The following is a 54,141-nucleotide window of genomic DNA, read 5'->3' as shown; positions in this document are numbered from 1 at the left end:
ATCGGGCGCCTCGGCGACTACACCGGTCAGGCGTTCGTGGCCATCGGGGCGCTCGCGGCGATGCTCATGGCCGTGGCGGAGTGGGACAGGTTCTGGATCGCCAACGTGATCTACCTCTTCTTCGTCCTGTCGGCGGTCCTCAGCGATGCCACCAAGATCATCCTCTACCGCAGGAGCGTTCCGGAGTGGTGAAGCCCACCCGTGTGACGAACCGCATCCGCGCGCTGCGGTTCGCCCACGACGAGATGACCCAGGCCGAACTCGCCGAACGCATCGGCGTGACCAGACAGACCGTCATCGCCATCGAGCAGGGCCGATACTCGCCGTCCCTGGAGATGGCCTTCCGGATCGCCCGGGTGTTCGGCGCCCCGCTCGACGACGTGTTCCAGTATCCCGACCTCCCCGAGGAGACGACGTGAAAGCCATCGTCCAGGACACGTACGGCCCGGCCGACGTGCTCGAATTACGCGACATCGACCGTCCCTCGATCGGCGACGAGGAGGTGCTCGTCGAGGTCCGCGCGGCCGCCGTGGATCCCGGCGTCTGGGTCCTGATGACCGGCCGGCCGTACCTCGCGCGTGTCGGGGGATTCGGGCTGCGCCGGCCCAAGGTCCCCGTGCGGGGCCGCGACGTCGCGGGGGTGGTGGCGGCCGTCGGCGCCGGCGTCACCCGCTTCCGGCCCGGTCAGGAGGTGTACGGCACCTGCCCGAGCGGCTCGCTCGCCGAGTACGCGAGGGCGCCGCAGGACCGCCTCGCGCCGAAGCCGGCCGGTCTCACGTTCGAGCAGGCCGCCGCGGTGCCGGTCTCCGGCATGACGGCGCTGCAGGCCGTCCGCGACGTCGGCGGCGTACGGCCGGGACAGCGGGTGATGGTCATCGGCGCGGCGGGGGGCGTGGGGTCGTTCGCCGTGCAGATCGCCAAGGCGCTCGGTGCGAGCGTCACCGGCGTGTGCGCGGCGGCGAAGGCGGACTTCGTGCGGTCGCTCGGGGCCGACGACGTCATCGACTACGCCCACGAGGAGATCGACCGCGACGGCGCGCGTTACGACGTCGTCGTCGACACGGCGGGCAACCGGCCGCTGTCGCTGCTGCGGCGCGCCCTGACGCCGCGCGGGACGCTGGTGATCGTCGGCGGCGGGCACGCCGCATACCGCTTCACCGGGGGCATGGGACGCACGTTCCGGGCGCCGCTGCTGTCGATGGTCACGGGGTTCCGGGGGCAGCGGCTGCGCCCGATGCTCTCCCGCGAGCGCGCCGAGCACCTGGAGGAGCTGACCCGGCTCATCGAGTCCGGAGCCGTCGTCCCGGCGATCGACCGCGTCTTCCCCCTCGGCGACGCCCCCGGCGCGCTGCGCCACCTGATGGGCGGACATCCGGCCGGCAAGGTCGTCGTCACCGTGGCGGAAACGGCCTGACTCACCTGCGGTCCGGCAGCTCGGTCTTCTGGGGGCCTGGAACTCTTCCTCGGTCAGCACAACACCCGCGTCGCGGAGCACGCGCGACGTGCGGACCAGGCGGGCCAGGCCCGCGACACCCCGGGCCGGAACCATCCGAGGTCGATGTTCTGCCGCCCGACGTGCCCGGCTACCCGTCCTACCGCGAGGTCTTCCCGTCGGCGGCGCCGGCGGCGGCGTGGAGTCCGTGAGCCGCCCCCGCCACGAGCAGAACACCCGGATGTCCTGACGGCCGGGCCGGCGGCCCGTACGATCTCGGCTCTGGCGAAAAGTGATATCACTTTGCTAGTGTCGTGCTAGACACCGAGGAGAAGACATGACAGATGTGAGCATCGCGGTCGACATGCCCACCCCCCAGACCCACGAGCGCACGGCCCGCGCCTCCGCGGGATGGCCGATGCTGATCCTGGCTCTGCTGTGCCTGCTGAGCCCGGCCGCGCTGATCCCGATCGGAGCCGTCCTCGCGGCCGACGGCGACGGCGGCGCGGGAGCCGTCCTGATCGCCGCCGGGGCGCTGCTCTTCCTGGCGGCCCTCGTCGTCCTGACCGGCCTCACCGCGGTCGCCCCCGGTGAGGCGCGGGTGATCCAGCTGCTCGGCCGTTACGTGGGCACGGTCCGCACCCCCGGCCTCAGGTTCGTGCTTCCCTTCACGCAGAAGCGCAAGGTGTCGACCCGGATCCGCAACCACGAGACCGACATCACGAAGGTCAACGACGCCGACGGCAACCCGATCGAGATGGCCGCCGTGGTCGTCTGGCAGGTCGAGGACACGGCGAAGGCGGTCTTCGAAGTCGACGACTTCGTGGAGTTCGTCGCCTTCCAGACCGAGACCGCGGTCCGGCACATCGCCGGCAGCTACCCGTACGACGGGCACGACGACATGCTGTCCCTGCGCCAGAACGCGGACGAGATCACCGGCCGCCTGTCCGCCGAGATCCAGGCACGGGTGGCCTCGGCCGGGGTCAAGGTCATCGAGTCGCGCGTCACCCGCCTGGCGTACGCTCCCGAGATCGCACAGGCGATGCTGCGCCGCCAGCAGGCCGGAGCGGTCGTCGCGGCCCGTCAGCGAATCGTGGACGGCGCCGTCGGCATGGTCGAGGCCGCCCTGGCCCGCCTGGACGAGCACAACGTGATCGAGCTCGACGAGGAGCGCAAGGCCACCATGGTCAGCAACCTGCTCGTCGTCCTGTGCGGCGATCGCGACGTGCAGCCCGTGGTGAACACCGGTTCCCTGTACCACTAGACCGTGGCGACCGAAAGGAAGAGCATCCTGCTGCGGCTGGATCCCGCGGTGCACGACGCGCTGGCCCGCTGGGCCGGCGACGAACTACGCAGCACCAACGCGCAGATCGAGTTCCTGCTGCGCCGGGCGTTGTCGGAGGCGGGCCGGCTTCCGGGCGACGCCGGCCGCATCCCCCGGCGCGGCCGGCCGGCCAAGAAGAAGACCCCACCCGAAGAAACGCCGCCCGGACGGACCCCGCCTCCGGAGGCTCCCACCGCCGGCCCACCCGACGACGACTGAGAGGAAGGCAGTCCCGTGGACGTCCCCGCCTCCTTGACGGCTCAGCTCTATCTGCTCGCCTACGACCCCCGCAAGGAGCGGGTGGTGACGAACCACCGTTTTCCCTACCTGCTGCGTGCAGCCGCGCTCACGGACCTGCTGCTCATCGGCCGGATCGCCGACGACGGCGGCAAGGTGCGCGTGGTGTCGGAGGACCGGGTCGCCGACCCGGTCCTCGACGGCCTGCTGCACCAGCTCGCCCAGTCGGGGCCCCGGCCGTGGCGGCACTGGATCGGCAAGGACGGCCGCGCGACGGTCCGTGCGGTGCGGGACGAGCTGGAGAAGGGACGCTGGATCAGGGTGGAGCCGCACCGGCCGTTGCTGATCTTCACCGTGAATCACGTCCGCGTACGCGACACGCGTGTGGTGAAACGACTGGCGACGCGGGTCTCCGGCGCGCTCACCGGTCCGGTGTCCCGGGTCGGGGACCGGGAGGCGGCCCTCGTCGGCCTGGCCGCCGCGGGAGAGCTCGGAACGGTCCTCCCGCGAGCGAGACGACGGGCGCACAAGCAGCGCATCGCCCAGCTGGCCGAGCGCGGCGGCCCGGTGGCGCCGGCCCTCCGCAAGATCATCCAGCAGGCCCGCGCGGCGAGCGGAGGCTGAGGCCGTCCACCGTCAGCAGGTGCGGAGCATGTTGAGCAGGGCGACCTTCTCCGACCGGGTCACGAAGAGACGGTAGTGATGCTTCACCGTGATCCACGAGGTCGCGTAGCGGCACCAGTAGCCGCGGCGCGGCGGACGCCAGCTCTGCGGGCCCCTGCCTCCCTTGGCCATGTTGACCGAGTGGCTCACCACGACCAGCTCCGGACGCGTGAGGTCGTTGGCGAACGCGCGCCGCTTGGCCTGGCTCCACCTCTTGGCCCCGGAGCGCCAGGCGTAGGCCAGGGGAACGATGTGGTCGACATCGGTCTGCTTCACGCTCTTCAGCACCTTGCCGTCGTACGGGCTGCGCCAGACGCCCTTCACGGCCTGGCACGCCGCGTTCCTGCGTACGCGCCGCCCGTCGCGGGCGAGAACCACCTCCCGCGCGTCGCACTCCCCCTTGTGGTGCGCCCATCGGGGCTGGAAACGCCGATGGCTGTACCCGCGGATCGACAGCGGCTTGGCGACCTTCAGATGAGCCAGCATGCGGCGGGCCGTCGCCCCGGCGCCGGCCTGCTGGCGGGCGTCGGCCGCGGCCTGCGGGGCGAGCGCGACAGCGGTGATCGGGAGGACCAGAAAGGACAGTACGGCGACTCGGAGCGTGCGACTCATGAAGATCATGGTTCCAGCCATACCAGTCTCTCCCCACTGCCCGTGACGATATGCGACGGAACAGATGCGGAATCGTCTCACCCGCCGGACATCCGGGGCTGCCGGGACGCCAGGGGAATGTCCGGCGATCACGTGTGGTTCCAAGACAACGAAAGTTGAAGTTTCAATCAGAAAGGGCGGCCATGCCCGCTGTCACCGCAGACACCCTGACGCTGCCACGAGTCGCCGTACCGGATCCGGCCGTCGCAGCACCGCGCCCCGTTCTCTCGGTGACGACCGCGCCCAGCGGCTTCGAGGGCGAGGGCTTCCCCGTACGGCGCGCGTTCGCCGGGGTGCCGCAGGCCATGCTGGACCCGTTCATCCACATGGACCAGATGGGCGAGATCGAGTACGCCCCGGGCGAGCCGAAGGGCACGCCGTGGCATCCGCACCGCGGCTTCGAGACGGTCACCTACATCATCGACGGGGTCTTCGAACACCAGGACTCCAACGGAGGCGGCGGCACCATCACCAACGGCGACACCCAGTGGATGACCGCCGGGTCCGGCCTGCTGCACATCGAGAAGCCGCCGGAGCACCTGGTGGTCTCGGGCGGGCTCTTCCACGGCATCCAGCTGTGGGTGAACCTTCCTCGCGCGCACAAGTTCCACCTGCCCCGCTACCAGGACATCCGGGGGCGTGAGGCGGCGCTGCTCGCCTCGGCCGACGGCGGCGCGCTGCTGCGGGTGATCGCCGGCGAGCTGGACGGGAACGCCGGCCCCGGCGTCACGTTCACCCCGATCACGATGGTGCACGCGACCGTCAGCCCCGGCGCCCGGCTGGACCTGCCGTGGAACCCGGAGTTCAACGCCCTCGCCTACGTGCTGGCCGGTCAGGGTTCCGTGGGCGCCGAGCGGCGGCCGATCCGCAAGGGGCAGCTCGCCGTCCTGGGCTCCGGCGGGTCGCTGAGCCTCGCCGGGGACACCGCTCAGCCCCAGGCCGAGCCCAATCTGGAGGTGCTGCTGCTCGGCGGGCGGCCGATCCGCGAGCCGGTCGTGCACTACGGGCCGTTCGTGATGAACACCCGCGCCGAGATCATCCAGGCGATGGAGGACTACCAGGCGGGCCGCCTGGGCGTCGTCCCCGCCGAGCGGGTCCCGCACGCCGACGGCCCCCTGACCGCAGCGGACTGACTTGCCCGCCGGAAGGCCGGCCGACAGGCGCGCACATCCGCCGCCCGGCCGGCCTTCGACAGTGGAGCCGCGGTTCCCTACGCGGGCCCGACGTGGACCGCGACTCCGGTACGACCCTCCGGGCCCCGCCGGTCACTGCGGCCCAAGACGCGCGCCGACCGTACGCAGCGCTTCGAGAAGATCGCGCGCGGACGGGGCGTGATCGGGATCGACGAGCCACTGGGTCGCCATCCCCCCGAGCAGCGCCTGGTAGAACGAGCCGACGGCCATCGCCTTCCGCTCGTCCGCGCCCGGATCCAGGTTCTCGAAGATGGCCGCGAGTCCCAGCCTCGCCTGCCGGTTGGCGGCCGCGAACGCCTCGCGCAACTCGGGCAGACGGTCCATCTGCGCGATGAGCTCGAACTGAATGGCCCAGAGCGGCCGCAGCCTGGCGAAGGACTCGATGATTCGCGTCCAGGTCGCCTCGAATCGCTGTGCGGGGGCGTCGCTGAGCGACGCGTCGGCGGCGAGAGTCTGCTCGACCTCCTTTCCCCATTCCTCCATCGCCTCGATGAGAGCCGCGTTGAGCAGCGCCTTGGTCGATCTGAAGTGATAGCCGATGGCGGCGAGGCTCGTGCCGGCGGCCGCCGCGATGTCCCGCGCGGTGGTGCCGGAATATCCCTTCTCCATCAGGCAGCGCTTGGCTCCCGCGAGCAGATCTTCCCGGTTTCCCATGGTCGGAGCTTAGCCGACGTCCGGACAAACGTCTTGCACATCTGTCCTAGACATTTGATTGAGACGTTTGTACAGTCTCAGTCATGAAGCACATCCTGATCTCCGGCGGGAGCGTCGCCGGCCTGACGCTGGCTTTCTGGCTCCGCGAGCACGGCTTCGCGGTGACCGTCGTGGAACGCGCGCCCTCGCCGCGGGACGGCGGCTACAAGATCGACATTCGGGGAGCGGCACTCGACGTCGTCGCCCGCATGGGGCTGCTGGAGGAGGTGCGGCGGCACAGCACGGACATGCGGGTCGCACGCTTCGTCGACGCGCGGGGCAGGCAGACCGGCACGATGAGCGCCGATCTGTTCGGCGGCCGCGAGGGAGACGACGTCGAGATCATGCGCGGTGACCTCACCCGGCTCCTGCACGCGGCGATCGGAGACACCGTCGAGTACGTCTTCGACGACTCCGTCACGGCCCTGCGGGAGACCGCGGACGGCGTGCGCGTCACCTTCGCGAACAGCTCCCCGCGTACGTTCGACCTGGTGGTGGGCGCCGACGGCCTGCACTCGAACGTCCGCGCGCTGGCCTTCGGTGAGGAGTCCCGGTACGTCCACGACCTCGGGCACCACATCTCGATCTTCACGGTGCCGAACCATCTCCACCTGGACCGCACGGAGATGATGCACCCGGCCCCCGGCAGAAGCACCGGCATGTACAGCACCGGGCGCGGCGACGACGCCAAGGCGATGTTCCTCTTCTCCTCGCCGCCGCTGGAGTACGACCGGCGGGACGCCGACCGGCAGAAGAAGCTGCTCGCCGAAATCTTCGCCGGTCAGGGCTGGGAGGTCCCGCGTCTCCTCGACGCGATGTGGGACGCGCCGGACTTCTACTTCGACTCCATCAGCCAGGTGCGCATGGACCGCTGGTCGTCGGGCCGGGTGGCCCTGGTGGGTGACGCCGCCTACGCCGCGTCACCCGCGTCCGGTCAGGGCACCAGCCTGGCCCTGGTCGGCGCCTACGTTCTCGCCGGCTGCCTCGCCGAGGCGGCAGCAGACCACGCCACGGGAGACCACGCCGCAGGAGACCACGCCGGGGGGTTCGCCGCGTACGAGCGGGAAATGCGGCACTTCGTGGAGGAGAACCAGAAGCTCGCCGCGAACAACCTCAAGGGCATGGTGCTGAAGTCCAAGGCACAGATCCGGTTCCAGATGCTGATGTTGCGGCTGATGCCGCACCTGCCGGGCAAAGACCGCATGATCGAGCGGGTCACCGAGCCCATCCGCAGGGCCGCGACCGCGATCACGATCAGGGATTACCGAACGCCGGCCGCGTAGCCGCGGACACCGTCATCCGCGCGATCAGCGAACGCCGATCGCGGGGGATCAGGCCCGAATCCGGAACATTCCGAGGTTCCCCGGCATCTCACCCGGCATGAGATTGCGCATGGCTCTCGCGGCACTTCTCCTGGCCACCGTTCCGCTGAGCGGACAGCCCGCGGTGGCCGCCACTCCGGCCACGATCGCGTACGCGCGGCTGACCCAGGCGTGGGAACTGGTCCTGACCGACGGAAACGTGGTGAAGGTGCCGGAAGCGCTCGCCGCGGCACCCGACGACGCGGTCAACGCCGGCTGGCGGGCGCCGTTCCTGATCAGCGGGGACGGACGGCACTTCTTCTACTTCCGCAAGTCGGACGGCCTGTTCGTCGAACGGACCCCCAGCGGCAAGGAAAGGGTGGTGTCACGGGAGATCAAGGCGTACGACATCGGCGAGGAGTGGCCGTGGGTGTCGTATGACGGGAGTTTCGTGATCGTCGGGAACTCCGCACCGGCGCTGGGGGCCTTCGTGGACCTGCGGAAAGGCACGACGATGTCGGATCCCGGGGGGAGGGACGACTGGAGCTTCGACGGATTCAGCCCGGACGGCGAGCGGCTGCTGCTGAGAAGGGTGGGCGGGAGCCGGGTGACGGTGTTCGATCGGCGACTGCGTGCCCGGTTGCGGCTGAAGGCGAAACTGTCGCCGGACGCGCTGGCGAACGACCACCACACGGCGGTGGAGCTCGTCGGCACGTCACCCACGTTGCGCAGGCTGCGCCCGCTCGACCTGCGCACCGGCCGCGCGGGCCGCACCGTGACCGTGCGGTTGCCTCGCGGGCAGTACATCGACGACCTCGAATTCGACCAGAAGGGACGCCTGATCGTCCGGTCGAAGACCAAGACGGGCGTGGCGATCTACCGGGTCTCGAAGACGACCGGCAAGGCGTCGCTGCTGCGCAGCCTCGCCAGGCCCGACGCGAAGGCCTGGGTGCTCCCGGGCGACAGCGCCTACGAGCCGTGGACGGAGAAGAAATGAGCCCGGCCGTCACCCGTGTGAACGGATGCCCTCTCCCAGACGTCGTACTGGCGAGCGGAAGGGAAGCACCATGCGTACCGTACTCGTCTCGGCCGTGACGGCGCTCGGGCTGGCGTGCATGCCGGCCGTGGCGGCCTCCGGCGTGACCCACCAGGGCCCGCAGGCCGGGCAGACCGCGTCGGCGTGGCGGCTGACCAGGGTGAACACACTGCCGGGGGACGACGTACTCAACGACGTGACGGTCCTGGGCAACGGATCGGTGTGGGCGGCCGGTCACCGGGTCGTGAACGGCAGGCAGCGGGGGCTGGTCCAGCGGTTCGACGGCGGCTCGTGGACGGTGATCCCCGGCAGCCCGCCGTACGAGCTGAAGGCCGTGACGGCGACCTCGAACAGGGATGTATGGGTCTTCGGCCCGGGGAAGGCCGCCCGGTGGAACGGCCGCGCGTGGACCACCCTCTCGCTCGGCGGCTTCTCGGCGACGGACGCCGACGCGGCGGGCGCGAAGGACGTCTGGGCGGTCGCCGAGTCCTCGGCCTCGGCCAGGCACTGGAACGGGTCCTCCTGGAAGAGCGTCCGGCTGCCGGCCCGCGCCGCCGCCGTCGACGCCTTCACCGCCGGTGACGTCTGGGCGGCGGGAACCACGGGCGACCGTCCCGCGATCATGCGGTGGAACGGAAGGTCCTGGGCACTGGCGCCCACGCCCGCGATCAAGCTGCCCGCTCCCGACGCGGCTGCGGTCCTCAACGACATCGCCGTCGTGAGCCCGGCGAACGTATGGGCCGTCGGCGGCGTCACCTGGGAGGGCGCCGACGACGAGGGCGACGACGTGACCTACGGCCGCACCCTGGTCATGCACTGGAACGGCAGGTCATGGGACACCTCGATCGGCGCCGCCAACGCGCAGCCGTACACGGAGGTGGAGCCCGACGGTCAGGGCGGCGTGTGGGTCGTGCAGGGCAGCTGGAACCCCAGCTTGTGGCACGTCACGGGTTCCGGGTGGCGCGGCGCCCCGCTCCCCCATAAGGCCGGCACCGACGCCGTCCTGTTCTCGATCGCGCGCAGGCCCGGGACGGCGACGGTGTGGGGCGCGGGATTCACCGTGCCGCAGGGCGACCCCGACGACCCCTCGGCCAACGGCGCGTTCTGGCGCACGCGCTGACCGGCTCGTCCGCGGGCATGGCCGGCTCTCAGCACGGGCACGGCCGGCTCTCGGCCCGGCGCATGCCCGAACGCCGTGGAGGTCACCCTCTCACGGTGTGATGAGCGTCACAAAAAACACCCTCACCTGTGCACTGACCTGCGATTTTTCCTTTTGATCCTTTAACGCCTTTTTGCCCCCTTTGCAGCGATATGGGGCTACTTGGTAGTTTCCTTGCCCTACGGCGGCGCCCCCGTGGCGCCGCCGCGGCGAACCCGGCCCGGCCGTGTTCGGAAGAGACCATCCACAGTCACCGCCGCCATGTCCTCTCCGCCCCCCTGGGCGCCGGTGATGCCGAATCCGAGCAGCAAGGAGGCCCGGAGCCGGGGAACCAGTCGACCTTCGCCGAAGGTCTGGGGTGAATCGGCGCGCATGCGCCGTAGGGCGACTTCCCTGCCCGAATCCGTCAGCTAACCCGGTAGGCGCAAGCGGAAGACCGTAGGGAGAGATCCCCTGTCCACCAACCCCACCACTCTGCTCCGCATTGCCATCGTCACAGTCGGTAGCGCCGCGCTCACCGCCTCCGTAGCGGGCTTCGGCGCACCGCCCGCGGCCGCCGCTTCGGAGACGATGGCGGCTCCGCCCCCGGCCCCCGGGGTCATCGCACCCGAGCCCGCCGTCACGGGGGTCACCCCGAACACCAGCGCGGCTCCCGCGGCGGAGGACGCCGCGGACAAGAAGCTCACCAAGGCCGCCCTCCAGCAGAAGAAGGCCGAGCGGGCCATCAAGGTGGTGAGAAAGCACCTCGGTGACCCCTATGTGTGGGGCGCCACAGGCCCGCACGCGTTCGACTGCTCCGGGCTCGTCCAGTTCGCCTGGCGCAAGGCCGGCGTCAAACTCCCGCGTACGACGTGGTCGATGCTCAACGCCGCCAAGAGGAAGGTCTCCCTGGCGCATATCAAGCCCGGCGACCTCATCTTCACCAGCGGCGGCGGCCACGTGGGCATGTACGTGGGACACAAGAAGGTGATCAGCGCGCCGCACAGCGGCGCGGTGGTCAGCGTCGACAGGCTCAACGGCTACTGGAGGAACGGCTTCCTGACCGCCGTACGCCCCGGCGTCTGACCCGGGACGTCGTAGTGGCGTCCGGCGGAGCTGCCCTGCCGGGGCACCGTCAGGGCAGCTCCGCCTCTGCTCACCCCTGCCGCAGGTGGGCCAGCAGTCCGTCCAACGGCCGTGGCACGCGGTCGGGCTCCAGTGCCGCGACGAGTCGGCCCGAGTAGCGGATCTTGCGTCCGCCGCCTGATCCCATGAACCGGCGCAGCTGGTCGTGAGTGCTCCGCCCGCGCCATCCGGGTTGCTTCTGGAGTGTGCGGAATGAGCGGAGCTCGCCCTCGGCATCGAGGACGCGTTCCACCGTGGCGGTGCCGAGGGCGCGGATCAGCTCGTCTTCCAGGTCGGCCACGCACACGAAGAACCCGAGCGTCTCCAGATCGCTCCTGTCGAGGTCTGATCCCAGGCCGGCGCGCTCGAGGCCCCTCCGGAAGGCGCCCTCTTCACCGGCGTCGTACAGACCGGCCAGCCGGAGGTCGCGACCGGCGGGGCCGAACCTGCCGGCATATGTCCCGATGTTCGTGGCACCGCCCATCGCCACGACGGAGATGCCTTCGGCCGCGAGGTCCCGGCCGCGGCGCTCGGCCAACGTCTCGACGGCCGACTTGTCACTGATTCCCTCGACCAGGACCACAGCGCGCGTACGGTTCACGCGCTCAGCCTCGCACTCCATCTGGTGAAGTCCGTACCGGTTTTTCCTCCTCATCGGAACCCACGTTCAGCGGGAGCGGCAGCGTGGCCGGCTACGTCGAGCCCGCGTTCGCCTCAGTGCCCGCGATGATTCCGGGCTCCGCCGTGGCGGTGCCGGTGGTGCCGTCGATGGTGACGACGGTGCCGTCGCGAAGCCTGCTCGTCGCGTTCGGGATGCCGAGGACGGCGGGGATGGCGCGTTCCCGAGCGACGATCGCGGCGTGGGAGAGCACGCCTCCGGTTTCGGTGACGACGCCGGCGGCGATGCGCAGGAGCGGCGTCCACGCGGGGTCGGTGAGGGGGCAGACGAGGATGTCGCCCGGGCGCACGCGCGCGAAGTCACCGCGCCCACGGACGATTCTCACGGTGCCGGTCACGGTGCCGCGGCTGCCCGGCGTCCCGGTGAGTGTGACGGCCGGCATGTCCGAGGCGCCGGCGGGCGATGCCGGTGGTGGCGGTGCGGCGGTGACCGGCCGTGCCTGCAGAACCCAGATGCGGCCGTCGGCGATCGCCCACTCGATGTCCTGCGGTCCACCGAGCACGGCGGCGATCCGTCCGCCCAGCTCGGCCAGCCGCGTGGCGGTCACGTCGCCGAGCACCGGCCGGTTCCGGGAGCCGGTGGGCACGTCACGGAGGACGAGCCGCGTGCCGCGCCGGTCAAGGCGCCGCTGTTTGTCCGCCACGGTGCGGGTGACCGACCCGTCTGCCGTGACCCGGTAGGAGTCGGGGGTGACCCTGCCCTCGACGACGCTGGGGCCGAGGCCCCAGGACGCCTCGATCCGGGTCGCGTCGCCGGAGTCCGCGGGGGTGAACATGACCCCGGACACCTCGGCGTCCAGGTGGCGTTGGACGATGACGGCCATCACAGGGTCGCCGGACGGTCGGCCGCCGCGGCCGGAGGCGGCCCGGTATTCGACGGCACGCGGGGAGAACAGCGAGGCCCAGCAGGCACGTACGGCCTTGGCGACCTCACCGGCTCCGTGCACGGCGAGGAAGCTCTCGTGCTGACCGGCCGCCGACGCCTGAGCGGTGTCCTCCCGCGCTGCCGATGATCTCACCGCCACGGGCGGATCACCGAGCTCGCCGAGCGCGCGTTCCAGCGCGTCGATCACGGCGGCGTGGACCGGCCGGGCCTCGATCGTCCGTGCCGCCGCGTGGACGTCGTCCGGCTCGCCGGCGAACCGTCCGAGGTCCAGGTCGCGGACAGCGGCGAGATAGGCGGCGAACGGGACGACAAAGCCGTCGGGCACGGGCAGACCCGCGCGGAGCGATGCGCCGAGGGCACCGGCCTTGCCCCCGCAGGTGCCGGCGACAGCCTCCATGAGGGGTACGATCATCCGCCCCGCTCCTCAACAAATTGTTGACAATAGTTTATTGATTGTCCATGCTGGGACGCATGCGACGCAAGCACGACAGCGCGTACGGCGTGGGTTCCGATCACGTGCAGGCCCAGCGTGAGCAGGACGCGCGTGCACGTCTTCTGGACCTGGGCGCTGACGAGCTCGACGCCCGCCCATGGCGCCCCTCACCCGCCCCGCCGTCGGCGGTCGACCTCGTGCAGTTCGCCGTCTGGCGCAACGCCGGCCTGGACCCGGAGGACATCCTGAGCGCGCTCGCACTCCTGCCCGCCGCACGAGCCGAGGTCGAAGGGCTCGAATCCGCCCTGCTGTTCATCGCCAGGAGCGCGGGTCTCACCTGGGCGCAGATGGCGCACGCGATGGGGTTCAACTCCCCTCAGGCGTGCCAGCAGCACTACATGCGCCTGACAGCGCGACAGGACGCCGACTCATGACGCGAGAGTCTCCGCTCAGCCTCCTGGTCCTGCACGCCGTGCGTATCACCGGCTTCGCGGACACTCCGGTGATCGCCCGCCGGTACGGGCTCGACGAGGCCACGACGAAAGAGGCGCTGCGCGACGCCGAGGCGCGTGGCTGGGTCGAGCACACCGCCTTCGCCGGCACCGGAGGCTGGTCGTTGACCGACCCCGGCCGGGCCGAGAACGAGCGCCTGCTCGCGGCCGAACTCACCCGCGCCGGCGGTGCCGACGAGGTCCGCGACGTCTACCGCGGGTTCCTCCCGCTGAACGCCCTTCTGCTACACGCCTGCACCGACTGGCAGATCCGCCCCACCGCCGGCGATCGGCTCGCCGTCAACGACCACTCCGATCCGGTCTGGGACGCCGAGGTGCTCCATGAGCTCGCCTGCATCGACCGGGCACTCACGCCACTCGCGGACCGGCTCTGCCGCGTTCTCACGCGGTTCCGCGGATATGACACACGGTTCTCCACAGCCCTGGCCCGCGCCCGAGCCGGGGACGGCGCGTGGGTCGACCGCACCGACGTGGACTCCTGCCATCGGGTCTGGTTCGAGCTCCACGAAGACCTCATCGCCACGCTCGGCATCGACCGGCACGCGGAATCCTGACCTCGATCTCCGGACGGCTCCGCGCCACGGCCACGGAGGGACAGACGCCGAAGCGGTCAGGCCCCGGTCGACGTCGTCCTCCCGCCGTGGCCCCGTCATGGGCTTGCCGGACCAGAAGACGAACGAGACCTCCGGGCAGGCCTGACCGCCGCCCGGAGGTCTCAGTGATTCCGATTACTCCTCCGTCGAGGTCGTCACCCCGGCGAGGCACCGGGCAGAAGGGTCTCCGGCGTCGACGCCGGTCGACGAGCCCGTATCCATGCGACCCACCGGTCCTCCGGAAGGTCGGGACGGCTCAGCGTTCGTAGAGGTACCACCCGCTGGGCGTCCCCTCGCAGTAGTACCAGTCACCGGAGTGCCCTTCGGCCTCGGCTTTCTTCTGCTCGAAGTAGCCTTCCACGGCATTGCAGATGTACTTTCCGGCCTCGCTGGGCGCGAAGCTGCTGATCAGCGTGGCCGCCTGTGCCGGGCCGGCGAGCAGACCGGCGCTGGAGGCGGCGGCGGCCGCGACGACGGCGATGCGCGTTCCGAGTTTCACGCTTCGACTCCCATCGATCGGGTGCTGGGGGCGGATCCGGAGCCCACGGCGAGTTGATCTCGTACCGCCGACGGTAGGGTCCGCGACGGACGGCTCCCTGGATCTTCTGAACCGGGGTTTGGCATGCCTACCGAGATCCGGCGGTTCTGCGCTATGGCGGCAGCCTGAAGGCTTCGCGGCCATTGGGAAACCCGCAGGTGGTCCATGCCGGCGAGGCTCCTGCCCGCGTCCCCGCGCCGCCGACCGGCAGTGCGCTCGACGGCTTGCCGTACGGCGCGGGCCGGGTGATGTTTCAGCGGTATTGCAGAAGATCGTTGTGGCGGATGCGGCGGCTCCGTACTTCATGGGCGCGTCGTGGCCGCACTCGGCACAAGGTCGTCGGAGTCCGGCGGACGCCGACCGGCCGAGCACGTCCGCCAGGAGGAGGACACCCGGCGGTGCGCGTTCGGTGAATCTTGGGCCGGGTGGAGCCGCCGGTGAATCTTGGGCCGGGTGGAGCCGCCATCGCCGCGCGGTGGTAATGCAAACTTCAATCATGGGCAACGAGCGGGCAGCGGCCCGGGAGCTCGGGATATTCCTGCGCTCTCGGCGCGAGAGGACGACTCCGCAGGACCTCGGGCTGGAGCCCGGCCCGAGGCGAAAGGTCGAGGGACTCCGGCGCGAAGAGGTCGCCGCTCTGGCCGGGCTGAGCACCGACTACTACCAACGCCTGGAGCAGGGCAGAAACGTGCGCCCCTCCGACGCGCTACTGGACTCGATCGCCGACGCGCTCGGCATGGACGAGGTGGAACGGCGTCACCTGATGAGGCTGGCGCAGTTGGCGCGCAGACCGCGGCTTCCGGCCCTCCGTGCGGCGGACCGGGTGCCGAGGAACACCCGACTGCTGCTGGCGGCGATAGACCTGCCGGCGTTCGTGGCCACCAGGCACCTCGACATGCTCGCATGGAACAACCTGGCCGCGGCGCTGCTGGGCGATCCCCGCGACCTTCCACCGGACCGGCGCAACGTGCTACTCATGCTGTTTCACGAGGCCTTCCGGCTGCGGTGCCCGGGCTGGGAAGCCATGGCGTTGGACTACATCGGCATCCTGCGTGCCGCCGTCGCCACCGATCCGGATCATCCACGGGCGGTCGCGGTCGTGAATGAACTGAGCATCGGCAGCCCGGAGTTCCGTCGGCTGTGGGCACGGCACGACGTCAGGGAAATCGTCCACGGCACCAAGACCATCCGGCACCCGCGCGTCGGCGACATCGCCGTCGAGTGGGACGCCTATCCGCTGCAGCCCCCACCCGGACCGCTGATGATCGTGTTCACTCCCAAGGCCGGGCATGAGGAGCGGCTACGCCTCCTGAAAGTCATCGCGGACGCCGGCGAGGACCGTGAGCCTCACGCCGCACCCTCACCTGCCACGCACCTCGCCGACGACGGCAGGCGACCGGCGCCGCCGCGTCCGCGGTAGCCGTCGCGCAAACGGCTCGAACACCATCAAACGCGCACCTCATAGTCGCAGCCGAAATCCGTCGACGATGAAAATTTCATCGCGACGTCGGAGGCGGCCGCGGTTCCTGTCCTGGTCAAACCCGAAGGAATGGACGGCCGAAGGCGAGGATCCTTTCCAAGGAGAAGGCGATTCCTTGACAGATCTCATGACTTCATATTTGCTCCCCACCACCACCACCTCCAGTCGCCCGGCAGAGAGGAGCACTTGACCGCCCCCGTCACTGTTAGCGTTAACATCTTTTGGTTTCGACCAGACGCAACCGATTGCATTGGGCAGAGCCCGGCACAGGCCGCCTTCATCCGGTATTCACCGGGTGAGAAGCCACATTCCGCAGCTCCGCCACATTTTCATCGGAATCGCCGAGGAGAAACCCGGCAAGCACCATGCTAACGCCAACGGATATCTGAACTCGCCTTGCTCTTTCTGCGGCGGGAAAGGGGCGAGCACGCGCAGGCCGACGACGGTCGGTCGCCGCGCCGCTCCGGGTCGACTGACGGTGGGCTCACTTAGCGTTCGAGTCCGTCCGGGGAGGCCGCTCGACCGGCATGCGTGCACATGCCGGCTGCGGACGCTCCACCGGATGAGAGAAACCAACGGCTTCCCTATCGACGCATGTCGATTTTCGAACGGCAAAGGGAGTTGCGTGAAGTTGAGACAGAGATCCATCTTCGCCACTGTCGCGGCCGCCGCGCTTCTCGTCCTGGGTACGGGACGCATGGCACTGAGCGACAGCCTCGGCGCGACCACGTCGTCCTCGACCAGCGCCGTCGCAGCGGCGACCGCCGGATGCGGCAAGACCCCGACACTGAGAAGCGGCTCACAGACGATCACGACCAGCGGCAAGAATCGCAGCTGGATCCTGAGAATTCCCGACAACTACGACAACAACCGCCCCTACCGGTTGATCTTCGCGTACCACTGGTTGAACGGCACCGCCCAAATCGTCGACACGGGCGGATCGGACGGAGCCGTCTGGTCCTACTACGGACTCAAACAACTGTCGAACAACAGCACGATCTTCATCGCGCCCCAGGGCATCAACAACGGCTGGGGCAATACCAACGGTGAAGACCTGACCTTCACCGACGACGTGCTGAGGCTCGTCGAGAGCAACCTGTGTGTCGACACCACGCAGCGCTTCGCCATGGGGTGGAGCTACGGCGGCGCCATGAGCTTCGCGGTCGCGTGTGCCCGGCCGACGATCTTCCGTGCGGTCGCGGTCTACTCCGGCGCGCAGCTCAGCGGGTGCAGCGGCGGCACGCAGCCGGTCGCGTACATGGGGATTCACGGCACCCATGACTCGGTGCTCAACATCTCCAACGGACGGTCGCTGCGCGACAGGTTCGTCACGAACAACGGCTGCACCCCCATGAACCCGCGGGAGCCCGCGCAGGGCAGCCTGACGCACATCATCACCGCCTACTCGGGGTGCCGGGACGGGTACCCGGTCGTGTGGGCCGCGTTCGACGGAGACCACACCCCCTCTCCGAACGACGGATCCACCTCCACCAGCGGTGCCAGGACCTGGACCTCGGCTGAGGTGTGGAAGTTCTTCACACAGTTCCAGTCCGGTCCGTCGACGTCTCCTTCTCCCTCCCCGTCCCCGTCCTCGCCGACGTCACCCTCGCCCTCGCCCTCCCCGTCGACGTCCCCCAGCAGTGGTGGATCGGGCGCCTGCCGCGTCAGCGCCACCGTCAACGCCTGGGGCAACGGGCTGACCGAGGACATCACCATCACCAACACCGGCTCCTCCGCCCTCAACGGCTGGTCGCTGGCCTTCACCCTGCCCGGCGGACAGACCATCACCAACGGCTGGAACGCCACCTACTCGCCGAACAGCGGACAGGTCACGGCGAAGAACGTCAGTTACAACGGCTCGCTGCCCTCCGGGGCCTCCGTCCAGATCGGCTTCCAGGCCACCCACACCGGCAACGCCGCCAAACCCACCGCGTTCACCCTCAACGGAAGCCCCTGCACCATCGCCTGATCGGCAAGGAACACCCGGGGGTGGCGCCCGACCGGACTCCACCCCCGGACCCTTCCGCGCGTACGAAGCTCGTTCCCTTCAGATGCCGCAGATCGAGCCGATCGTCATGACCGTCGGATCAGCGCGGCTGCGCCGCCCCGGGCAGCCCGGGCTCCGGGCTCGGCTGGTTCCTGCACCACCAAGCGTCACCCGCGGTCAGGCCGACGGGGCAGGAGGCGCCGCAACCGTTCGGCGGCACCGTGAAGAGGTATTGCTGGTGGCAGCACTTCGTTCCACGCATCAATACGTGTCGGCGGCACGGTCCGTCTGGCCGACCGGGATACGCACCGCGATCTGCTCGCGGGCGTGCGGGCAGTCCGCGAACCTGTGCGGGCAGGCGAGGGCGTGCTCGATGAGGTCCTTGGCCGCGCGTGCCCGCGCGATGCGTTGTTCCAACTCCACGACGTGGCGGCGCAACAGGTCCCGGTGGTCCATCGGATCGGGAGTGGACAGTACGGCGCGCAGTTCGCGCAACCCGAGGCCGGCCTCCTTCCCCATCAGAATCAGCGCCACTCGCACCAGCACCCGCCTGCGGGTGGGCGACCCCCGCTCGCCTCGCTCGTGGCTGCGCGGATTCCTCCGCACCTACTCGATCTGGGACTAATCCCCCACCGGCCGCCTCGACCTGTGCATCGCCGGAGAGGCCCGTAGCTGCCAAGCCGTGCGTGATCACCTCGTCCGGGAACGCGGCTGGTCTCGCAGAGCCGTCGTCGTGAAACCGTTCTGGGCTCCCGGACGGCGCGGCATGGACTGACCGCCTCGGAGCCCGCCCTTCGGATGAGGGCGGGCTCGTATGATTCCGGCTTCGCCGGCGGTCAGGGCCGCAGTAGCCGTTCGGCACCGTGAAGAGGTATTGCTGGGTAGCAGTTCGATTGAGGCAATAAGTCGACGCGGATGTGACCTCGCCAGCTACGCGATCTCAAGCAGGCGACTTCGACGTGACGGTGCTATCGGCTGAGCTTGTCGACGTGAACAACCTGTATCCGCTCGTGACCCGCCGTCAGGGCGGTCAGGTGCGGCACGTCGGATGTGACGACCACGACGGGACCCTCTTGAGCCAATGCGGTAGCCGCGACCATGGCGTCGACAGCCTGATCAGTGGACATTCCCGCCGCCCCGATCAGCTTGCCGGCCTGTTCTCCGATCTCGCGAGTCACCGGTTCGACCACGACACCACCGAGCACGCGATGTACCCCCGCGTCACGCGGGGTACCCCTCAGCGCTTCGGCCAAAATGGCGGCGGATGTGAGGACACGCCGCCCATCCAGATGCGCGGCATGCAGCCGGACGTACATCGGTCTGTCGGTCGCCGCCCGCGAAAGACCTTCGTTGTCGAGGACGAGGGCGCCGTGCTCGCGCGGGCGTATCCGCTTCCGCTGCTTCATGCGCTCGGCCACTCTGCCCGTGCCGCCGCCAACTCCTCGTCGGTCACCGGACCATGGATCTCTCGAAGGTCTGCCACCAGATCCCCCAGGCGGTCATGCTCCAGCTGACGGACCAGCGCATGGGTGACGTACGCCGAGACGTTGCCCTGTCCGGCCCGGGCCCGCAGTTCGGCGGCGACGTCCGCGGGCACGGTGATGCTCATTTTGTCAGTCCTCAACGGCTCACCCATAGGCCGATCCTACCAATGGGAGGATCGCACTGCCCAGAAGTTCGCCTGGTCTGGCTACCCGAGTGAACGAGGTCGGCCAGCATGGGCGCCCTACTCCGGCAGGCAGGCTGACGAGGGCCGAGAACCGGTAGGAGAACGTCAGCAGGCGCGCAACGGGTCACAAGGTGGCCGACAGCGCAGCCGACAGATCAAGACGCTGTCGGCCGAGACCGCCCGGGCGGCGTAGGCCTACGTTCCTCGCGCCCGCTGATGCGCATCCAGGGGAGTGACGTTCCCCGGTAGTTGCTCATCGCCCCCTTGCTTGGCCATCTGCTCAAAGATCACACGGGCATCTCTGCCGATGGAGTCGCTCTCTCGCGACTCCAAGGAGAGGATCTTCTTCGCCAGGAGGACGGCACCTCGGATGTTCTCCTCCACTGCATCTGGCCGCCGCTCGTAGATCTTGCTGATCCAGATGTTGTTCCAACTGCCCCTCTTGTGCCCCTGCTCTACGTAGGAAAGGAGCAGCCGCCCTACCTCTTCCTCCTGGGTCCGTTCTCGTGCGGGGGCACGGTGCTCACGGAGAGTCTCCTCGACCCTCCTCACAGCCCCCTCTATCCGCGCGATCGCCTTCTGCACCTCGGTGACCTGACGCTTGATTTCCTCGGCCGCCGTCCGCGCTTCATGAGAGGCATCTCGGGCCGCCTCTGCGGCATGTCTAGTCCGCCTCAGCATCGGGCCCTTCGCACTCCCTTGCTCCGTCATACATCCCTCGCCTGGGTTGATGGAGACATCACCCGGAAGGTACGAAAAGAGAGGACCACCAACCAGGCACGATTCCCTGCCCAGCTGGAAAGCGAGCGGTGGCCAACAAGGGCATATCAGCGACTCCCAGCCAGCCGAGGAGGACCAGGTCGGCGATTCGGATCAGGCGCGCAGCACAAGTACGCCTTTCCTCTCAGCGCGGATGTGACAGAAGCACCCGCAGATCGCCACCACACTCCCTCGCGAGGCGGAGTTGATTTGCTTCCAAAACTCCCCGCTGACTTCCTACATAGCTGGTCAGAGGGCCTGCACAGGAGTCGAGGTTACCGGGGGCTAGTGGGTGCCTCCAGCATCTCGATCGGTTGGATGTCAGGGAAACTCCCAGAGACGTGCGAGTTTTCATCTAATTCAAGTTGGGTCGCCGAGGAACGGTGGAGTTGCCAGTGCCCGGGCGGCGCGGCCCAGGACCGGCCGGAGAGCCGCACGCCCGGCCCGCTGGCCGCCCGGCGCGCCGCGAGGCGCGGCAGGCGGCTCGCCTTGACCTTGTAGTGAAGGTTCTCGCCGAAAACAGCTCTGGCCCTCGATCGGTACCGGGCCTGCCGGGCGGCCAAGGGGCAGGATCAGCAGTTACCGTGTCAGACCTCGCCGGTGGTCCGGCCGACGGGACAGCTCACACCGGTGCCGCCGAGGCCGCAGTAGCCGTTCGGCAGGTGATTGGCGCTTCGCTTCAGGCAACACCCGCGCCTGGGGCGGGCGGGACCCTGCGGGCGGAGGCCACCAGCCGCTCCGCGAGCGAGGCGACACGGTCGCGGAGTTCATCCGGTCGCTCGATCGTGAACGGCCGGTCGAGCGACGCGAGCACCGGAGGCAACCAGTCGAGCCGCTCGGCCCGCAACTCGACGCGGAGCCAGCCCTCGGTCTCGGGGTCCAGGCCGTCGGCGGACGTGGGCTCCTCCACGGTCGCGACGCCGGCGGGAAGCCGGGCGCGGATCTGCTCGACCGTCCCCTGGATGCGCAGGACCACTTCGTGCCGGTACGGAGCCTTGGCGAACCCGGACAGAACGCGCTGCGCCGGATCGAACCCGGCGGGCGGCTCGAACGACCCGGGCAGGGTCCTCGCGTCCGCGATGCGATCCAGCCGGAAGGTCCGATCCTCACCGATATCCGGGTCCACGCCCGTGACGTACCACCGGCCCGAATGGGCGACGAGCCCGTACGGATGCAGCGTGCGTTCGCTGCGCCGGCCATCGGCGGCGGTGTACCTGATCGAGACCGGCCGGTGGTGACGCACCGCATCGGCGACGCAGAGCAGGACCGCGGTCTCCGGGGCGGCGAAGTCGCCGGGCGGAGCCGTGAAGGCGAGGGTTTCGAGCACGGTGCCGAGCCTGCGGGCGAGCCGCTCGGGCAGGACCCGCCGGATCTTGGCCGCCGCCGTCTCGCTCGCCGTGCCCATCGTCGTCATCAACCCTGTCCGGCGACCGGCGACCAGGCCGAGCAGCACGGCGAGCGCTTCGTCGTCACTCAGCATGAGCGGAGGCATGCGATATCCGGGAGCGAGCCGATACCCGCCGTAGCGGCCGCGCACCGACTCGACGGGGACGTCGAGGTCGACCAGGTGGTCCACGTACCGCCGTACGGTGCGCTCGTCGACGCCGAGCCGATCGGCGAGCTCGGTCATCGTCCGGATGCCGCCCGACTGGAGGAGCTCCAACAGCGTGAGGACGCGGTGAGTAGGTCGAGGCACGTCTCACAACGTAGTGCGAATACTGGGCGGTTTCTGTCCGGTATTCGTCCTAGCCTGCGGTGGGAGAACCGCCCCATAACCAGGGAGACCACCATGGACTTCGTATCGATCCGCGTCATCACGGACGATGTCGCACGTCTCGTCGACTTCTACGAGCGGGCCACGGGAGTGCGCGCCAGTCGGTACAGCGAGGACTTCGCCGAGCTCAGAACCGCCTCCGGCACCCTCGCCATCGGCAGCACCCGCACCGTCGCGCTCACCGCGCCCGGCGCTGCCCGCCCTGCCGACAACCGCACCGTGATCATCGAGTTCCTCGTCGACGACGTGGACGGCGTGCATCGGAATCTGACCGGCTTCGTCGAGGACTTCGTCAACGAGCCCACCACCATGCCCTGGGGCAACCGGTCGCTCCTCCTGCGCGACCCCGACGGCAACCTCGTCAACTTTTTCACCCCCGTCACGCCGGCCGCCCGCGAGAAGTTCGCTCGCTGACGCCGGGCAAGCCGGACGATCCGAGAGACACCGCCTCGGCCTTGCCTACCGGTCCGAGTCGTGGATGACGGCCCACTTGTCGCCGCGCTTGAAGTAGAGCATCTCCGTATCGATGTAGAGGGTGGGGGATGCCTTGCGGTCGTTGCGGATCCACAGCCTGCCGGCCCGCGCCGTGGCGAGATCGAAGATCACTTCGGCCTTCCGTCCCTGCTCGTCGACCTGACTCATGGTGACGAAGCGGTCGGCCACGAGTGACAGAGGGCTGTTTCCCGGCAGGTCCAGAACCCGGCTGCCGTCGCGGCGGGTCGCCTGGTCGCCGATGAGGCACCAGGTCACGTCGCACCGCGCCCGCGCCGGATCTTCGAGCCGCTCTCCGGTGCTCAGGTTGAGCAGATTCGTCATGGCACCCGGGCCATCGGCGGGGCGCCCCGCCCAGGGCCAGGAGGAGAGACGCAACCCCTTCGTGCCCGCGACGATCGACGGTTCGCCGCCTGCCACCGGAACCTGGTTGACGCCCCCCGACTTGGTCGACGACCAGAAGATTCTGCCGTCTCCGACGGCCAGGTCCACACCGTGGACGGTGTCCCCGTTCACCTTGTCCACATCCAGCTCGGCCGGGAACGAGGCCACCGTGCGGGGAGTACCCCCGGTCACGGGAATCGTCATGATGTGGATGTCTCGGTCCACGTACTCGAACCAGACGATCACGCCTTCGCCCACCGCCAGCGAGTCCACCGGCGCGATGGGATGGTCGATGACGGCCAGGCGCCGAAAGGTCCGCGATTCCAGGTGATAAGCCCACAGTTCAGGTGCGGGATCGTAACCCTTCTTCGCCACGTACCCGAGCATGGTGCGTGCATCGATGAACAGCTTCGGCGTGAAGGCCTCCCCGTTGGGGACCTTCCGGGGGACCTCCGCGATCACCGAAGGCAGCACCTGTTCCAGCGGTGGTGCGATCTCCTCCACGATCCGCGGTTGGTGGATGCGGGGCGTGGGCCTGGCCGTGACGGCGGGCGGCGACTCGGGAGCCCGCCATGTCACGGCCGACGCCGCCCAGACCACCAGACAGGTGGCCATCGCGGTCGCCAGCACCAGCCCACGGCGTCCGCGCCCGGTCTGCCCCACCGTCACCTGGCGCAGCAGATCCGGCGGCGTGGCCGGCATCCGCGCCTCCGCGCCGGCGAACGTACGGCGCAGCGCCTCTTCGACATCGTTCATCACAGTCTCCTTAGCGGGGTGACGGTGTCGCGCAGTTTGCCGAGGGCGCGGGATGCCTGACTCCGCACGGTTCCGGGAGAAATGCCGAGGATCTCGGCGATCTCGGCATCCGATCGGTCCTCGTAGTAGCGCAGGACCAGTACGGCACGCTGCCTTTTGGGCAGTTTGGCCAGTTCGTCCCAGAGGTCCAGCGGCGGCTCCGTCACCGATTGCGGCTGTTCGGGCACCTCCCATGCCAGATGTTCGCGCCTGCGCCGTCTCCAGACGGAGATGTGGAGCCGGGTGATGGTGGTTCTCACATAGCTCTCCGGGTTGTGCTTGCGCTGTACGCGCGGCCATGAGCTGCGCAGCCGCACCATCGCCTCCTGAACGAGGTCGGCGGCGTCGTGCGGATTGCCGGTGAGCATGTAGGCGTAGCGGAACAACGCATCGATCCGATCGGCGGCGAAGTCCGCGAAATCCGGCGCGTCATCCACGGGCGGGAATCCTCTCGTTCATCCCGGCTGAGACGCACCAGACCCCCGAAATGTTGCATCATCTGGAATTCGCCGGAGACGACAGGGGCAGACCCGTACACCGGGCGACGCGACAGAGCGACCGGCATGGGGCCGACTTGCCAGGCCTGGCCAGCAGTGCCGGGTCCAACGCCGTCATCGCGATGGCGCTACGACAACCTGACGATCGGCCCGCTCGGCGAGGCCAGGCCCGAGAGCGGGGCACCGTCCCCACGCCCCAGGCCGTCACGGGGGTTGCCGTGTTCGAGCGAGCGAGCCATCAGGTCCACGTCCTGAGACGGCCTGATTTGAAGCTGACGGGCTTTCGCCTGAACGGTGCGCCGGAAACGTTCCGCTCATTCGGCGCACGGAATTGTCGGTCGGCGTGGCTAGTCTCTGCTCGTCCTTGTCGTCATCGACAGATGGGAAAACTGTGGGATTACCCAGTAGGGCTGGGCGTCGAATCGGAGGGCTGGCGGGCGTCGCGATCCTGGCGTCCGGTGCTTTCGTTCCCGCCGCGCAAGCCGCACCCCAGCGATTCATTTCGGGTACGGCTTCCGCCTCACTCGCATCGGCCGACAATCCGGTGCAGAAACTCACCCTCTCATTCGAGCGAACCACTGCGACGAAGTGCCCGGTGACCTTCAAGGTCTACGGGACCTTCGAAGGACTTCCCCCGGGCCTGCAACTCATCCAATACCGCATCGTCGGCACCGAGCAATGGAAGAGCATCAAAGCTCACGTCCCCTACAACGGCAGCTTCACCGCCCTGCTCGCGACGCTCGACTGGGAATGGGACCCCGAGACATCGACATCAGGACAGACGTCAGTCCAAATCGAGCTCAAGCAGCCCGACGGTCTCACGTCCAACAAGCTCTATTACTTCGAGTGCGGCATGGCCGACGCGGACGACACCTTCGGTGAGACCTCCGAGCCCATCGTTCGGACATCCAGCGGCGGCCCCTTGGCCGAACTGGTCGCCGACGCCAACCTCGACGCGGTTCAGGCCCGGTCGGGCGCCCAGGCCGCCCTGGTCAGCAGGTACGGGTTCCACCTGGACCTCGACGCGGGCCCGGTCACCTACGAGGAGGTGTTCGCGACGCTTCCGGCCGGGTTCGCGGTGGACGTGTGGGAGATCACCGGCGCCGCGCTGAAGTCCGTCCTCGCCTACCCGAATGCGCAGGGCTGGGTGCTCACGCCGTCCTCCTCGCTCCGCTACACGTTGGAGGGCGGCGCTGTCACCGAGATGACGTTGAACGGCGTTCCGGTGACCGACGACCAGGTCATCAGAATCGCGGCCAACTACATCCTGGTGGGCGGCTACGAAGGTTTCCCCCGATGGCCCGGAGTCACCAACGTCTATCGCGGCGGCCCGGACGACAGAGGGGCCCTGGCCACCTACCTGGTGAAGAACTCGCCGGTCAGCGCACCAGCCGGCGACCGGGTCACGGTCCGGTGAGCATCACGTGAACGAGCTGATCGCCGGGTGGAATCCGTTCCGCCCGGCGATCAGCCGCGGCTAGCGTCGCTTGAGGCGGAAGTCGGCCCAAAGATCGACCGCCTGCTGCACGTCGAGGTGACACAGGACCTCTCTGACCTGCTGGGCGAACGACTCGCGACTCATCGCAGGATGACTCGAAGGTGATCCCTGACATCCTGCCAGGTGGAGAACGTGCCGACACCGTCGACCGTCAGGGGAGGAGTGGCCGGGACGTTGGTGATGTCCACCGCGAACTGGGAGATCCGGCCCCACGCACCACGCAGCGCCCGCAGCTTGGGGCTCGTGATGGCGTAGTAGCCACCACCGGTACGTCCGGCGATCACGGGGTCCCACGTGTCGCGGAAATCGGTGAACCGGGCAGCCTCGGAGAAGGCGCCGATCTGCTTGATCATGGCGGCGGCGATACCCGCCCGCTGGGATCCGTTGGCGGTGGCCAGGTCCTTCGTCCGGCCGAGGACGCGAGCGTCATCGATCAGGCCGTCGAGGCTTTCGAGCTGGGGTTCGCCACCGGCGACGTCGATCAGGGAACCGTAATTCCCACCGAAGTTCAGTACGTTGACTTTGCCGCCCCGGCCCATCTCGGTGCGTACGTTCTCCGAGACGTCGTTGAAGGCGAACAGTCCTGATCGTTGTGCCGGCCTGAGGCGGTCGGCGTCGGCGCGAACTCGATTCACCGGAATCCCAGTCCAGTTGATACGCAGTCACGTCGCCGCCGGTGCCGAACGGGCCTATCTGAAAAGGCGTGTCAGGCCGGGCGCCTGTCTCCTCCACCCCGGTAAGACCAGGCGCGCCTCCGGTTTGTGACAGCGGTCGGAGATTCGCACCGCGACCGCCGGCTGCCCCACCCACAGCCGAGGACTTCATGGGTTGTCACAAGGGCGGAAGTCGCTCGGTCTAAGTGGTGAACCGGCGCTGAGACAGGCCGGCCGATCAGACCGTCACAACGATCGGAACAGGAAAAGGGATGTCAGTGAACTTCATCGGGCGCCGTGGTGCGCGTGGGTTGCCGGCGCTTTCCTTGGCCGCATTAGTAGCGATTTCGGGGCTTGGCACTCCGCACGCTCGGGCGGACACGCCCGACGGTACGACGAAAGCCATCGAGCTGCAGATCAACTGGGATTTCACCGGGGGGAATGTCGGGCCGTACCACACTGCCCTCATCCACCTTCGCCAGGCCGCCGGGCGTCCCTTCCGCGATGACGACATGTACATCACGCAGGCGACACCCCCGGGGCTCATCGCACTGCGGATCGGAAACGGCGACACGAAAGAACTCGTGAGCCTGTACTTCAACCCCGCGAACCTCTACATCGGCGGCTTCCGCCCGCAGAACGGGCAACTGTTCGCCTTCAACGACGCATCTGAGAACGTACGCACCGAGATGGCCCGCGGCGGCCCGGTGCACATCCTGAACTTCGGCGGCAGTTACGACTCCCTCATCGCCACTGCCGGCGGAGAACCGCAGATCGAGAACCTCGACGGCCTACGCGGCGCCGTCAAGGACCTCGGAGCAGTCACCTTGTCCACAGATCGGGCGCGCGTCGCCGCGGATCTGATCGAGATGGTCGGCGCCTTTTCCGAGGCTGCCCGGTTCACTGATTTTCGCGATGCCTGGGACCCCGTGTTCGCCGGGCGTAGCGGCGGCGACTTCTACGCGATCTCAACCCCTTACCTCAGGTCGCTGCGGGGTGCGTGGGGCCGGATCTCCAAATTCGCGCTGGACATCACCAGTGTCCCGACCACTCCTCCCCTGCTGATCGAGGGCCTCTGGCCGTTCCTCAGCTGGCAGGACGTCCGAAATCACCTTCGAGTCATCCGGCGTTGAGCCCGAAAAGCGGCTCCGCGGATGCCTCGACCCGAATACGAACGCCACACGACGCGGAGACAAGGTCACGTGAGATTTCTTCGATCAGCGGCCGTGCTTCTATGCGGCCTGCTGCCCTCACTCCCATCGCCGGCGCTCGCCTCAACGGCACCGGCACACGTATCGGCACACGTATGGGCGGCGACGGCGGCCGGGCCGGGGGCTGACGGGCCGGATCTGAGTTACGCCAACCGCACGAGCCCGCCCGCCGGCCTGCCGAACTGGTCGCGGGTGGGATATCGGGGTGGTCTGGAGCCTCCCGGCGGCGAAGACCTGACCGACGACGCCTCCTGCCGGATCACCCCCGAACGCCTCGCCTCCGCGTACAAGCTGGTGCCGGACGACGGGATCGACGACACCGCCGGGCTGCAGAAGGCGATCGACGACATCAGGAGCCGGTGCTCGCCGCAGGCCAACTTCCACCGGCTCTCGCTGATCGAGTTGCCGTCCGGGCAGATCGACGTGTCCCGGCAGATCTACGTCGACGCCAACTTTCTGATCATGCGCGGGCAGGGCTCCGGCGACGGCGGCACGCGGCTGGTGTTCCGGCCGGATCTCAGCACCCGCTACGACACGCTGATCAACGGCCGCTGGGACCAGGACAGCATGGTGGCCGGCACCGGCAGCGACGTCGGTAGGGGCGGTTGGCTGTGGCCGGGGCGCGGCATGTTCCGCGTGCAGACCCGGGACGTCGCGGACCGATACAAGGACGACTGGGAGGCGGCCACGACCCTCCCCATGCGCAAGGACATCTTCGAGGGCAGCGTCAACCAGCACTGGGTCTCCGGCATCAAGCTGGCCGCCCCGGCCGGCGACCCCGGGTTCTCGGCCCGGCAGGGGGACAACCTCGTACGGCTGAACGCGAAAGCCGACATGAAGAAGTTCAGGCTGGGCGGCTATGTCTGGGTGGGCGCGGCCAACAGCCGCAAGTTCTACGCCCAGCAGGGCGTCACCGACCGGAGCATGATGGAGGCCCTCCACATGCGCCAGCAGATGTTCCGGGTCACCCGAGTGGACGCCACCGCCAAGACGATCACGCTGGACCGCCCGCTGGAGTGGGACCTGCCGGTCGACTCCGAATCGGACGGCTCCGAACCGCTGAACGACGGTGGCAGCCCGTACGTCAGCAAGGTCACGCCGCTCAAGGTGGTCGAGGGTGTCGGGTTCGAGGACTTCGCCTTCACCCAGGACATGAACGGGCTGCCGAAGCTGGGCGGCGGCACGTACGCGCTGACCCCTGACCAGGCCGTGCACAACTACGGCAACATGGCGCCCGAGTACGCCATGCACGGCATCGTCTTCAAGTGGGCCGCCAACAGCTGGGCACGCGGCCTGAAGGCCACGATGACCGGCTCACACCCGATCGTCACCGAGGTGGCGCGCAACCTGCAGATCGAGCGCAACAGCTTCGACGGCGCCTGGAACAAAGGCAAGGGCGGCAACGGCTACCTGCGCGGCAGCCGGGTGTGGGACTCGCTGTGGGCCTACAACCTCAGCCGCAACCTGCGCCACTTCACCTTCCAGTGGTCGGCCGGCGGCAACGTCGCCTTCCGCAACGACCTCGACTCCGACCTGAACCTGCACGGCGGCTGGGAGCACCACAACCTGTTCGAGCAGAACACGGTGCGCATCCCTTACGAGCACCGCTCGGCCAACTGCGAGTCCAACTGCGGCGGAGAAGGCGGCGAGATAGACGAAGGAACCTGGTATCCGATTTGGTGGGCCGCCGGGCCCAAGGCGGTCAAGTGGTCCGGCTCCTCGGGACCGCAGAACGTCTTCTACGGCAACACGCTGATCAAGCAGACCACGCCGGGCGGGCCGTTCGAGCCGTACACGCCGTACGGCTCCCAGGCAGACACCGTCTTCCAGTTCGGCTCCGACAACGACGACCCGGCCCTGTTCCGGCCGCTGAGCCAGAGCGGGCAGGCGATCCCCGACTGGACCGGCCGGGAGACCCTCGACTACAGGGGGCAGGGCGTGACCACCCTCGACGTCGGCAGACGGCCCTCGCTGTTCCTGCGCGACACCGGCGGCGGCCTCGACCCCCGCGCCCAGAACGGCCGCAGGGTGATCACCTGGAACATGCAGGGCGCCGGCACCAACGGATCGGGCGACGGGTCAACCGCGTACGAGAGCAAGTACCGCTTGGGAGTGCTCCAGATGGCGCAGCAGACCGGGGCCGACATCCTGCTCCTGCAAGAGGCCGGCCCCCCGCCCGGAGGCGCCGTACACCTGCGAGACATCACCCGCTCGCAATTCCAGTGGTGGGACGACCTGGGCAGGATCATCCCGGTCCAGGAGTACCGAATCGCCGGGACACAGAGTCGGGGACAGGGATATCTGTACTGGCTGCGGACGGACAACACCGTCCCCGACGGCCAGCCCGGCCGGGTCAACCTGGCCATCGCGACCCGTACCCAGGTTCAGCCGGACGACATCCACGTCGTGGCACCGGGGCTCTACGGTGCCCGGCCCGCGCTGGGCGTCAACATCGGCGGCGTCGTCTACTTCACGGTGCACGGGTTGTCCGGAAGCGGCAACGACGACGCCGGCCTGCTGCGCAACATCCGGGCCCGGATGGCCATCGCGGGGCCCGGTGGGACGCCGCTGCCCTGGATCGCCCTCGGCGACTACAACCGCACCCCGCTCGGCACGCCCTCGTCTCTTCAGGTCAGGCTCGACTCGGATTCCGCCGGGCAGTTCCGCGTGATCGCCCCATCGGAGCCGACCCATCCGACTCGGCCGGACGACACGACCCCGATGACCCTGAGAATCCTCGACTACGCGGTCACGCACACCGACGCCAGCGCGCCCCAGGTCAGAGCCGTGGGCCGGATCGACGACATGCAGATGTCGGACCACTATCCCGTCATCTACGAGCTCGGCAACCTGCCGGACCCGCCGGCGCCCGCGCAGCAGGCGGTGCCGAGCCCGCCGGTCCAGGCTGTGCTGCGCAACGCCGGCACCACCAACGTGGCCGGCCCCTCCGGCAGCGGTGGCCAGGTGGTCGGCGACATGCCTGTCGACCAGGCCAACCTGCCGGCGCAGACGTTCAACCTGTCTCACGAGCCTGAGTTTCCCGGCCACTACCGCCTGATCCAGCGCACGAGCGGCCGCCATCTGGGCCTGGAGGACGGCGCGCGCGACGCGCGGGCGGTGCTGCGGGAGAACGAGGCGGCCGACCAGCTATGGCGGCCGGTCTACCAGGGCGACGGCACCTGGACACTGCAGAACATGGTCACCGGCCAGTTGCTCACGGCCGTCAGCAGCGGCGGGGCTCTGGCGGGTCGCGACGACGACGGCTCGGCGGCCCAGCGCTGGTTCCTGCAGAACCCCGCCGACGCGGCGAGCGTCGACGAGATCGCTCTGCGGGAGGCCACGCCGGTGCCTCTGGTGGTCAACGTCGCGGGCGACGCCACCGCGGAGGGCATCCCGCTGAACCTGCGCCACGACACCGACACGCCCGGCGAGCGGTTCACCAGGATCTACGCGGACCGAACCGGCGACGACGACTGTTACTACCTGGCCCACGGCGGGAGGTACGTCAATTCGACCGCGGCCAACCCCGGTCAACCGCAGGACGGCAACCAGGTCACGCTCAACGCGTTCCGCCCCAACGACGACGGCTACCTGTGGTGTTCGACACCCGACGGGTCGAGCGGGGAGTTCCTGAGCAACCACACTGCCCCCGACCAGCGCCTGTACCTCACGGCGCACGGGGAGGACGTCCCGTTGACCATCAGCTCGCGCGGGCCCGGCCTCCCCGCGAACCTCTGGGCGTACGTACAGGTCACCCGGTGACCGACGCACCACCCTGGGCCCCCACCCTCTGATCGGCGTCGCGGACGAACGACGGCAGAGCTGGAGGACCTGTGCAGGCCCGCCCCGGGCACCTACACGCGTACGAGGCGGGCTGCCTTGCCGCAGAGCTCGCTCACGTCGTCCTCGTCCGAGGTAAGGATGCCCGTGGGACGGGGTCCCGCTCGATCTGCCGCTCCACAGCGGCATCCACATAGGCCGAGAACCCGCGCGCGCCCCGGATACCGCAGAACTTTCGGCCGCTGCCCGTCAGGCTGAATGCGATCCCGTCGTTGCGGGCGCCGGCTCAGACCGCGCGGAGACGACGACCGTCGTTGCCACGGAAGCCTCGCGTGCGATGGCGTACTCGGTGAACCGGCCGCAGCTATCGAACCCGAGACGGCGGTAGACGGGCTCTCCGTCCGACGATGCCTGCAGGACCGCGGTGCGGTAGCCCTCGTCGTACGCGGTGTGCAGGGTAGCCAGGGTGATGGCGCCGCCGTAGCCGCGCCGGCGGTCTGTCGCGAGGGTCGCGATGTTGTAGATCCCGGCGACTCCCCCGTAGAGGAAGACCTCGGCCGAGCAGACCGGGCGGCCGCTCGCGTAGCCGACCAGGTACCGGGCGGCGCAGTCGGGAGCGAGGGCCCACTCGGCGGCGTCGGCGAAGAACCGGCGTACCGTGGCGGCCGGCGGGTCCCAATTCGCGGCCAGGACCATCGCATAGTCGGCGAGCTGCTCTGCAGTAGTCACGAGGCGGATGTCCAGGCCATCGGCATGCGGCTTCGGCAGGGCGGCATGCAGGTCCTTCCGCATGCCCGTCTCAGTCTCGGCTGCCTCCAGACCCGCGCCCTCCAGGAGCGAGGCGAGGTTCGGTGGCGTGGAGGCGGGACCGACCCACCAGGAGAAGGGGCGACCGGTCCCAGCCAGTGCACGGACAGTCTCCTCCACCCGCTCGGGGGCGGTGTCCGCGGTGAAACGCGCCGCCGCGACGATGTTGAAAGTGTCGTCGTCAAGCCCGCTGTCTGCGATCAGAAGATCGTTCGTCTCCGTGACGGCTGCGCGCTCCATGCGGCGGTGCAAGTGGCAGGCGTGCTCGGCGAGGTTCTGCTCCATCCTGACCAGCAGATCAGGTTCGCCGGCACCCTGGTGTGTCGCCCCAATCATGTAGGCCATCACATCATGCCGTCCATGCTCGCCCCGACCTTCGCGTGGCGATCGGATGACGGGTGTCCGGACCTCCCCTGCACGCGAACATCGCAGCCCCACCGCACATACGCGCACGACCTGCGGTAATCCGGCGCTGCTCGGTATCCCGTACGGCACGGTGGCGTTCACTTCAGGCGATGCGACGAGTCCGAGCCTGGCCGACCTCGACGGGCAGGAGACGCCCGTGCCGCCGAGGCCGCAGTAGCCGTTCGGCACCCTGAAAAGACATTGCTGGTGGTGGCGGTTCACTCCCGGCACCACATCTCGAGGTCCGCGCCGGTGCCGCTTGAACCTCGACCATAGGAATCGCCGCACAATGTCTCACGGCCGAGAACCAAACCATTCCCGCCGGCATCCAACTCATCGTGATCAGCGTGACACTCTCCTTGCTGCTGGCGTTGTCCCCGGCGACCGCGATCGAGATACCGAAGAACTTCCTGATCAGCGAGCGCGACGCGCGCAGGCACCTGAGCCCCGCCGACGCAGAAGAACAGGGCCACGAGATCAGCGACAAACTCACCGAGCCGTTGGAGCTGAACCCGTGCGGGCACCGGCGTGCCGTCGATCGCGATCGGGCGGCAGCCCGCACGATCACGCAGTGGACCAGCGCGCCTGGTGCCTCCTCCGAACAGCTCGTCATCTACAAGAGCCCCCGGGCCGCCCATTCCGCGTTCACCCGCCTGCGCGCCGAGGCCAAGCGGTGCGCGCGTAAGAGCGACCCGTCGGCACCCGAACTCGAGATCCGTTGGCGGACGAGTAAGGCCAAGGCGGGCGACGAGTCCATAGGCATGGGTTATCAGACCCGGCAGGACGGCAGCGTGAACGAGACGATCACGGGCATCGTCGCACGCAGAGGCAGCGCCTTGATGATCTACACGACCACCGAGGGAATCTACGACCCCGGCCGGCTGACCAAAAACGCCAGGAAGATGGCCACCAAGGTGTGTAAGTTGCCCGGCGTCTGCTGAAGGCGGGCGACGACCGGTAGCCCTCCTCGCCCGGGAATCAGCGGAATCCGCTGGGCGAGGAGCCGGGTCGTTTCGCGAAACGACCCGGCCGGCGATTCCGGTGTGACACGGTCAGGGCAACAGGCGATCGACGGTGGCGTGGCGCCTCCTCACACCTCGGCGACTCCTGCTCCGGTCATCGACGCGGTCTTGGGGTGCACTCGTAGTACGTATAGGCCCGGCCTTGCGCGGCGACGGAGCCCGCGGAGTGATGGGTGGGCTCGCTACGAGGAGGCGCTACTGATGGTCACCAGCCCGGTGGTAGATCGTTCGGTCTACGAGTCCACCACCATCGGGTCTCGGTCCTTTCAGATAGAGGCCTCCAGTACTGCAGCCGATGCCCCGATCCCGGCCGCTCACCGTATCGTTGGCCGATGCGCCGATCGGCGACGTCTCAAGCCGATGAGCGGGCGTGGCGGCCGCTGCCACGCCCGCCGACTATCGGATTTCGATGATGACCTTTCCGAACGGGCTGGTCGACTCGTAGTACCGGAACGCCGCGCCGGCTTCCTCGAACGGGAACACTCGGTCGATGACGGGCCGAAGCCGCCGTGCGGCGATGATCTCGTTCATCTGGGTGAACTGCGCGTGGCTTCCGACGGCCAACGCTCGGACCGTCGCGGCGACACCGAACAACAGGCGAGGGTCGAGTGGCCGCCAGTCACCCGAAACGGACCCGACGAACGCGACGTGTCCGTTGACGGCAAGCGACTTCAGTGACTGCTCCAGAGGTCCGGCGGTGTGGACGACCCGGTCCACCCCGCGCCCGCCGGTGATGTCGCGGACCGCGGTGTGCCAGTCGGGAACGGCGCGGTAGTTGACGACCTCGTCAGCGCCCAGGTCACGGAGGCGCTGGTCTCTTTCCGCCCGGCCGGTCGTAGCGATCACTCTCGCGCCGAGAAGTTTGGCCAGTTGTACCGCGAACAGTGATACGCCGCCCGAGCCGGTGGTCAGCACTGTGTGCCCAGGCTGGATCCCAGGACCGTCCCCGGTCAGGGCGTTCCACGCGGTCACCGCGGCGCACGGCAGCGTCGCGGCCTCGGCGTAGGAGAGGTGGTCGGGAATCGGGACGAGGGCTTGCTCCGGGAGGACGGCGAGTTCGGTGAGCATGCCGTCGAGGGAACCTCCCAGTTGTGGCAGGTACGACGGTTGCAGGGGGCCGTCCAGCCACTGCGGGAACAGCGTGGCGGTGGCCCGGTCGCCCGGTCGTACCCGCTGCACACCCGGCCCCACGGCGATGACCTGCCCGGCACCGTCGGAGACCGGGATGACGTCCGGCTTGACGGGCAACACGTACTGCCCGCGCAGCACCAGCAGCTCGCGGAAACTGAGCGAGACGGCGTGGACCATGACCGCGACTTCGCCGAGGCCTGGCGTGCGCGGTTCGCGGGTCCGCAGCGACAGCCCCTCGATGCCGTCGCCGCTGTTGACGTGGTAGCTCCGTACGGACGATGGCAGTGCAGCCGTCATCGCGGTCATCCCTCGATGAACTGGTAATCGCTGACGATGCGACCGTCCGCGCCCAGCATGAGGATTTCCAGCCCGATACCGGCCGCTTCACCACCGCCGCGAGCCACCATCTCCCAGCGGAACTTGACCACGTCGTGGAGCCGTTCGGCATCACCGCGGGACCGGAAAACGTAGGTGCCCGGAGCGACGAACTCCTCGTACGCGCGCGTCACCCGCAGTTCCAGTGCGTCATAGCCGCGAGCCTCCAGCACGAGACGATCGAACCCCAGCCCTTCAGCGGCCTGTCGCATCTCCTGAGGCGGCTGCAGGACATGGACCGCGTCGGGAGACCACAGCTCGCGAACGGCGGCGCGGCGACGCTCCGGGTCGGGTTCACTCCACACCGCAACGTAGCGGTCGGTGAGGCTCTTCAGGTCGGTGTCGGCCATGACGATCCTTAGGTCGTGGTTTATCGTTTGCGACCACGAATATGCTGCGCCGGGCGCACCGCGACAATTCCTCGAAGGGAATCGCCGACCGGCGCCATACCCGGTAAACAGAAGGAATGATCATCGAATCGGCAGGTGGCGGACTCGCTGGTGCGCTGCGCGAGTGGCGCACCCGCCGACGCGTCAGCCAACTCGAACTGGCGGTGCGCGCCGGCACCACTCAACGGCACGTCAGCTTCATCGAGAGCGGACGCTCGGTCCCTGGCCGGTCGATGATCATACGGCTGGCCGAGTCACTCGAGGTGCCGATCCGCGAACGCAACGAACTGCTCCTCGCCGCGGGGTTCGCGCCCGCGTACCCACAGACCGACCTGGACGATCCCCAGTTGGCAGCGGTCCGAACCGCCCTCGACCGCGTCCTGCACGGCCACCTGCCGTACCCGGCCGTGATCGTCGACCGGCACGGCGACCTCGTCTCGGCCAACGCCGGCTTCCACATGATCACCCGCGGAGTGGACCCGCACCTGCTCGCCCCACCGGTGAGCGTCCCCCGAGTCCTGCTGCACCCTCGAGGACTCGCGTCGCGCATCCTCAACCTCGACGAGTGGGCATGGCACATCATCGACCGCATCCACGCCGAGAGCGCGCGGAACCCGAGCGATCGGCTCCGGCTGCTCGCCGCGGAACTCGTCGGCCTGGCGCCGCCGCGTCCACGCCAACTGCCGCCGCATCATCTCGGCTTCGCGGTACCGCTCCACCTCCGCATGAGCGAGCCGGAGAACCGGGAACTGCGGCTCATCACCACACTCACTCACTTCGGTACCGCCACCGACATCACCATCGCCGAACTGCGACTGGAAGCATTCCTACCGGCCGACGAAACGACCAGCACCGCGCTGACCGAGCTCGTTACGTGGTGAACGCCATCTGCTAAGGCCGCGTATCGGACGTTGTCGGCGGAATCTCGTCTGCTCGCACGGCTCTGGCCCTCGATCGACACCGGGCTTGCCGGGCGGCCAAGGGCCAGGATCAGTCAGTTACCGCAGGTCAGGCTTCACCGGCGGTCAGGCCGACGGGACGGCTGACTCCGGTGCCGCCGAGGCCGTTCGGCACCTTGAACAAATATTGCTGGTGGTAGCGGTTCTCTTCGGGCAATAAGTCGCCGTCAACGTGGCTTGGACCGGAAGTCAGCCCAAAGGTCGACCGCCTGCTGCAAGTCGAGAGCGGCGACATCCTCACGAGACATGCCGGCGGTGTGAATCAAGCGATCCGCGAGCCAATCCGGCACCGGCTCCCGAGGAGGCGGTTGATCGACGCGGATGTGGTCGGCCAGCGCGCCCAGGCGTTCGATGATCTGGCCTAGCTGCACCACCTCGGGACGCCCCTTGCCGGCGGCACGAACCCTGGCCCTCGCCTCGGCGTACACCTCACCATCGGCCCTCTCGCCCACAGCCCACACTTCGCAGATCTCGATCGACTTGTCGTCCGTGATCCGATAGACGACCCGCCAGGTGTTGCGCCCGACCACGAGCTTGCGAAAGCCGGTCAGCTCCCCGCCCAGCGGATAGCCCGCCTCGGGATTGTCGAGCAAAAGAAGGATCTTCTTGAGCACCTTGGGCGCGGCGTCCGGACCGATTCGCCGCAGGTCATCGACGGCCGATGCCGTGAAGACGACGTCAGACACGGGCTACTCGTCGTCCGGCAGCGCGGCCAGCGACTCCCGCGTGTGCCCGAAAGCGGAGAGCACGTCATCGAGCGAGACACGCTCTCCGGAGTCGGTTACCGAGCGTGCGAGCACGAGCGCCAAGTCCCGGAGATCGGCGGCGGCCTCCTCCAGCTCTTCCAGGCGACGGATGCTGACAACCGCCGCCACCGGCTGATGCCGACGGGTCACCACCAAATCGGTCCCGCGTTCAGCATCGGCGACCAGACGGGCCACCCCACGCTGGGCCGCTTCTGTGACGCTCAACTCGGCAGCTTCATGCAGCACGGTCATGCGAACTACTGTACAGCAACCTGTACAGAACAGGCGGGAGATGCCCCGTCGTATGGCGATGGCGATCATGGACGCCGGACCGCGTCATATGAGCGGCTTGCGCGCCTGCCCAATGTGCACTGCTCACGGTAACTGCTTCTGCTGAACTATGGCGCGAAGGCCATGCCATTATCGCTTCTCGTGCACGAGGACCGATTCTGGGAACTGATTGAGCGTTCCGGCAGAGAGAAACGCAGCAGGAAGGAGCGCCTGGCCTGGCTGAACACCCGGCTCTGCCAACTCTCCGCCGACGAGATCATTGATTACCACATGTGGTGGGAACGCAATGCGAACCGCGGCTGCACATGTGACATGTACGCGCTGAGCTGTTACCTGCTACGACGCGAATCAACGGACGGCTTCGAATATTTCGTCTACTGGCTCATGAGCTTGGGCCGAGAGGCGTACGACCAAGTCGCCGATTGCCCGGATCGCGTCATAGAACTGCCACAGGTCGTGCACCTCCTCGACCTGAAGCGACGCTGGTTCACCGAACGACGTCGCGGCTTCCCGTGGTCCGACGAGGAGTACCCGGCCTTCGAACTCCTTGCCTACGTGGCGCTCGACGCCTACGAGCAGGTCACCGGCAAGAACGTGGACGTTCTCTACGCCGCCGTCAAAGCTCGAGGAGTCCGCAGTGGGTTTCCGCTTCTGACGGCCGAATTCGGCGAGCAAGACTGGGATATCGGCAATGGTGGCGAGATCACCCGTAGGCTTCCCCGGCTGGTCCGCTACCTGACCAGCCGTGGCTGACTTAAGTGATTCCCCGTTACTACTGGTGCCGAAAAGTGTTTCCAGAAGCGCAGGTGAGGTCGACGCAGAGGCGGTGAGCGCTGCCCCTCTCCACCCTCCGATACCCGGGAAAACTTGACCGCACGCCGCTTGAGTTCGGCTTGGTCGTTGCCCCTCGTCATCTTCAGTGGCAACGACTCAGCACCTACACGCGCACGAGGCGAACCGCCTTGCCGCAGAGCTTGCTCATGTCGTCCTCATCCGAGGTGAGGATGACGACGGGCCGGGTGGAGCGAAGAGCCGTGGCGGCCACGACGGCATCGATCGCGTACTTGTGGCCGTGAAGACCGCTCTCGCGGAGCAGGTCCAGCGCGTGGACGGAGACCTCCTCGGTCACCGGCTCGACACGCAGCCGGGACAGGTGCCAGCGCAACCGATCGTTTGCCACCCGGCCGTCGAAGGCCTCGACAGGCGTCAAGGCGCTGACGGCAACGCGAAAGTCGTTGTTCTGTGCCTCTCGGACAATCGCCGTAACGCGCTGGTCGGCCGCACACCACTTCGAGAGTCCCTCGGAGTCCAGGATGACCGTCCCCGCACTCAGCTTGCTTCGTGCGCGTGCCATCCACGCTCCTCCTGTAGCTCCGGAGCGGACTTCACGCTACGGAACAGCTGCTCGGCCTCGTCCCGCAGATGCTGTGGGATGGGACCGCACTCGTTCTCGTTCGCCTGAAGGGCCTCCTCCAGCAGGTCCCGCTCGATCTGCCGCTCCACAGCGGCATCCACATAGGCCGAGAACCCGCGCGCGCCGACACGCTCTCTGATGGCGCGGATGTTGCCGGCCCGCAAGGAGACGCTCACCTTGGCCGCAGGCCCTTCCCCCGGAGGGAAGGCGTGTTCAGGCGTACTCATGACGCCAGTTTACTACTTCGAGTAGCAAATCATCGGCACCGGAACACGAAACCTCCGGGCAACGCGACGCCGCTCGGAGGTCTCACGATCCGCTACTCCCCGCTGGAGGTCGTCAGGCCGCCGGGGCAGCTCACGCCGGTGCCGCCTATGCCGCAGTAGCCGTTCGGCACCTTGAAAAGGTATTGCTGGTGGTGGCGATTCACCTCAGGCAATAAGTTCTTAGTCACAGCGCTCCGTGACTTCTCACTGACTGCGGGCAGGTCGGCGCCTACACTTGGCAGCATGGACTTGGACAACGAAGGCTGGGCCGACATCGAGGAGCCCTTCGACGCGCCCGCGCTTCCACGGCATCTTGCCGCGCTCGTCGGCGCGCTACAAGGGCCGGCAGACCTCGGCGTCCACCATGACCGGTACCTCACCTATCCTCACCACGAGGAGTCCGACGGAGCGATCACCGCGTGATCCTCTGCGACACCGGACCCCTCGTCGCGGCATTCAACAGGGCCGACAAGGATCACGCCCGATGCGTCCGATTCCTGGCGCAGAACTGGACCAGACTCGTCGTACCGTCGCTCGCGGTGACAGAGATCTGTCACCTGCTCTCCGATCCGGTGCGTCGCGGCAGCCCCACTCTCACGGCCGGGCTCTGCGCTGCCATCGCCGACGACGAACTCCGCGTGATCGAGGTGACGCCTCACGACTATCGGCGAATGTCCGAACTGCTCTCGGCCTACGCCTCGCTCCGCCTTCAGGCCGTCGACGCTTGCGTGATAGCCCTGGCCGAGCGCTTCGACCTTCGCGAAGTCGCCACGCTGGATCAGCGGGACTATCTCGTCGTTGCCCCTCGTCATCTTCCCAAGGGGCAACGACTCACGATCCTGCCCGGCGACTGATCAGCTCTCGCCGGTGGTCAGGCCGACGGGGCAGGTGACGCCGGTGCCGCCGAGGCCGCAGTAGCCGTTCGGCACCTTGAACAAATATTGCTGGTGGTAGCGGTTCTCTTCGGGCAATAATTCGCGCCTAGCGTGGCTTGGGGCGGAAGTCACCCCAGAGGTCGACCGCCTGCTGCAAGTCGAGGGCAGCGACGTCCTCGCGAGACATACCGACGGTGTAGAACTGGCCAGCGTCTGCAAGGACTTCGAGCATCGGAATGTGAAGACGCCTCCGGGCGTCACTGGATCGCCACCACATTGCGCCGCCGGTGATGATCACCTTGGCGAAATCGCTGATCTGCTCGGCGGGGATCCACTGCCGCGAGCCGATCAGCGCAGCTTGTAACCGGGGCTCGACCCTGACGAACTCCGACGCCAGTGCGCTCATCAGTTCCTCGGGGTTCCGCTGCACCCACGCTGCCTCGACGATGAGGGCAACAGCCGCTCCCAATCTTGTAATTTTCACACACATGATCACGAGTGGCTGCTCTCGTTGTACCGCATTCCCGTCACAAGATCGATCAAAGTGGGGCACATTGTCCCAGCTCACCCTGCAAATGGCGGCTGCCGTATTAGCCATGTACTCCGTCACGAGGACAACGGTCGCCAGATCTTTGTGGCCAACTGGCAATACCGCGCTGTATCGATCCGGGCTAAATCAATATTTATCGATCACCTGCCCGTCCCACATAAGGAGAAGCATGCAAAAAGTCTCTTGGCCCCGCCGGCTCGGCCTCGTCTCAGCGGTGGTGGCGGTCGGCCTGACCACCGCGCCCGTGGCCGCGCACGCCGACGGCTATGACACTCCCCGCAGCGCCACCGCCGACGGAGCAGGCAGCACCCAAGCAGCCGGGATCGCATCCGCCGAACAGCGGGCCCGGCAGGCCGTCCTCGCGGTCGGCCACGACTGCGACGCTGGGAGGTATCACACGTATTCGATCTATATCTCCCCGGGTGGCGGCACGTGGGCCTACCGGTCCACCCACGAGGCGATGTGCGTCGACTGATCAAGGTTCAGCAGATCGGCCCCCGCCGGGGTTGCCCGCCATCGGCGAGCCCACGGCCAGCAGGCCCAAAACGTTAAATCCACCCAGATTGAGCCCCAGGCTCAGCGCCATATTCATTTGCACCCTGCGAGTCATCCCGCCCATGTCACCTCCTCTCGCTGAGGGCCGGCGTACAAGACCCGACGTTCCCCATCAGGGCCGAAGTCCGAACAGAGCCGACACGACAGGCGACCAACGGATCAGGGCCAGGCAGCAGGACGGCGCAGGCCCAGGAGTCGAGCGCAGCTGATCGCCCAGCAGATCGAGAAGGTGACGATCGAATCGACCTCCGACTACTGGCGCATCTGGTTCTACCTGATGGGGGGCATGGCCTGGACGTGCAGCTGGTCAACGCGCGGGAGGCCAAGCACGCGCCCGGCCGCCCGAAGGCCGACAAGCTGGACAGCGTCTGGCTGGCCAAGCTGACGGAGAAGGGGCTGTTGCGGCCCTCGTTCGTGCCGCCGCATGAGGTCCGGGTCCTGCGGGACTACACCCGCATGCGCACGGACCTGACCCGGGAGCGGACCCGATACCGGTCACGGCTGGAGAAACTACCGGAGGACTTGCTGATCGAAGTGTCGGCGGTGGCCAGCTCCCTGGCCACGGCCTCGGCCCGGGACATGGTCGAGGCGTTGATCGCCGGGCAGCGCGATCCCGCGCTCTGGCCGAACTGGCACGCGGCCGGATGAAACACAAGCACGGCGCTGGTGGAGACACTGACGGGACGGTTCGAAGAGCACCACGCCGAACTGGCCCGCTTACTGCTGGATCAGATCGATGCGCTCACCGCGCAGATCGACCGGCTCACCATGCGGGTGGAACAACTCCCCACACAGATCACCTCCACCCCCACCGGCAGGTCCATCGTGCGCCCCATTGCAGAACGCCTCGATGGGATCCCCGGCATCGGTGCTCTGGCCGCCCAGGTCATAATCGCGGAGGTGGGGCTGGATATGACCCGGTTCCCCACCGCCGATCACCTGGTGTCGTGGGCCAAGCTGTCCCCGCGGACCATCCAGTCCGGAGACAAGAACACCTCCGGCAAGATCGGCAAGGGCAACCCCCACCTGAAAGGCGTCCTGGGCCAAGCCGCCGCGGTGGCCGCCCGCACCGACACCTTCCTCGGGGAGCGCTTCCGCCGGATCGTCAAGCGACGGGGCAAGCTACGCGCTCTGGTCGCCGTGGCCCGCTCCCTTCTGGTCGTCATCTGGCATCTACTCGCCGACCCCACCGCGACTTCCACGACCTGGGACCGGACTACCACCTCAGCCGACTGGACACCGGCAGAAAGGTACGCACCCACATCCGGCACAGCGCACGCGTCCACCGCTGGTGACCTCGAACTCCCATTGCTCGAGGTCCTGTCCGTTGTGACGATGAGTCCCAGGTCGCCACGCAGGCGATGTTGACGCTCGTGGTCGGTGCGTGAGCGTGGATCGGCGCGCAGCGTCTCGAAGCATCGGCGTGTGTTGGCCAAGGCGTGACGGCATAGTTCCTCCCAGCCCTTCACCGCATCGCTCGTACCGAACCGTACGTCCCATTCATCGTCGGGAGGCGGAACCGTGACACGGTCTCCGCGCTTCGGGCTCATATCGAAACCTGAACCGGTCCGAAGTCTCCGCTCGTCGCCTCACGCGCCTGGGCATAGTGCGCGGGGTCGGCCTTGATCCGGGCGGTGGCCCGCCAGCCTGCGATGACTTCCTGAGTAGTGAGGTCGACATCCAGCTCCGCCGCGTCAGAGAGCGCCTCGACCAATTCCAGGGTGAAGGATCTCACCTCATCGGAGGTGAGGTGACGGACCCAAGGAAAGACCTCGGGCATGGCGATGACCAGCGCGCGGGCGGTCGGATCGTGCCTTAGGAGAGCGAGGAACAGACGGGAAGCAGTGGTCAGCGTCTGTTCGCGTCGTTCCTCACGGTCGGCCGCAGTCAGGTAGAAGTCCTGGGCATCCCGGTGAGTCACACGTACGCGGCCGAGTCGCGCGGCGCGTTCGGCGACGGCCCGGGGGTTCCTCGACAGGTCCGAGAAGGTGACGGCGTCGGCGTTGCTGATGCTCACGACGCCAGACTAATTCAGAACACATTCTGATAGCGGTCGAACGTCGCCCGCCTGGCGCGCCGTGCCGCGAAAGGGCTACGTCCGCCCCAGGCTCTCGCCTCGAGACCACCCAACGTATGGAGTCTGACCCCGGCCGACACCGGAGCAGCCCGGGCGGCCAAGGGCCAGGATCGGTCAGTTACCGCAGGTCAGGCTTCACCTGCGGTCAGACCGACGGGGCAGCTGACTCCGGTGCCGCCGAGGCCGCAGTAGCCGTTCGGCACCTTGAAGAGGTATTGCTGGTGATAATCCTCGGCGAAGTAGAACTCGCCGGCGGGGACGATCTCGGTGGTGATCTCGCCGTACCCGGCCTTGGTGAGCACCTCCTGGTACGCGTCCTGGGACGTCACGGCCGCCGCCAGCTGCTCCGGACCGTGGGTGTAAACGGCCGACCGGTACTGCGTGCCGACGTCGTTGCCCTGGCGCATGCCCTGCGTGGGGTCGTGGGCCTCCCAGAACACCTTGAGGAGCTCCTCATACGACACCTGGGCGGGGTCGAAGACCACCCGGACGACCTCGGTGTGCCCGGTGAGCCCGGTGCAGACCTCCTCGTACGTAGGGTTCGGCGTGTAGCCGCCCGCATAGCCCACGGCGGTCGAGACGACCCCGGGGGTCTGCCAGAACTTGCGCTCGGCGCCCCAGAAGCAGCCCAGCCCGAAATCGGCGATCTCGGTGCCTTCCGGATACGGCGGAGCCAGCGGCCCGCCGAGGACCTGGTGCCGGGTGGCCACAGGCATGACCTCGGCCCGGCCCGGCAGCGCCTCCGCGGGATCCACCATCGTCGTCTTGTCTGTGCCGAACAGCCAGCCCATCACGCGCCCTTCCTTCCGCTCTGCCATCCCCAACCCAACGCCCGCCGGGCTTGTTCCTGACGTAAGCGCCTCTAAACCTGAGGCATAGAGACCCTTATTTGTGCTGAATCTAGGTAAGCAGCGAAGATGGGGTTCATGCCTGATACGCGCCGTGGTGTCCTATATGGCGTCACCGCATACACGATGTGGGGTTTGTTCCCCCTCTATTGGCCCCTGCTCAAGCCGTCCGGCGCTGTGGAGATCCTCGCCCACCGGATGGTCTGGTCGCTCGTCGTGGTGATCACGGTTCTCGCCGTGCGCCGTCACTGGTCGTGGATCCGCACGATCACGCGCCGCCAGTTGATCCTCCTCGCCCTCGCGGCCGTCACGGTCTCGGTCAACTGGGGCGTCTACATCTACGCCGTCAACGCCGGTCACGTGGTGGAAAGCGCGCTCGGCTACTTCATCAACCCCCTGGTCAGCGTGCTGTTCGGCGTGCTGGTCTTCCGCGAGCGACTGCGCCGGTGGCAGTGGATCGCCGTCGGGCTGGGCGCCCTCGCGGTCCTCATCCTCACGCTCGACTACGGGCGCCTCCCCTGGATCGCCCTCGTGCTCGCCTTCAGCTTCGGCACGTACGGCCTGATCAAGAAAGCCGCGGGGGTGGGCAGCGCGGAGAGCCTGACCATCGAGACGCTCGTGCTGCTGGTGCCGGCCCTGGGCTACCTGCTCGTCCTGCAGGCCAACGGCACGGGGACCTTCGGCGACCACGGCCTCGGACACGCCCTGCTGCTGGTGGCGGCCGGCGTCATCACCGCGGTGCCGCTGATGCTCTTCACGGCCGCCGCGCTGCGGGTTCCGCTCACCGTCATCGGCCTGCTCCAGTACATCGCCCCGGTGCTGCAGTTCCTGTGCGGCGTGCTGATCGCCCACGAGACGATGCCGGCCAGCCGCTGGGCCGGATTTGTCGTCGTCTGGCTCGCGCTGTGCGTCTTCACCTGGGACAGCATCCGCTCCGCCCACACCATTCGTCAGGAACACGCGGCCGCGCTCGAGACCGTCTGATACGTCACGGGGAGTACGGCTGTCGCCTCCGGCGGGCGGACGACGGCGCCGGCCGAACCGGCGACGATCGTCACATGAGCAAGGATTTCCGCTTCGGGATCGTCGCCGGCCTGGCTCCCGACGCCGCCGCCTGGACGGCGACGGCCCGCAGGGCCGAGGACCTCGGCTATTCGACCCTGCTCGTCCCCGACACGTTGCGGACGCTTCCGCCGCTGCTCGCGATGACCGCGGCGGCCACCGCCACGAGCGTGCTGCGCGTGGGCACGTTCGTGCTGGCCGCGCCCTACCGCAACCCCCGGCTGCTCGCCCACGAGCTCGCCGGGCTCGACTTCCTGTCCGGCGGACGGCTGGAGGTCGGCGTGGGTGGTGGCCGTGCCGACGCCCGTCAGGACGCGGCGGCGCTCGGGGTGCCGTACGGCACGGCGGGCGAACGCGTCGCACAGGTCCGGTCGGTGATCGGCGAGGTGCGGGCGGCCTTCGCCGCCGGCAGGACCGCAGTGCGGCGTCCGGGGCCGCCCGTCCTGGTCGCCGGGGCCGGTCCCCGCATGCTGGCGCTGGCCGCCGAGGAGGCGGACATCGTCGCGCTCGCCGTGCCGCCCGACACGCCTGAGGAGGGCCTGCGCGCGCCCGTCGGCATCCTCCGCGACGAAGCCGGCGCGCGGTTCGACGACATCGAGCTGAGCATGAACCTGCTCCAGGTGGGCGACGGGCCGCCTCCGTGGGTGCCCGAAGGGCTCAGGACCACGTCGGCGGACGCCGCGGCCGTGCTTCGCGGCTCGCCCCGCGAGATGGCCGAAACGCTGCTGCGCCGCCGCGACGAGCTGGGCATCTCCTACGTCACCGTCAACGGTTTCTTCGCCGACGCCCTCGCTCCCGTCGTGGACCTCCTCGCCGGCCGCTGAGCCGTGCCGCCGGCTTTTCCGCCGACGCTGCCGATCAACCTTATCCCGACATGAGCCGCCGTCAGCGGGTGGCCGCGATACGTGAGCGGGTGCGAGCAGGCGCCCACTCAGGAAGCTCGGTGAGGATGTCGGCGAGGGTGACTCCGGCGAGGCTGCTCCGCCACGCGCGGTGCGCCTCGGCCATCTTCTCGGCGATGACGCAGATGCGCCGGCAGTCCTCCGGAGGTAACGCCCCCCGTCCCTGCTGGCGGATCTCACGGCACTCGTACGGCGAGGACGAACCGTCCACGGCCTCGACGATCTGCAGCAACGTGATGTCGGAAACGGCCCGCGCGAGGCGGAACCCGCCGCGCGGGCCCGTCATCGCGGTCAGCACACCGGCTCTGACGAGCGCCTGCAGCTGCTTGGCCAGGTAGGGGGCCGGAACGTCGTAATACTCCGCGAGCTGGGCCGCCGACGCGGTCGCTCCCGGCTCGAGCTGCGCCAGCGTGGTGGCGCAGTGCAACACCCACTCGGTGCTCGCAGGCAGCTTCATGCCCTCCAGTGTATTGGAGAGATTGCAGATCTATTTTATCCGAGATAGCATCCGGGGCGTCTAGCGAAGGAGAAACCATGCGCATCGCAGTCGCCGGCGCCACCGGGAACATCGGGAAGCTCACCGTCGCGGCCCTCGAACGGGACGGGCACGACGTCGTACGCGTCAGCCGCTCCCTCGGCGTGGACCTGATGACGGGCGAGGGGCTCGACGACGCCCTGACCGGCGTGGAGGCCGTGGTCGACGCGATCAGCTCGGAGGCGACCGACCGGGACGAGTCGGTGTCGTATTTCGGCACGACCACCAGGAACCTGCTGGCCGCCGAGGAACGGGCGGGCGTCCGCCACCACGTGCTGCTCTCGATCATCGGCATCCACCGCGTCGAGGGCAACGCCCACTACGCCGGCAAGCGGGAGCAGGAGCGCCTGGTGTCCGCCGGTCCGGTGCCGTGGACGATCGTCCCGGTCGCGCAGTTCCACGACTTCGCCGAGACGGTGGCGGGCTGGACCGAGCAGGACGGCGTCGCCACGCTCGCGCCGCTGCTGGTGCAGCCGATCGCGCCCGCCGACGTGGCCGACGTCCTCGCGGAGGTCGCGGTGGGCGACCCGCAGGGGCGCTACGCCGACGTGGCCGGTCCCGAGCCGCAGGACCTCGTCGACATGGCCCGGCGCACCCTCGAGGCACGCGGCCGCTCGGTCAAGCTCGTGCCGACCTGGTCGGGCCTGTTCAGCCCGGAGATGGCGGGTGAGGTGCTGCTGCCCGGCGAGGGCGCCCGCATCGCGCCGACCACCTTCGACGAGTGGCTCGCCGACCAGAAGTAGACAGCGGCGCAGCGAGCGCCGCCCGACCTGACGCTCACCGGCCGGCAGATCAGGGCGGCCCGTCGGGAAGGTGTCATGCCAGCGCCGCCTCGGCCCTGGCGTACGCCGCCTCGGCGATGCGTGGCAGCAGCACGGCGGGGTCGGTGCGCGGCTCGGGGAACTGGTTCGGAATCCGGATCTCCAGCACGTAGCGAGATGTCTGCACCACCTCGACCCATTGCCAGACGGGGACGTCTCCGCTGCCCGTGATGCGGAAGGCGAAGGACCGGACTCCCAGCGGCGGCACGGGGAACGGCTCCACCGCTCCGGTGCCGGCCCCGCTGCCCCTCAGCTTCCGGCAGGACTCCACGCCGCTGGTGTCCGCCAGTTGTTCCAGCATCGCGGCAGGCCCTGTGACGATCGACTCGCCGAACACGAGCGGGTCGGCGCTCCGGGACGACTGCAACTTCGTCGCCGCGATCCACACGCCCCGCTGGTCGAAGTCGCGCAGCACGACAGTCCACATCCCCGAGGTCCATTTCCCGCATGAAGAGGGCGCGTGCAAGGGGCTGCTCATCATCCGGAGCGCGACGAACTGCGACCCCTCGAGGACGGGGGCCGGGAGGCCGAGCGCCGCCCCCGGAGTCGCGTCCGACTCGTAGGCCGGACCGAATTCCGTGAGCAGCGCCGACAACAGGCGCGGGTTCGCACCCCCGGTGCCCGGGTTGCGCACGGGGATCGGCTCGCCCTTCCGCAACACCCAGGAGAGAAACGTCTGCGACACCGAGGGGGTGGGGTCCGGTCGTTCCCCGTGCGGGCCAGGCGAGCCCGCCTTGAACGAACCCGGCTTGGGCGAAGTCGGCTCACGCGAGCCCGGCTCGGGCGAAGTCGGCTCGGGCGAAACCGGCTCGGGCGAAACCGCCGCGGCGATGGCGTCGAACAGGGCTTGCGCCGAGCCCTCTCCCTCTCCCGCACCACGCGTGAGGACCTGGTCCTTGTCCACGATGACCATGCCGGCGGGCGTCGAAGCCGGCGTCGGAGCGGCGGCGGATGTGCCTGCGCCCCGTGTGCCGCAGGCGGCCACGGCCAGGGAAAGGGACACGACCGCCGACAGGACGACCGCACACCGGGTGAGTCTCACCCGGGCAATGATCCCCTGAAAACGATCAGCCGGTGCGCTCGACGACGTAGTCGCACAGGGCGATGAGGGCCGTACGGGCCGGGATGTCGGGCAGGCCGGCCAGGGCGTCCTTGGCCCGGTCGATCCAGCGGGTGAGCTCCTCGCGGGCCTGCTCCATGGCCCGGTGGGCCCGCAGCAGGGTCAGTGCCTCCTCGACGTCCTCCTCCGCCACCGGCCCCGACAGCAGAGCACGCATCCGGGCGTCGGCGGGGTCGTCGGAGGCCAGGGCGTACAGCACGGGGAGCGTGCGGACGCCCTCGCGCAGGTCGGTCCCCGGGGTCTTGCCCGAGTCGGTCGTGGGCGCGGCCACGTCGATGAGGTCGTCGCCGAGCTGCCAGGCCACGCCGATCGCCTCGCAGGCGTCGGTGAGACGATCGACCACGTCGGCGGGAGCGCCGGCGAGCATGGCGCCGAAGCGGCCCGAGGTGGCGATGAGAGAGCCGGTCTTGTCGGCCAGCACGCTGATGTAGTGGGCGATCGCGTCGCGGCCCTCGGCGGGCCCGATCGTCTCGCGGATCTGGCCGCGGACCAGGCGGGAGAACGTACGCGCCTGGATCCGGATCAGCTCGCTGCCGAGGTCGGCGAGGATCTCCGACGCCTGGGCGAACAGGTAGTCGCCGGTGAGGATGGCCACGGTGTTGTCCCACCGGGCGTTGGCGGACGGGGAGCCCCGGCGCACCGGGGCCTCGTCCATCACGTCGTCGTGATAGAGCGTGGCCAGGTGGGTCAGCTCGATGACGACGGCCCCGGGCACGACGCCCGGGGCGTCCGGGTTGCCGAACTGGGCGGCCAGCAGCACGAGCATCGCCCGGAACCGCTTGCCGCCCGCCTCGATGAGGTGCCTGGACGTCTGGGTGACGAAGGCGTCCTCGCTCTCGACGGACGAGCGCAGCAGCTTCTCCACCGCCGCGAGCCCGCCTGCGAGGTCGTCGGCCAGCCGCTCGTCGACGAGAGGGATGTCCACAACGGGCGGCGCGGCCATACGGAAATCTCCTATCGGACGAACAGGGTCTTGGCAGCCGAGTGCGCGAGATCCAGCACCGGCGAGGGGTACACCCCGAGAACTACCGTAGCCAACGCCGCTATACCGACCACAGCCGCGGTCCCCCGCGACGGCAGCACGACGGACGGGCCGTCGGCGGCCGGGTCGCTGAAGAACATCAGCACGATCACCCGGACGTAGAAGAACGCGGCGATGGCCGAGGCCACCACACCGATGATGACCAGCGGCGTGGCGCCGTTCGCGACGGCCGCCTGGAAGACGGCGTACTTCCCGAAGAACCCGCTGGTCAGCGGGATGCCGGCGAAGGCGAGCAGGAAGAAGGCGAAGACCCCGGCCAGCAGCGGCGAGCGCTTGCCCAGCCCGGCCCAGCGGGACAGGTGCCACGCCTCGCCGCCCGCGTCACGGACCATCGTGACGACCGCGAACGCACCGACCGTGGTGAAGCCGTACGCCACCAGGTAGAACAGCAGGCCGGACAGGGCCGAGGTGTTCTCGGCCTGCGTGTGGCCCGTGGCGATGACGCCGATGAGCAGGAAACCGCCGTGCGCGATCGAGGAGTAGGCGAGCATCCGCTTGATGTCGGTCTGCGTGATCGCGAGGACCGCGCCGACCACCATCGTGAGAATCGCCACGCCGTACAGCACCGGGCGCCAGTCCCAGTCGAGACCGCCGAGGCCGACCCAGAACACCCGCAGCAGCGCGCCGACGGCGGCCACCAGGGTGCCGGAGGCCATCAGCGCGGTGATGGGCGTGGGCGCGCCCTGGTAGACGTCCGGCTTCCACGCCTGGAACGGCGCGGCGCCGATCTTGAACAGCAGGCCGACGCCGAGCATTGCCGCGCCGATGTAGAGCAGCGTGTCCTCGCCGCCGACCGTCCCCAGCGCCTGGTTGATCTTCACGAGGTCGACCGACCCGGCGTAGCCGTAGATCAGGGCCGTGCCGTACAGGAAGAAGGCCGAGGAGAACGCGCCGAGCAGGAAGTACTTGACCGCGGCCTCCTGCGACAGCAGGCGGCGCCGCCGGGCCAGGCCGCACAGCAGGTACAGCGGCAGCGACATGACCTCGAGGGCGACGAACGCCACGAGCAGGTCGTTGGCCGCGGGGAACAGCAGCATGCCGCCGACCGCGAACAGCAGCAGCGGGTAGACCTCGGTGTGCGCGGCGCGCTCGACCAGCGACTGCTCCTCCTCGGCCGAGCCCGGCACGGCCGCGGCGGAGCCGACGAAGTGCTCCTCGTCCTTGATGAGCAGCACGCTCACGAAGGCGAGGATGAGGATCGTGCCCCAGATGAACAGGGCCGGGCCGTCCACGGCGACCGCGCCCATCGCGGCGGGCTTGGTGGGCACGCCCTTGACCGCCTGCCACACGGCCAGCGCGAACGCGCCGGCCAGCGAGAGCAGCGTGAGCGGCAGGTGGATGGCCGAGCGCAGGTAGCGCGGGGCGAACGCTTCCACCAGCACGCCGACGATCGCCGCGCCGAAGACGACGAGTATCGGCGCCAGCAGGGCGTACTCGATGGTGGGCGCCTCAATGGTGCCGTTCACTACTGGCCCTCCTGAGCAACGGGTACGGCCGGCTGCGGGTCCGTGACCGACACGCTGGACAGCGTGTCCTTCACGGCGGGATTGATCACATCGAGCAGTGGCTTGGGATAGAAGCCGAACACGAGCAGCAGCGCGACGAGCGGCGCCACCACCCACTTCTCCCGGGCGTTGAGGTCCGGCAGCGACTTGACCGACTCGGCCGTCGGGCCGTTCATCGTCCGCTGGTACATCCACAGGATGTAGATCGCGGCGAGGATGACACCGACGGTCGCGATCACGGCCGGGACGACGTACCGCTGGTAGGTGCCGGTCAGCACCATGAACTCGCTGACGAACGTGCTGAGACCGGGCAGCGAGAGGCTGGACAGACCGGCCACCAGGAACGTCCCGGCGAGGACCGGTGCGACCTTCTGCACGCCGCCGTAGTCGGCGATGTACTGCGAGCCCCTGCGGTGGATGAGGAAGCCCGCGATGAGGAACAGCGCGCCGGTCGAGAAGCCGTGGTTGACCATGTAGAGCGTGGCGCCCGAGCCCGCGCTGGTGGTCATGGCGAACACGCCCAGCGCGATGAAGCCGAAGTGCGACACCGAGGTGTACGCGATGAGCCGCTTCATGTCGGTCTGCCCGATGGCCACGATCGCGCCGTAGATGATGCCGATCACCGACAGCGCGATGACCAGCGGCGTGAAGAACTTGGCCGCGTCCGGGAAGAGCTGCAGGCAGAAGCGGAGCATGCCGTAGGTGCCGACCTTGTCGAGCACGCCCACGAGCAGCACGGCCGCGCCGGCCGGGGCCTGGGCGGCGGCGTCCGGCAGCCAGGTGTGGAACGGCCACAGCGGCGCCTTGATCGCGAAGGCGATGAAGAAGCCGAGGAACAGCCACTTCTGCGTGTTCACGTCCTGGATGGTGCCGACCAGGTCGGCGTGCTGGAACGAGCCCTTGCCGGCGATCGAGTAGAGCGCGATCACCGCCACCAGCATCAGAAGCCCGCCGAACAGCGAGTACAGCAGGAACTTCACGGCCGCGTACGACCGCTGCGCCCCGCCGTACGACCCGATCATGAAGTACATCGGGATCAGCATGGCTTCGAAGAAGACGTAGAAGAGGAAGACGTCGGTCGCCGCGAAGACGCCGATCATCATGGCCTCGAGCACGAGGATCAGCGAGAAGTACGTCCGGACCGACCGCTTGCCCGCCTCGGCGTCATGCCACGAGGCCAGCACGACGATCGGCACGAGGATCGCCGACAGCAGGATCAGCACCAGCGCGATCCCGTCGACGCCCAGCGCGTAGTGGATGCCGAACTGCTTGATCCAGACGTGGTCTTCGATGAACTGCGGCGTGTCGCCGTTCGGGCTGAACTGCACCGCCATGGCGACGGTCAGTGCCAGCACGATGAGCGAGATCACCAGCGTGAACTGCTTGGCGAGCTTGTCGTTCCGGACGAGGGTCACGCCCAGCGCGCCGAGTACGGACACGCCCATAAGGGTTGAAAGCCAGGGCATCACAGGTTCCCTACGACGAGCCAGGCACCGGCCAGGACGGCGGCACCCAGGAATATCGACAGCGCGTACGAGCGGACGAACCCGGTCTGAACCCTGCGCAGGCGCCCGGACGTGCCGCCGATGCCCGCGGCGAGGCCGTTGACCAGGCCGTCGACGCCGCGGTTGTCGAAGAACACGGCCAGGCGGGTCAGCCACTGGCCGGGACGCATGAACAGCGCCTCGTTCAGGGCGTCGCCGTACAGGTCACGACGGGCGAAGGTGGTGAGGAAGGAGCCGCGCGGGGCGACCGCGGGCACCTCGGCCCTGCCGTACTTCATCCAGGCGAAGGCAGCGCCGATCGCCACGAGCGCGAGCGTGGCCAGACCGGGGACGCTGAACGGGTGGAAGGACGGCATCTCCTCCGGCGCGCCGACGGCCGGGGCCAGGAAGGTCATGAAGCGGTTGCTCAGGACCAGGTAACCGCCCAGGACGATCGAACCGATCGACAGGATGATCAGCGGCACGGTCATGACGGCGGGCGACTCGTGCGGGTGGGCCGTGGGCTCCCAGCGCTTGGCGCCGAAGAACGTCATGAACACCAGGCGCGACATGTAGAAACCGGTGATGCCCGCACCGAGCACGGCCAGCCAGCCGAGGATCTCGTTGTGCTCCATGACGGCCTCGATGATGCCGTCCTTGGTGAAGTAGCCGGACAGCAGCGGGAAGCCGATGATCGCCAGATAGCCGACGAGGAACGTCACGAACGTGAGCGGCATGACCTTCCGCAGCGCGCCGTACTTCCTCATGTCGACCTCGTCGTTCATGGCGTGCATGACCGAGCCCGCGCCGAGGAACATGTCGGCCTTGAAGAAGCCGTGCGTGATCAGGTGCGCGATCGCGAAGGCGTAGCCCGCCGGGCCGACGCCCGCGGCGAGCACCATGTAGCCGATCTGCGACATCGTCGAACCGGCCAGCGCCTTCTTGATGTCGTCCTTGGCGGTACCGATGATCGCACCGGCGAGCAGGGTCGCGACGCCGACGATCGTCACCACGAGCTGCGCGGTCCCGGTGCCCTGGTAGATCGGGCCGGACCGGACGATGAGGTAGACGCCGGCGGTGACCATGGTCGCGGCGTGGATGAGGGCCGAGACCGGGGTCGGGCCCTCCATCGCGTCGAGGAGCCAGGACTGCAGCGGGAGCTGGGCCGACTTGCCGCACGCGCCGACCAGCAGCAGCAGGCCGATCGCGGTGAGCGTGCCCGACGACGCCTTCGACGCGTTCGCGAGGACGTCGCTGAAGGCCAGCGTGTGGAACGTCGCGAAGATCGTGAAGATGCCGATCAGCAGGCCGAAGTCGCCGACGCGGTTGACGATGAACGCCTTCTTGGCCGCGGTCGCCGCCGAGGGCTTGTGCTGCCAGAACCCGATCAGCAGGTACGACGCGAGGCCGACGCCCTCCCAGCCGACGAACAGCGCCACGTAGTTGTCGGCCAGCACCAGCAGCAGCATCGCCGCGACGAACAGGTTGAGGTAGGCGAAGAACCGCCGCCTGTTCGGGTCGTGCGCCATGTAGCCGATCGAGTAGATG

60 protein-coding genes, 1 pseudogene and 1 riboswitch (2 of these 62 cut by a window edge) are annotated in these 54,141 nt (G+C 68.5%); of the genes and pseudogenes, 31 read left to right on the top strand and 30 right to left on the bottom strand.

The window, feature by feature from the left end; genetic code table 11:
• The 6 genes from ACQPZZ_RS03875 to ACQPZZ_RS03850 all read left to right on the top strand — a co-directional run.
• Positions 1 to 192, top strand: partial view of a hypothetical protein gene (locus ACQPZZ_RS03875; protein WP_432928991.1) — the 3' portion only. It extends 237 nt beyond the left edge of the window; the window shows 192 of its 429 coding nt (coding positions 238-429); its start codon lies off the left edge, out of view; its stop codon occupies positions 190 to 192.
• Positions 186 to 419 (top strand): helix-turn-helix transcriptional regulator, encoded by a 234-nt coding sequence (locus tag ACQPZZ_RS03870; RefSeq protein ID WP_432928989.1) that lies wholly within the window; start codon positions 186 to 188, stop codon positions 417 to 419. Before ACQPZZ_RS03875 ends, ACQPZZ_RS03870 begins: the two co-directional genes overlap by 7 nt.
• A complete protein-coding gene (locus tag ACQPZZ_RS03865) occupies positions 416 to 1,414 on the top strand; it encodes an NAD(P)-dependent alcohol dehydrogenase (RefSeq protein WP_432928987.1) in 999 nt (332 codons plus the stop codon). Before ACQPZZ_RS03870 ends, ACQPZZ_RS03865 begins: the two co-directional genes overlap by 4 nt.
• A 355-nt stretch (positions 1,415 to 1,769) precedes the next feature.
• A complete protein-coding gene (locus ACQPZZ_RS03860) occupies positions 1,770 to 2,696 on the top strand; it encodes an SPFH domain-containing protein (RefSeq protein WP_432928985.1) in 927 nt (308 codons plus the stop codon).
• 3 nt (positions 2,697 to 2,699) lie between these two features.
• Positions 2,700 to 2,975 (top strand): hypothetical protein, encoded by a 276-nt coding sequence (locus tag ACQPZZ_RS03855; protein ID WP_432928983.1) that lies wholly within the window; start codon positions 2,700 to 2,702, stop codon positions 2,973 to 2,975.
• 15 nt (positions 2,976 to 2,990) lie between these two features.
• Positions 2,991 to 3,617 (top strand): GOLPH3/VPS74 family protein, encoded by a 627-nt coding sequence (locus ACQPZZ_RS03850; protein ID WP_432928980.1) that lies wholly within the window; start codon positions 2,991 to 2,993, stop codon positions 3,615 to 3,617.
• A 12-nt stretch (positions 3,618 to 3,629) separates the two neighbouring features.
• Here the strand turns inward: ACQPZZ_RS03850 and ACQPZZ_RS03845 are convergent, their stop codons facing one another.
• Positions 3,630 to 4,268, bottom strand: a complete 639-nt coding sequence (locus ACQPZZ_RS03845) for an HNH endonuclease family protein (protein WP_432928978.1) — start codon at positions 4,266 to 4,268, stop codon at positions 3,630 to 3,632.
• Positions 4,269 to 4,537: 269 nt separating this feature from the next.
• Here ACQPZZ_RS03845 and ACQPZZ_RS03840 point away from each other — a divergent pair, with 269 nt between their 5' ends.
• Complete coding sequence (locus ACQPZZ_RS03840; protein WP_432928976.1) at positions 4,538 to 5,440, top strand: pirin family protein; 903 nt, start codon at positions 4,538 to 4,540, stop codon at positions 5,438 to 5,440.
• A 132-nt stretch (positions 5,441 to 5,572) separates the two neighbouring features.
• Here the strand turns inward: ACQPZZ_RS03840 and ACQPZZ_RS03835 are convergent, their stop codons facing one another.
• Positions 5,573 to 6,154 (bottom strand): TetR/AcrR family transcriptional regulator, encoded by a 582-nt coding sequence (locus tag ACQPZZ_RS03835; RefSeq protein ID WP_432928974.1) that lies wholly within the window; start codon positions 6,152 to 6,154, stop codon positions 5,573 to 5,575.
• Positions 6,155 to 6,237: 83 nt separating this feature from the next.
• On the opposite strand from ACQPZZ_RS03835, the gene ACQPZZ_RS03830 reads away from it, so the two are divergent.
• From ACQPZZ_RS03830 to ACQPZZ_RS03815, 4 genes are all read left to right on the top strand, one after another.
• A complete protein-coding gene (locus ACQPZZ_RS03830) occupies positions 6,238 to 7,476 on the top strand; it encodes an FAD-dependent monooxygenase (RefSeq protein ID WP_432928972.1) in 1,239 nt (412 codons plus the stop codon).
• A 109-nt stretch (positions 7,477 to 7,585) separates the two neighbouring features.
• The gene (locus ACQPZZ_RS03825; RefSeq protein ID WP_432928970.1) at positions 7,586 to 8,491 is read left to right on the top strand and encodes a hypothetical protein; all 906 of its coding nucleotides are present in this window, start codon (positions 7,586 to 7,588) and stop codon (positions 8,489 to 8,491) included.
• A 70-nt stretch (positions 8,492 to 8,561) separates the two neighbouring features.
• Positions 8,562 to 9,650, top strand: coding sequence for a hypothetical protein (locus ACQPZZ_RS03820; protein ID WP_432928968.1), 1,089 nt, complete (start codon positions 8,562 to 8,564; stop codon positions 9,648 to 9,650).
• A 321-nt stretch (positions 9,651 to 9,971) separates the two neighbouring features.
• Positions 9,972 to 10,129, top strand: a riboswitch (cyclic di-AMP (ydaO/yuaA leader).
• A 130-nt stretch (positions 10,130 to 10,259) separates the two neighbouring features.
• On the top strand, positions 10,260 to 10,754 hold the full coding sequence (locus ACQPZZ_RS03815) for a C40 family peptidase (RefSeq protein WP_432928966.1): 495 nt from the start codon (positions 10,260 to 10,262) through the stop codon (positions 10,752 to 10,754).
• Positions 10,755 to 10,824: 70 nt separating this feature from the next.
• Here ACQPZZ_RS03815 and ACQPZZ_RS03810 read toward each other — a convergent pair whose 3' ends face one another.
• Together ACQPZZ_RS03810 and ACQPZZ_RS03805 are read right to left on the bottom strand one after the other, a co-directional pair.
• Complete coding sequence (locus ACQPZZ_RS03810; protein ID WP_432928964.1) at positions 10,825 to 11,394, bottom strand: TOPRIM nucleotidyl transferase/hydrolase domain-containing protein; 570 nt, start codon at positions 11,392 to 11,394, stop codon at positions 10,825 to 10,827.
• A gap of 91 nt (positions 11,395 to 11,485) precedes the next feature.
• The gene (locus ACQPZZ_RS03805) at positions 11,486 to 12,769 is read right to left on the bottom strand and encodes a PEP/pyruvate-binding domain-containing protein (protein WP_432928962.1); all 1,284 of its coding nucleotides are present in this window, start codon (positions 12,767 to 12,769) and stop codon (positions 11,486 to 11,488) included.
• Positions 12,770 to 12,828: 59 nt separating this feature from the next.
• On the opposite strand from ACQPZZ_RS03805, the gene ACQPZZ_RS03800 reads away from it, so the two are divergent.
• Complete coding sequence (locus ACQPZZ_RS03800; protein WP_363634607.1) at positions 12,829 to 13,224, top strand: DNA-binding protein; 396 nt, start codon at positions 12,829 to 12,831, stop codon at positions 13,222 to 13,224.
• Positions 13,221 to 13,856: a transcriptional regulator gene (locus ACQPZZ_RS03795; protein WP_432928959.1), complete on the top strand. Its 636-nt coding sequence runs from the start codon at positions 13,221 to 13,223 to the stop codon at positions 13,854 to 13,856. The genes ACQPZZ_RS03800 and ACQPZZ_RS03795 overlap by 4 nt, the downstream gene beginning before the upstream one ends.
• 295 nt (positions 13,857 to 14,151) lie before the next feature.
• Here ACQPZZ_RS03795 and ACQPZZ_RS03790 read toward each other — a convergent pair whose 3' ends face one another.
• On the bottom strand, positions 14,152 to 14,394 hold the full coding sequence (locus ACQPZZ_RS03790; RefSeq protein WP_363634611.1) for a hypothetical protein: 243 nt from the start codon (positions 14,392 to 14,394) through the stop codon (positions 14,152 to 14,154).
• Positions 14,395 to 14,929: 535 nt separating this feature from the next.
• Between ACQPZZ_RS03790 and ACQPZZ_RS03785 the strand changes: the two genes are divergently transcribed.
• Both ACQPZZ_RS03785 and ACQPZZ_RS03780 read left to right on the top strand, forming a co-directional pair.
• Positions 14,930 to 15,853, top strand: coding sequence for a helix-turn-helix transcriptional regulator (locus tag ACQPZZ_RS03785; RefSeq protein ID WP_432928957.1), 924 nt, complete (start codon positions 14,930 to 14,932; stop codon positions 15,851 to 15,853).
• 691 nt (positions 15,854 to 16,544) lie between these two features.
• Positions 16,545 to 17,882, top strand: a complete 1,338-nt coding sequence (locus ACQPZZ_RS03780) for a cellulose binding domain-containing protein (protein WP_432928955.1) — start codon at positions 16,545 to 16,547, stop codon at positions 17,880 to 17,882.
• 279 nt (positions 17,883 to 18,161) lie between these two features.
• Here ACQPZZ_RS03780 and ACQPZZ_RS03775 read toward each other — a convergent pair whose 3' ends face one another.
• Positions 18,162 to 18,506, bottom strand: a complete 345-nt coding sequence (locus tag ACQPZZ_RS03775; RefSeq protein ID WP_432928953.1) for a MerR family DNA-binding protein — start codon at positions 18,504 to 18,506, stop codon at positions 18,162 to 18,164.
• 40 nt (positions 18,507 to 18,546) lie between these two features.
• Here ACQPZZ_RS03775 and ACQPZZ_RS03770 point away from each other — a divergent pair, with 40 nt between their 5' ends.
• Complete coding sequence (locus ACQPZZ_RS03770) at positions 18,547 to 18,675, top strand: SIP domain-containing protein (RefSeq protein WP_432934276.1); 129 nt, start codon at positions 18,547 to 18,549, stop codon at positions 18,673 to 18,675.
• A 193-nt stretch (positions 18,676 to 18,868) separates the two neighbouring features.
• Here ACQPZZ_RS03770 and ACQPZZ_RS03765 read toward each other — a convergent pair whose 3' ends face one another.
• The 4 genes from ACQPZZ_RS03765 to ACQPZZ_RS03750 form a co-directional block, all read right to left on the bottom strand.
• Entirely contained in the window at positions 18,869 to 19,306 is a 438-nt protein-coding gene (locus tag ACQPZZ_RS03765; RefSeq protein WP_432928951.1) for a type II toxin-antitoxin system VapC family toxin, read from the bottom strand.
• The gene (locus ACQPZZ_RS03760; protein ID WP_231513793.1) at positions 19,303 to 19,509 is read right to left on the bottom strand and encodes a CopG family transcriptional regulator; all 207 of its coding nucleotides are present in this window, start codon (positions 19,507 to 19,509) and stop codon (positions 19,303 to 19,305) included. Before ACQPZZ_RS03760 ends, ACQPZZ_RS03765 begins: the two co-directional genes overlap by 4 nt.
• Before the next feature lie 255 nt (positions 19,510 to 19,764).
• Complete coding sequence (locus tag ACQPZZ_RS03755; protein ID WP_432928948.1) at positions 19,765 to 20,280, bottom strand: hypothetical protein; 516 nt, start codon at positions 20,278 to 20,280, stop codon at positions 19,765 to 19,767.
• Positions 20,281 to 21,007: 727 nt separating this feature from the next.
• Positions 21,008 to 22,024 (bottom strand): helix-turn-helix transcriptional regulator, encoded by a 1,017-nt coding sequence (locus tag ACQPZZ_RS03750; RefSeq protein WP_432928946.1) that lies wholly within the window; start codon positions 22,022 to 22,024, stop codon positions 21,008 to 21,010.
• 93 nt (positions 22,025 to 22,117) lie between these two features.
• On the opposite strand from ACQPZZ_RS03750, the gene ACQPZZ_RS03745 reads away from it, so the two are divergent.
• Entirely contained in the window at positions 22,118 to 22,516 is a 399-nt protein-coding gene (locus tag ACQPZZ_RS03745; RefSeq protein ID WP_432928944.1) for a VOC family protein, read from the top strand.
• Positions 22,517 to 22,561: 45 nt separating this feature from the next.
• Here ACQPZZ_RS03745 and ACQPZZ_RS03740 read toward each other — a convergent pair whose 3' ends face one another.
• Entirely contained in the window at positions 22,562 to 23,734 is a 1,173-nt protein-coding gene (locus ACQPZZ_RS03740; protein ID WP_432928942.1) for a hypothetical protein, read from the bottom strand.
• Positions 23,734 to 24,210: a SigE family RNA polymerase sigma factor gene (locus ACQPZZ_RS03735; protein ID WP_432928940.1), complete on the bottom strand. Its 477-nt coding sequence runs from the start codon at positions 24,208 to 24,210 to the stop codon at positions 23,734 to 23,736. Before ACQPZZ_RS03735 ends, ACQPZZ_RS03740 begins: the two co-directional genes overlap by 1 nt.
• Positions 24,211 to 24,865: 655 nt before the next feature.
• Here ACQPZZ_RS03735 and ACQPZZ_RS03730 point away from each other — a divergent pair.
• Positions 24,866 to 25,687, top strand: coding sequence for a 5'-nucleotidase C-terminal domain-containing protein (locus ACQPZZ_RS03730; RefSeq protein ID WP_432928938.1), 822 nt, complete (start codon positions 24,866 to 24,868; stop codon positions 25,685 to 25,687).
• Between the two features lie 161 nt (positions 25,688 to 25,848).
• Here ACQPZZ_RS03730 and ACQPZZ_RS03725 read toward each other — a convergent pair whose 3' ends face one another.
• The gene (locus ACQPZZ_RS03725) at positions 25,849 to 26,403 is read right to left on the bottom strand and encodes a ribosome-inactivating family protein (protein WP_432928936.1); all 555 of its coding nucleotides are present in this window, start codon (positions 26,401 to 26,403) and stop codon (positions 25,849 to 25,851) included.
• Positions 26,404 to 26,699: 296 nt separating this feature from the next.
• On the opposite strand from ACQPZZ_RS03725, the gene ACQPZZ_RS03720 reads away from it, so the two are divergent.
• Together ACQPZZ_RS03720 and ACQPZZ_RS03715 are read left to right on the top strand one after the other, a co-directional pair.
• Positions 26,700 to 27,554, top strand: coding sequence for a ribosome-inactivating family protein (locus ACQPZZ_RS03720; RefSeq protein ID WP_432928934.1), 855 nt, complete (start codon positions 26,700 to 26,702; stop codon positions 27,552 to 27,554).
• Positions 27,555 to 27,824: 270 nt separating this feature from the next.
• Positions 27,825 to 31,394 carry an RICIN domain-containing protein gene (locus tag ACQPZZ_RS03715; RefSeq protein WP_432928932.1) on the top strand — a complete coding sequence of 1,190 codons (3,570 nt, stop codon included), beginning with the start codon at positions 27,825 to 27,827 and terminating at the stop codon, positions 31,392 to 31,394.
• Positions 31,395 to 31,661: 267 nt separating this feature from the next.
• On the opposite strand, the gene ACQPZZ_RS03710 is transcribed toward ACQPZZ_RS03715, so the two are convergent.
• The gene (locus ACQPZZ_RS03710; protein WP_432928929.1) at positions 31,662 to 32,504 is read right to left on the bottom strand and encodes a GNAT family N-acetyltransferase; all 843 of its coding nucleotides are present in this window, start codon (positions 32,502 to 32,504) and stop codon (positions 31,662 to 31,664) included.
• A gap of 467 nt (positions 32,505 to 32,971) precedes the next feature.
• Between ACQPZZ_RS03710 and ACQPZZ_RS03705 the strand changes: the two genes are divergently transcribed.
• Positions 32,972 to 33,565, top strand: coding sequence for a hypothetical protein (locus ACQPZZ_RS03705; protein WP_432928927.1), 594 nt, complete (start codon positions 32,972 to 32,974; stop codon positions 33,563 to 33,565).
• Between the two features lie 477 nt (positions 33,566 to 34,042).
• Here ACQPZZ_RS03705 and ACQPZZ_RS03700 read toward each other — a convergent pair whose 3' ends face one another.
• Positions 34,043 to 35,074: a zinc-dependent alcohol dehydrogenase family protein gene (locus ACQPZZ_RS03700; RefSeq protein ID WP_432928925.1), complete on the bottom strand. Its 1,032-nt coding sequence runs from the start codon at positions 35,072 to 35,074 to the stop codon at positions 34,043 to 34,045.
• Between the two features lie 5 nt (positions 35,075 to 35,079).
• On the bottom strand, positions 35,080 to 35,502 hold the full coding sequence (locus ACQPZZ_RS03695; protein ID WP_432928923.1) for a hypothetical protein: 423 nt from the start codon (positions 35,500 to 35,502) through the stop codon (positions 35,080 to 35,082).
• A 116-nt stretch (positions 35,503 to 35,618) separates the two neighbouring features.
• Here ACQPZZ_RS03695 and ACQPZZ_RS03690 point away from each other — a divergent pair, with 116 nt between their 5' ends.
• The gene (locus ACQPZZ_RS03690) at positions 35,619 to 36,422 is read left to right on the top strand and encodes a helix-turn-helix domain-containing protein (protein WP_432928921.1); all 804 of its coding nucleotides are present in this window, start codon (positions 35,619 to 35,621) and stop codon (positions 36,420 to 36,422) included.
• Between the two features lie 245 nt (positions 36,423 to 36,667).
• On the opposite strand, the gene ACQPZZ_RS03685 is transcribed toward ACQPZZ_RS03690, so the two are convergent.
• Together ACQPZZ_RS03685 and ACQPZZ_RS03680 are read right to left on the bottom strand one after the other, a co-directional pair.
• The gene (locus tag ACQPZZ_RS03685) at positions 36,668 to 37,186 is read right to left on the bottom strand and encodes a type II toxin-antitoxin system RelE family toxin (RefSeq protein WP_432928919.1); all 519 of its coding nucleotides are present in this window, start codon (positions 37,184 to 37,186) and stop codon (positions 36,668 to 36,670) included.
• A gap of 3 nt (positions 37,187 to 37,189) precedes the next feature.
• Positions 37,190 to 37,498, bottom strand: a complete 309-nt coding sequence (locus ACQPZZ_RS03680) for a type II toxin-antitoxin system prevent-host-death family antitoxin (RefSeq protein WP_208798138.1) — start codon at positions 37,496 to 37,498, stop codon at positions 37,190 to 37,192.
• 180 nt (positions 37,499 to 37,678) lie between these two features.
• Between ACQPZZ_RS03680 and ACQPZZ_RS03675 the strand changes: the two genes are divergently transcribed.
• A complete protein-coding gene (locus tag ACQPZZ_RS03675) occupies positions 37,679 to 38,290 on the top strand; it encodes a DUF4240 domain-containing protein (protein ID WP_432928917.1) in 612 nt (203 codons plus the stop codon).
• Between the two features lie 184 nt (positions 38,291 to 38,474).
• On the opposite strand, the gene ACQPZZ_RS03670 is transcribed toward ACQPZZ_RS03675, so the two are convergent.
• Both ACQPZZ_RS03670 and ACQPZZ_RS03665 read right to left on the bottom strand, forming a co-directional pair.
• Entirely contained in the window at positions 38,475 to 38,891 is a 417-nt protein-coding gene (locus tag ACQPZZ_RS03670; RefSeq protein ID WP_432928915.1) for a PIN domain-containing protein, read from the bottom strand.
• The gene (locus ACQPZZ_RS03665; RefSeq protein ID WP_432928913.1) at positions 38,867 to 39,178 is read right to left on the bottom strand and encodes a hypothetical protein; all 312 of its coding nucleotides are present in this window, start codon (positions 39,176 to 39,178) and stop codon (positions 38,867 to 38,869) included. The genes ACQPZZ_RS03670 and ACQPZZ_RS03665 overlap by 25 nt, the downstream gene beginning before the upstream one ends.
• A 282-nt stretch (positions 39,179 to 39,460) precedes the next feature.
• On the opposite strand from ACQPZZ_RS03665, the gene ACQPZZ_RS03660 reads away from it, so the two are divergent.
• Entirely contained in the window at positions 39,461 to 39,640 is a 180-nt protein-coding gene (locus ACQPZZ_RS03660) for a hypothetical protein (protein ID WP_432928911.1), read from the top strand.
• A complete protein-coding gene (locus tag ACQPZZ_RS03655) occupies positions 39,637 to 40,071 on the top strand; it encodes a type II toxin-antitoxin system VapC family toxin (RefSeq protein ID WP_432928909.1) in 435 nt (144 codons plus the stop codon). The genes ACQPZZ_RS03660 and ACQPZZ_RS03655 overlap by 4 nt, the downstream gene beginning before the upstream one ends.
• On the opposite strand, the pseudogene ACQPZZ_RS03650 reads toward ACQPZZ_RS03655, so the two are convergent.
• Positions 40,072 to 40,170, bottom strand: a pseudogene (locus tag ACQPZZ_RS03650) (peptide-methionine (S)-S-oxide reductase MsrA); the annotation flags it as partial. It abuts the gene before it with no gap.
• Positions 40,171 to 40,198: 28 nt separating this feature from the next.
• Entirely contained in the window at positions 40,199 to 40,702 is a 504-nt protein-coding gene (locus ACQPZZ_RS03645) for a hypothetical protein (RefSeq protein ID WP_432928907.1), read from the bottom strand.
• A 109-nt stretch (positions 40,703 to 40,811) separates the two neighbouring features.
• Here ACQPZZ_RS03645 and ACQPZZ_RS03640 point away from each other — a divergent pair, with 109 nt between their 5' ends.
• From ACQPZZ_RS03640 to ACQPZZ_RS03630, 3 genes are all read left to right on the top strand, one after another.
• The gene (locus tag ACQPZZ_RS03640; RefSeq protein ID WP_432928904.1) at positions 40,812 to 41,117 is read left to right on the top strand and encodes a hypothetical protein; all 306 of its coding nucleotides are present in this window, start codon (positions 40,812 to 40,814) and stop codon (positions 41,115 to 41,117) included.
• 377 nt (positions 41,118 to 41,494) lie between these two features.
• Positions 41,495 to 41,845, top strand: coding sequence for an IS110 family transposase (locus ACQPZZ_RS03635; protein WP_432928902.1), 351 nt, complete (start codon positions 41,495 to 41,497; stop codon positions 41,843 to 41,845).
• Between the two features lie 18 nt (positions 41,846 to 41,863).
• Entirely contained in the window at positions 41,864 to 42,565 is a 702-nt protein-coding gene (locus tag ACQPZZ_RS03630; protein WP_432928900.1) for a transposase, read from the top strand.
• Between the two features lie 178 nt (positions 42,566 to 42,743).
• On the opposite strand, the gene ACQPZZ_RS03625 is transcribed toward ACQPZZ_RS03630, so the two are convergent.
• A complete protein-coding gene (locus tag ACQPZZ_RS03625) occupies positions 42,744 to 43,214 on the bottom strand; it encodes a hypothetical protein (protein WP_432928898.1) in 471 nt (156 codons plus the stop codon).
• Between the two features lie 188 nt (positions 43,215 to 43,402).
• Positions 43,403 to 44,065, bottom strand: a complete 663-nt coding sequence (gene msrA / locus ACQPZZ_RS03620; protein ID WP_432934274.1) for a peptide-methionine (S)-S-oxide reductase MsrA — start codon at positions 44,063 to 44,065, stop codon at positions 43,403 to 43,405.
• 183 nt (positions 44,066 to 44,248) lie between these two features.
• Here msrA and rarD point away from each other — a divergent pair, with 183 nt between their 5' ends.
• Positions 44,249 to 45,106: an EamA family transporter RarD gene (gene rarD / locus ACQPZZ_RS03615; protein WP_432934272.1), complete on the top strand. Its 858-nt coding sequence runs from the start codon at positions 44,249 to 44,251 to the stop codon at positions 45,104 to 45,106.
• A 74-nt stretch (positions 45,107 to 45,180) separates the two neighbouring features.
• Positions 45,181 to 46,008 (top strand): LLM class flavin-dependent oxidoreductase, encoded by an 828-nt coding sequence (locus tag ACQPZZ_RS03610; protein ID WP_432928896.1) that lies wholly within the window; start codon positions 45,181 to 45,183, stop codon positions 46,006 to 46,008.
• Positions 46,009 to 46,069: 61 nt separating this feature from the next.
• On the opposite strand, the gene ACQPZZ_RS03605 is transcribed toward ACQPZZ_RS03610, so the two are convergent.
• Positions 46,070 to 46,543, bottom strand: coding sequence for an RrF2 family transcriptional regulator (locus ACQPZZ_RS03605; protein WP_363634674.1), 474 nt, complete (start codon positions 46,541 to 46,543; stop codon positions 46,070 to 46,072).
• Between the two features lie 77 nt (positions 46,544 to 46,620).
• Here ACQPZZ_RS03605 and ACQPZZ_RS03600 point away from each other — a divergent pair, with 77 nt between their 5' ends.
• A complete protein-coding gene (locus tag ACQPZZ_RS03600; protein WP_432928893.1) occupies positions 46,621 to 47,364 on the top strand; it encodes an SDR family oxidoreductase in 744 nt (247 codons plus the stop codon).
• 73 nt (positions 47,365 to 47,437) lie between these two features.
• Here ACQPZZ_RS03600 and ACQPZZ_RS03595 read toward each other — a convergent pair whose 3' ends face one another.
• The 5 genes in view from ACQPZZ_RS03595 to nuoL are tightly spaced (at most 25 nt apart) and all read right to left on the bottom strand, a layout consistent with a single transcriptional unit that may run on beyond the window.
• Positions 47,438 to 48,484 (bottom strand): hypothetical protein, encoded by a 1,047-nt coding sequence (locus tag ACQPZZ_RS03595; RefSeq protein WP_432928891.1) that lies wholly within the window; start codon positions 48,482 to 48,484, stop codon positions 47,438 to 47,440.
• Between the two features lie 25 nt (positions 48,485 to 48,509).
• Positions 48,510 to 49,505, bottom strand: a complete 996-nt coding sequence (locus tag ACQPZZ_RS03590) for a polyprenyl synthetase family protein (protein ID WP_432928889.1) — start codon at positions 49,503 to 49,505, stop codon at positions 48,510 to 48,512.
• Between the two features lie 11 nt (positions 49,506 to 49,516).
• Positions 49,517 to 51,070 carry an NADH-quinone oxidoreductase subunit NuoN gene (gene nuoN, locus ACQPZZ_RS03585; RefSeq protein ID WP_432928887.1) on the bottom strand — a complete coding sequence of 518 codons (1,554 nt, stop codon included), beginning with the start codon at positions 51,068 to 51,070 and terminating at the stop codon, positions 49,517 to 49,519.
• Positions 51,070 to 52,575, bottom strand: coding sequence for an NADH-quinone oxidoreductase subunit M (locus ACQPZZ_RS03580; RefSeq protein WP_432928885.1), 1,506 nt, complete (start codon positions 52,573 to 52,575; stop codon positions 51,070 to 51,072). Before ACQPZZ_RS03580 ends, nuoN begins: the two co-directional genes overlap by 1 nt.
• Positions 52,575 to 54,141: the 3' portion of an NADH-quinone oxidoreductase subunit L gene (nuoL, locus tag ACQPZZ_RS03575; protein WP_432928883.1), read on the bottom strand. Its footprint extends 275 nt past the window's final position; only the last 1,567 of its 1,842 coding nucleotides appear in the window; its start codon lies off the right edge, out of view; the stop codon is at positions 52,575 to 52,577. Before nuoL ends, ACQPZZ_RS03580 begins: the two co-directional genes overlap by 1 nt.

Origin of the sequence: Microbispora sp. CA-135349 (assembly GCF_050947365.1) — a bacterium.
Taxonomy (GTDB): Bacteria; Actinomycetota; Actinomycetes; order Streptosporangiales; family Streptosporangiaceae; genus Microbispora.
The sequence above is the reverse complement of the archived record's forward strand: the minus strand, read 5'-3'. Positions and strand labels throughout refer to the sequence as shown.

What these genes read in the sequence shown, in the direction of transcription:
- ACQPZZ_RS03860 (WP_432928985.1), top strand. Translation starts at nt 1,770, where the DNA reads ATGACAGATGTGAGCATCGCGGTCGACATGCCCACCCCCCAGACCCAC.
- ACQPZZ_RS03845 (WP_432928978.1), bottom strand. Translation starts at nt 4,268, where the DNA reads ATGAGTCGCACGCTCCGAGTCGCCGTACTGTCCTTTCTGGTCCTCCCG.
- ACQPZZ_RS03835 (WP_432928974.1), bottom strand. Translation starts at nt 6,154, where the DNA reads ATGGGAAACCGGGAAGATCTGCTCGCGGGAGCCAAGCGCTGCCTGATG.
- ACQPZZ_RS03830 (WP_432928972.1), top strand. Translation starts at nt 6,238, where the DNA reads ATGAAGCACATCCTGATCTCCGGCGGGAGCGTCGCCGGCCTGACGCTG.
- ACQPZZ_RS03825 (WP_432928970.1), top strand. Translation starts at nt 7,586, where the DNA reads ATGGCTCTCGCGGCACTTCTCCTGGCCACCGTTCCGCTGAGCGGACAG.
- ACQPZZ_RS03820 (WP_432928968.1), top strand. Translation starts at nt 8,562, where the DNA reads ATGCGTACCGTACTCGTCTCGGCCGTGACGGCGCTCGGGCTGGCGTGC.
- ACQPZZ_RS03815 (WP_432928966.1), top strand. Translation starts at nt 10,260, where the DNA reads ATGGCGGCTCCGCCCCCGGCCCCCGGGGTCATCGCACCCGAGCCCGCC.
- ACQPZZ_RS03805 (WP_432928962.1), bottom strand. Translation starts at nt 12,769, where the DNA reads ATGATCGTACCCCTCATGGAGGCTGTCGCCGGCACCTGCGGGGGCAAG.
- ACQPZZ_RS03800 (WP_363634607.1), top strand. Translation starts at nt 12,829, where the DNA reads ATGCGACGCAAGCACGACAGCGCGTACGGCGTGGGTTCCGATCACGTG.
- ACQPZZ_RS03795 (WP_432928959.1), top strand. Translation starts at nt 13,221, where the DNA reads ATGACGCGAGAGTCTCCGCTCAGCCTCCTGGTCCTGCACGCCGTGCGT.
- ACQPZZ_RS03785 (WP_432928957.1), top strand. Translation starts at nt 14,930, where the DNA reads ATGGGCAACGAGCGGGCAGCGGCCCGGGAGCTCGGGATATTCCTGCGC.
- ACQPZZ_RS03765 (WP_432928951.1), bottom strand. Translation starts at nt 19,306, where the DNA reads ATGAAGCAGCGGAAGCGGATACGCCCGCGCGAGCACGGCGCCCTCGTC.
- ACQPZZ_RS03760 (WP_231513793.1), bottom strand. Translation starts at nt 19,509, where the DNA reads ATGAGCATCACCGTGCCCGCGGACGTCGCCGCCGAACTGCGGGCCCGG.
- ACQPZZ_RS03755 (WP_432928948.1), bottom strand. Translation starts at nt 20,280, where the DNA reads ATGACGGAGCAAGGGAGTGCGAAGGGCCCGATGCTGAGGCGGACTAGA.
- ACQPZZ_RS03745 (WP_432928944.1), top strand. Translation starts at nt 22,118, where the DNA reads ATGGACTTCGTATCGATCCGCGTCATCACGGACGATGTCGCACGTCTC.
- ACQPZZ_RS03740 (WP_432928942.1), bottom strand. Translation starts at nt 23,734, where the DNA reads ATGAACGATGTCGAAGAGGCGCTGCGCCGTACGTTCGCCGGCGCGGAG.
- ACQPZZ_RS03710 (WP_432928929.1), bottom strand. Translation starts at nt 32,504, where the DNA reads ATGGAGCAGAACCTCGCCGAGCACGCCTGCCACTTGCACCGCCGCATG.
- ACQPZZ_RS03700 (WP_432928925.1), bottom strand. Translation starts at nt 35,074, where the DNA reads ATGACGGCTGCACTGCCATCGTCCGTACGGAGCTACCACGTCAACAGC.
- ACQPZZ_RS03695 (WP_432928923.1), bottom strand. Translation starts at nt 35,502, where the DNA reads ATGGCCGACACCGACCTGAAGAGCCTCACCGACCGCTACGTTGCGGTG.
- ACQPZZ_RS03690 (WP_432928921.1), top strand. Translation starts at nt 35,619, where the DNA reads ATGATCATCGAATCGGCAGGTGGCGGACTCGCTGGTGCGCTGCGCGAG.
- ACQPZZ_RS03680 (WP_208798138.1), bottom strand. Translation starts at nt 37,498, where the DNA reads ATGACCGTGCTGCATGAAGCTGCCGAGTTGAGCGTCACAGAAGCGGCC.
- ACQPZZ_RS03670 (WP_432928915.1), bottom strand. Translation starts at nt 38,891, where the DNA reads ATGGCACGCGCACGAAGCAAGCTGAGTGCGGGGACGGTCATCCTGGAC.
- ACQPZZ_RS03665 (WP_432928913.1), bottom strand. Translation starts at nt 39,178, where the DNA reads ATGAGTACGCCTGAACACGCCTTCCCTCCGGGGGAAGGGCCTGCGGCC.
- ACQPZZ_RS03660 (WP_432928911.1), top strand. Translation starts at nt 39,461, where the DNA reads ATGGACTTGGACAACGAAGGCTGGGCCGACATCGAGGAGCCCTTCGAC.
- ACQPZZ_RS03640 (WP_432928904.1), top strand. Translation starts at nt 40,812, where the DNA reads ATGCAAAAAGTCTCTTGGCCCCGCCGGCTCGGCCTCGTCTCAGCGGTG.
- msrA (WP_432934274.1), bottom strand. Translation starts at nt 44,065, where the DNA reads ATGGGCTGGCTGTTCGGCACAGACAAGACGACGATGGTGGATCCCGCG.
- rarD (WP_432934272.1), top strand. Translation starts at nt 44,249, where the DNA reads ATGTGGGGTTTGTTCCCCCTCTATTGGCCCCTGCTCAAGCCGTCCGGC.
- ACQPZZ_RS03610 (WP_432928896.1), top strand. Translation starts at nt 45,181, where the DNA reads ATGAGCAAGGATTTCCGCTTCGGGATCGTCGCCGGCCTGGCTCCCGAC.
- ACQPZZ_RS03605 (WP_363634674.1), bottom strand. Translation starts at nt 46,543, where the DNA reads ATGAAGCTGCCTGCGAGCACCGAGTGGGTGTTGCACTGCGCCACCACG.
- ACQPZZ_RS03600 (WP_432928893.1), top strand. Translation starts at nt 46,621, where the DNA reads ATGCGCATCGCAGTCGCCGGCGCCACCGGGAACATCGGGAAGCTCACC.
- ACQPZZ_RS03590 (WP_432928889.1), bottom strand. Translation starts at nt 49,505, where the DNA reads ATGGCCGCGCCGCCCGTTGTGGACATCCCTCTCGTCGACGAGCGGCTG.
- ACQPZZ_RS03580 (WP_432928885.1), bottom strand. Translation starts at nt 52,575, where the DNA reads ATGCCCTGGCTTTCAACCCTTATGGGCGTGTCCGTACTCGGCGCGCTG.